Annotated in this window: 43 protein-coding genes and 1 other RNA gene (1 of these 44 only partly in view); 34 read left to right on the forward strand and 10 right to left on the reverse strand. The window is 67.1% G+C overall.

The window, feature by feature from the left end:
• The 6 genes from WS96_RS11685 to lipA all read left to right on the forward strand — a co-directional run.
• Window positions 1-361 carry the final stretch of an ATP-NAD kinase family protein gene (locus tag WS96_RS11685; RefSeq protein ID WP_059832642.1) on the forward strand. It extends 698 nt beyond the left edge of the window, so 361 of the gene's 1,059 nt are visible here — the last part of the coding sequence; the start codon falls outside the window, past its left edge; its stop codon occupies window positions 359-361.
• 54 nt (window positions 362-415) lie between these two features.
• Window positions 416-1,192 (forward strand): SDR family NAD(P)-dependent oxidoreductase, encoded by a 777-nt coding sequence (locus WS96_RS11690; RefSeq protein WP_059832644.1) that lies wholly within the window; start codon window positions 416-418, stop codon window positions 1,190-1,192.
• A 77-nt stretch (window positions 1,193-1,269) separates the two neighbouring features.
• On the forward strand, window positions 1,270-2,253 hold the full coding sequence (locus WS96_RS11695; protein ID WP_059832646.1) for a thiamine pyrophosphate-dependent dehydrogenase E1 component subunit alpha: 984 nt from the start codon (window positions 1,270-1,272) through the stop codon (window positions 2,251-2,253).
• Between the two features lie 54 nt (window positions 2,254-2,307).
• Entirely contained in the window at window positions 2,308-3,312 is a 1,005-nt protein-coding gene (locus WS96_RS11700; RefSeq protein ID WP_034207461.1) for an alpha-ketoacid dehydrogenase subunit beta, read from the forward strand.
• A gap of 4 nt (window positions 3,313-3,316) precedes the next feature.
• On the forward strand, window positions 3,317-4,432 hold the full coding sequence (locus tag WS96_RS11705) for an acetoin dehydrogenase dihydrolipoyllysine-residue acetyltransferase subunit (protein WP_059824813.1): 1,116 nt from the start codon (window positions 3,317-3,319) through the stop codon (window positions 4,430-4,432).
• Window positions 4,433-4,434: 2 nt separating this feature from the next.
• The gene (gene lipA / locus WS96_RS11710; RefSeq protein ID WP_059832648.1) at window positions 4,435-5,400 is read left to right on the forward strand and encodes a lipoyl synthase; all 966 of its coding nucleotides are present in this window, start codon (window positions 4,435-4,437) and stop codon (window positions 5,398-5,400) included.
• Between the two features lie 11 nt (window positions 5,401-5,411).
• Here the strand turns inward: lipA and WS96_RS11715 are convergent, their stop codons facing one another.
• The 8 genes from WS96_RS11715 to trxA all read right to left on the reverse strand — a co-directional run bounded on the left by WS96_RS11715 (window position 5,412) and on the right by trxA (window position 14,004).
• Window positions 5,412-6,767: an MATE family efflux transporter gene (locus WS96_RS11715; RefSeq protein WP_059832650.1), complete on the reverse strand. Its 1,356-nt coding sequence runs from the start codon at window positions 6,765-6,767 to the stop codon at window positions 5,412-5,414.
• Between the two features lie 2 nt (window positions 6,768-6,769).
• On the reverse strand, window positions 6,770-8,602 hold the full coding sequence (locus tag WS96_RS11720; protein WP_082720241.1) for an ArnT family glycosyltransferase: 1,833 nt from the start codon (window positions 8,600-8,602) through the stop codon (window positions 6,770-6,772).
• A 142-nt stretch (window positions 8,603-8,744) separates the two neighbouring features.
• On the reverse strand, window positions 8,745-9,011 hold the full coding sequence (locus tag WS96_RS11725; protein WP_011549676.1) for a type B 50S ribosomal protein L31: 267 nt from the start codon (window positions 9,009-9,011) through the stop codon (window positions 8,745-8,747).
• Between the two features lie 157 nt (window positions 9,012-9,168).
• Entirely contained in the window at window positions 9,169-10,002 is an 834-nt protein-coding gene (locus WS96_RS11730) for a zinc-dependent peptidase (RefSeq protein WP_059832654.1), read from the reverse strand.
• Window positions 10,003-10,040: 38 nt separating this feature from the next.
• Complete coding sequence (locus WS96_RS11735) at window positions 10,041-11,597, reverse strand: MFS transporter (RefSeq protein ID WP_059781043.1); 1,557 nt, start codon at window positions 11,595-11,597, stop codon at window positions 10,041-10,043.
• Window positions 11,594-12,094, reverse strand: a complete 501-nt coding sequence (locus WS96_RS11740; RefSeq protein WP_059832656.1) for a MerR family transcriptional regulator — start codon at window positions 12,092-12,094, stop codon at window positions 11,594-11,596. The genes WS96_RS11735 and WS96_RS11740 overlap by 4 nt, the downstream gene beginning before the upstream one ends.
• 125 nt (window positions 12,095-12,219) lie before the next feature.
• Window positions 12,220-13,482 carry a transcription termination factor Rho gene (rho, locus tag WS96_RS11745; RefSeq protein WP_006478662.1) on the reverse strand — a complete coding sequence of 421 codons (1,263 nt, stop codon included), beginning with the start codon at window positions 13,480-13,482 and terminating at the stop codon, window positions 12,220-12,222.
• A gap of 195 nt (window positions 13,483-13,677) precedes the next feature.
• Window positions 13,678-14,004: a thioredoxin TrxA gene (trxA, locus tag WS96_RS11750; RefSeq protein WP_006402348.1), complete on the reverse strand. Its 327-nt coding sequence runs from the start codon at window positions 14,002-14,004 to the stop codon at window positions 13,678-13,680.
• Between the two features lie 387 nt (window positions 14,005-14,391).
• On the opposite strand from trxA, the gene ffs reads away from it, so the two are divergent.
• The 10 genes from ffs (at window position 14,392) to WS96_RS11805 (ending at window position 23,996) form a co-directional block, all read left to right on the forward strand.
• An RNA gene (ffs, locus tag WS96_RS11760) (signal recognition particle sRNA small type) lies at window positions 14,392-14,490 on the forward strand.
• A gap of 127 nt (window positions 14,491-14,617) precedes the next feature.
• Window positions 14,618-17,008, forward strand: a complete 2,391-nt coding sequence (locus WS96_RS11765) for a DNA polymerase III subunit gamma/tau (RefSeq protein WP_059832657.1) — start codon at window positions 14,618-14,620, stop codon at window positions 17,006-17,008.
• A 95-nt stretch (window positions 17,009-17,103) separates the two neighbouring features.
• The gene (locus tag WS96_RS11770; protein ID WP_006482124.1) at window positions 17,104-17,430 is read left to right on the forward strand and encodes a YbaB/EbfC family nucleoid-associated protein; all 327 of its coding nucleotides are present in this window, start codon (window positions 17,104-17,106) and stop codon (window positions 17,428-17,430) included.
• 31 nt (window positions 17,431-17,461) lie between these two features.
• Window positions 17,462-18,058, forward strand: coding sequence for a recombination mediator RecR (recR, locus tag WS96_RS11775; RefSeq protein ID WP_034207452.1), 597 nt, complete (start codon window positions 17,462-17,464; stop codon window positions 18,056-18,058).
• 48 nt (window positions 18,059-18,106) lie between these two features.
• Window positions 18,107-19,312 carry a CaiB/BaiF CoA transferase family protein gene (locus WS96_RS11780; RefSeq protein WP_059832659.1) on the forward strand — a complete coding sequence of 402 codons (1,206 nt, stop codon included), beginning with the start codon at window positions 18,107-18,109 and terminating at the stop codon, window positions 19,310-19,312.
• A 217-nt stretch (window positions 19,313-19,529) separates the two neighbouring features.
• On the forward strand, window positions 19,530-20,291 hold the full coding sequence (gene surE, locus WS96_RS11785; protein ID WP_034207450.1) for a 5'/3'-nucleotidase SurE: 762 nt from the start codon (window positions 19,530-19,532) through the stop codon (window positions 20,289-20,291).
• The gene (locus WS96_RS11790; RefSeq protein ID WP_059832694.1) at window positions 20,288-21,220 is read left to right on the forward strand and encodes a protein-L-isoaspartate(D-aspartate) O-methyltransferase; all 933 of its coding nucleotides are present in this window, start codon (window positions 20,288-20,290) and stop codon (window positions 21,218-21,220) included. Before surE ends, WS96_RS11790 begins: the two co-directional genes overlap by 4 nt.
• A 5-nt stretch (window positions 21,221-21,225) precedes the next feature.
• Window positions 21,226-22,116, forward strand: a complete 891-nt coding sequence (locus tag WS96_RS11795) for a peptidoglycan DD-metalloendopeptidase family protein (protein ID WP_059832661.1) — start codon at window positions 21,226-21,228, stop codon at window positions 22,114-22,116.
• Between the two features lie 11 nt (window positions 22,117-22,127).
• The gene (gene rpoS, locus WS96_RS11800) at window positions 22,128-23,216 is read left to right on the forward strand and encodes an RNA polymerase sigma factor RpoS (RefSeq protein ID WP_034207448.1); all 1,089 of its coding nucleotides are present in this window, start codon (window positions 22,128-22,130) and stop codon (window positions 23,214-23,216) included.
• 3 nt (window positions 23,217-23,219) lie between these two features.
• The gene (locus WS96_RS11805) at window positions 23,220-23,996 is read left to right on the forward strand and encodes a 3'-5' exonuclease (protein ID WP_059832663.1); all 777 of its coding nucleotides are present in this window, start codon (window positions 23,220-23,222) and stop codon (window positions 23,994-23,996) included.
• Window positions 23,997-24,027: 31 nt separating this feature from the next.
• Here WS96_RS11805 and WS96_RS11810 read toward each other — a convergent pair whose 3' ends face one another.
• Window positions 24,028-24,882, reverse strand: coding sequence for an endonuclease/exonuclease/phosphatase family protein (locus WS96_RS11810; protein WP_059832666.1), 855 nt, complete (start codon window positions 24,880-24,882; stop codon window positions 24,028-24,030).
• 318 nt (window positions 24,883-25,200) lie between these two features.
• On the opposite strand from WS96_RS11810, the gene rlmD reads away from it, so the two are divergent.
• Window positions 25,201-26,505, forward strand: coding sequence for a 23S rRNA (uracil(1939)-C(5))-methyltransferase RlmD (gene rlmD, locus WS96_RS11815; RefSeq protein ID WP_306454033.1), 1,305 nt, complete (start codon window positions 25,201-25,203; stop codon window positions 26,503-26,505).
• 63 nt (window positions 26,506-26,568) lie between these two features.
• On the opposite strand, the gene WS96_RS11820 is transcribed toward rlmD, so the two are convergent.
• On the reverse strand, window positions 26,569-27,267 hold the full coding sequence (locus WS96_RS11820) for a Bax inhibitor-1/YccA family protein (protein ID WP_034207445.1): 699 nt from the start codon (window positions 27,265-27,267) through the stop codon (window positions 26,569-26,571).
• Between the two features lie 249 nt (window positions 27,268-27,516).
• On the opposite strand from WS96_RS11820, the gene ndk reads away from it, so the two are divergent.
• The 17 genes from ndk to WS96_RS11905 all read left to right on the forward strand — a co-directional run bounded on the left by ndk (window position 27,517) and on the right by WS96_RS11905 (window position 46,230).
• Complete coding sequence (gene ndk, locus WS96_RS11825; protein WP_006478674.1) at window positions 27,517-27,942, forward strand: nucleoside-diphosphate kinase; 426 nt, start codon at window positions 27,517-27,519, stop codon at window positions 27,940-27,942.
• Between the two features lie 55 nt (window positions 27,943-27,997).
• Entirely contained in the window at window positions 27,998-29,137 is a 1,140-nt protein-coding gene (rlmN, locus tag WS96_RS11830) for a 23S rRNA (adenine(2503)-C(2))-methyltransferase RlmN (protein WP_059832668.1), read from the forward strand.
• A 163-nt stretch (window positions 29,138-29,300) separates the two neighbouring features.
• On the forward strand, window positions 29,301-30,317 hold the full coding sequence (locus WS96_RS11835; protein WP_059832670.1) for a helix-turn-helix domain-containing protein: 1,017 nt from the start codon (window positions 29,301-29,303) through the stop codon (window positions 30,315-30,317).
• A gap of 112 nt (window positions 30,318-30,429) precedes the next feature.
• A complete protein-coding gene (ispG, locus tag WS96_RS11840; protein WP_059832699.1) occupies window positions 30,430-31,734 on the forward strand; it encodes a flavodoxin-dependent (E)-4-hydroxy-3-methylbut-2-enyl-diphosphate synthase in 1,305 nt (434 codons plus the stop codon).
• Between the two features lie 20 nt (window positions 31,735-31,754).
• Complete coding sequence (gene hisS, locus WS96_RS11845) at window positions 31,755-33,095, forward strand: histidine--tRNA ligase (protein WP_034207440.1); 1,341 nt, start codon at window positions 31,755-31,757, stop codon at window positions 33,093-33,095.
• A gap of 55 nt (window positions 33,096-33,150) precedes the next feature.
• On the forward strand, window positions 33,151-33,780 hold the full coding sequence (locus WS96_RS11850) for a tetratricopeptide repeat protein (protein WP_059504921.1): 630 nt from the start codon (window positions 33,151-33,153) through the stop codon (window positions 33,778-33,780).
• Between the two features lie 41 nt (window positions 33,781-33,821).
• Window positions 33,822-34,967 (forward strand): outer membrane protein assembly factor BamB, encoded by a 1,146-nt coding sequence (gene bamB / locus WS96_RS11855; protein WP_034207438.1) that lies wholly within the window; start codon window positions 33,822-33,824, stop codon window positions 34,965-34,967.
• Window positions 34,968-35,214: 247 nt separating this feature from the next.
• Window positions 35,215-36,552 (forward strand): ribosome biogenesis GTPase Der, encoded by a 1,338-nt coding sequence (gene der / locus WS96_RS11860; protein WP_052100298.1) that lies wholly within the window; start codon window positions 35,215-35,217, stop codon window positions 36,550-36,552.
• 141 nt (window positions 36,553-36,693) lie between these two features.
• On the forward strand, window positions 36,694-36,933 hold the full coding sequence (gene hfq, locus WS96_RS11865; RefSeq protein WP_006399927.1) for an RNA chaperone Hfq: 240 nt from the start codon (window positions 36,694-36,696) through the stop codon (window positions 36,931-36,933).
• Between the two features lie 72 nt (window positions 36,934-37,005).
• Window positions 37,006-38,178 (forward strand): GTPase HflX, encoded by a 1,173-nt coding sequence (hflX, locus tag WS96_RS11870; RefSeq protein WP_179949028.1) that lies wholly within the window; start codon window positions 37,006-37,008, stop codon window positions 38,176-38,178.
• A gap of 47 nt (window positions 38,179-38,225) precedes the next feature.
• Window positions 38,226-39,572, forward strand: a complete 1,347-nt coding sequence (gene hflK, locus WS96_RS11875) for an FtsH protease activity modulator HflK (protein ID WP_059832672.1) — start codon at window positions 38,226-38,228, stop codon at window positions 39,570-39,572.
• A gap of 15 nt (window positions 39,573-39,587) precedes the next feature.
• Window positions 39,588-40,487 (forward strand): protease modulator HflC, encoded by a 900-nt coding sequence (gene hflC / locus WS96_RS11880; protein WP_059832674.1) that lies wholly within the window; start codon window positions 39,588-39,590, stop codon window positions 40,485-40,487.
• 36 nt (window positions 40,488-40,523) lie between these two features.
• Window positions 40,524-40,715 (forward strand): DUF2065 domain-containing protein, encoded by a 192-nt coding sequence (locus WS96_RS11885; protein WP_034207433.1) that lies wholly within the window; start codon window positions 40,524-40,526, stop codon window positions 40,713-40,715.
• Between the two features lie 111 nt (window positions 40,716-40,826).
• Window positions 40,827-41,975, forward strand: a complete 1,149-nt coding sequence (locus WS96_RS11890; protein ID WP_034207432.1) for an ATP phosphoribosyltransferase regulatory subunit — start codon at window positions 40,827-40,829, stop codon at window positions 41,973-41,975.
• A gap of 113 nt (window positions 41,976-42,088) precedes the next feature.
• On the forward strand, window positions 42,089-43,435 hold the full coding sequence (locus WS96_RS11895) for an adenylosuccinate synthase (protein ID WP_034207431.1): 1,347 nt from the start codon (window positions 42,089-42,091) through the stop codon (window positions 43,433-43,435).
• Between the two features lie 7 nt (window positions 43,436-43,442).
• Window positions 43,443-44,039, forward strand: a complete 597-nt coding sequence (locus WS96_RS11900) for a phosphoribosyltransferase (RefSeq protein WP_006485899.1) — start codon at window positions 43,443-43,445, stop codon at window positions 44,037-44,039.
• 274 nt (window positions 44,040-44,313) lie between these two features.
• The gene (locus WS96_RS11905) at window positions 44,314-46,230 is read left to right on the forward strand and encodes a potassium transporter Kup (protein WP_034207430.1); all 1,917 of its coding nucleotides are present in this window, start codon (window positions 44,314-44,316) and stop codon (window positions 46,228-46,230) included.
• Window positions 46,231-46,392 lie beyond the last annotated feature (162 nt).

Here is a 46,392-nt window from a genome sequence, read left to right on the forward strand (position 1 = left end):
GTCCGCGCTCGGCGGCGCATGGGCGCCGTTGGAACGCAGCGCACCGCACGGGCTTGCGATGCGCTTCGCGCAAGCCGGCCACGCGGCCGGCACGCCGCTCGTCGCGCCGATCGCGCCGGGGCGCGTCGACCGTGTCGTGATGCGCAGTTGCGAGCGGCTCGAGCCGGGTGCGTGGCACGCGATTCCGTTCGAGCGCGGCACGCTCGCGTTCGACGGCGAGCGCGAGATCGAGGTCGCGCGCGGCGATCGCTACGAGATTTCGCTCGATTGGCGCGGGCCGTTGACGGTCGACGTCGGCCGCACGCTGCGCTACGCATCGTCGCGGCAACTGCTGCGCGACGCCGGTGCGCGGCACGACTGACGAGTGGCGCAACGGTATTTCGGCATCCATCACGATCATCAAGGAGACATCGCCATGACAGCCCCTCTCGAAGGACAGGTCGCCATCGTCACGGGTGGCGCGCGCGGCATCGGCCGCGGCATCGCGCTGACGCTCGCCGGTGCCGGCGCCGACATCCTGCTGGCCGATCTGCTCGACGACGCGCTCGATGCCACCGCGCGCGAGGTGCGTGCGCTCGGTCGCCGGGCGGCGGTCGCGAAGGTCGACGTCACGCAGGTCGCACAGGTCGACGCGATGGTCGCGCAGGCGCTCGCCGAGCTCGGCGGGCTCGACATTCTCGTGAACTGCGCGGGCGTGATCAGCATTCGTCCGGTCGCCGAACTGACCGAGCGCGACTGGGATTTCGTGATGGACGTGAACGCGAAGGGCACGTTCCTCGGCTGCCGCGCGGCGCTCGCGCATCTGAAGGCGCAGGGCCGCGGCCGGATCATCAACGTCGCGTCGATCGCGGGCAAGGAAGGCTTTCCGAATCTCGCCCATTACAGCGCATCGAAATTCGCGGTCGTCGGTTTCACCAACGCGCTGGCGAAGGAGCTCGCGCGCGACGGCGTGACCGTCAACGCGATCTGCCCCGGCATCGTCCGTACCGACATGTGGGACCGGCTGTCCGACGCATGGAAGACCGACGGCGAATCGGTCGAGGAATCGTGGCAGCGGCACCAGTTGACGCTGATTCCGCAGGGCCGCGCGCAGACGCCGGAAGACATGGGCCGGCTCGCGCTGTTCTTCGCGACGATGGACAACGTGACGGGCCAGGCCGTGAACGTCGACGGCGGCTTCACGTTCCACTGACGGCCGCAAACCGTGCAATCCGCCGCCGCGGCATGGCCGGGGCGGCATTCGCAGTCAGACCTACCCAGGAGACACACATGACCGCTTCGACACAGCTCAGCAGGGACACGCTGCTGGACGCCTACCGGCTGATGCGCACGATCCGCGAATTCGAGGAACGTCTGCACGTCGAATTCGCGACCGGCGAGATTCCCGGCTTCGTTCATCTGTACGCGGGCGAGGAGGCGTCCGCCGTCGGCACGATGCTGCACCTCGGCCTCGACGACTACGTGGCCACCACGCACCGCGGCCACGGCCATTGCATCGCGAAGGGCGTCGACGTGCACGGGATGATGGCCGAAATCTACGGCAAGAAGACGGGCGTCTGCCACGGCAAGGGCGGCTCGATGCACATCGCCGACCTGTCGATGGGGATGCTCGGCGCGAACGGGATCGTCGGCGCGGGCGGCCCGCTCGTGTGCGGCGCGGCGCTCGCGGCCAAGCACAGGAAGACGGGCGGCGTCGGCGTGTGCTTCTTCGGCGACGGCGCATCGAACCAGGGCGTGATCTTCGAATCGATGAACCTCGCGTCGGTGTGGCGGCTGCCCGCGATCTTCGTCGCCGAAAACAACGGCTACGCGGAAGCGACGTCGTCGAGCTGGTCGGTTGCGACCGACAACATCGCCGATCGGGCGAACGGGTTCGGGATGCCGGGCGTGATCGTCGACGGCTTCGACTTCTTCGCGGTGCACGAGGCGCTCGGCGAGGCCGTCGAGCGTGCGCGCAACGGCGGCGGCCCGACGCTCGTCGAGGTGAAGTTCACGCGCTATTTCGGCCACTTCGAGGGCGATGCGCAAACCTACCGCGCGCCGGGCGAAGTGCAGAAGCTGCGCGACGAGAAGGACTGCCTGAAGCATTTCGAAACGCGCGTCGTGCGCGCCGAAGCGCTGACGACCGACGACCTGCGCGCGATCGACGCCCAGGTGAAGGCGCTGATCGACGACGCGGTCGCGCAGGCGAAGGCCGCGCCGCTGCCGGATGCCGCCGACCTGCTCGCCGACGTCTACGTGTCGTATCCGTGAGCGCGGGCTGACCACGCTGCCGACACGGCGAACCGAACATTCCAGGAGACAGACATGGCAAGGAAGATCACTTATTCGCAGGCGATCAACGAGGCGCTCGCGCAGGAAATGGCGCGCGACGACAGCGTGATCGTGATGGGCGAGGACAACGCGGGCGGCGCGGGCGCGCCGGGCGAGGACGACGCGTGGGGCGGCGTGCTCGGCGTGACGAAGGGGCTGTTCCACAAGTTTCCGGGCCGCGTGCTCGATACGCCGCTGTCGGAGGGCGGCTACATCGGCGCGGCGGTCGGCGCGGCCGCGTGCGGGATGCGGCCCGTCGCGGAACTGATGTTCGTCGATTTCATGGGCGTGTGCTTCGACCAGATCTTCAACCAGGCCGCGAAATTCCGCTACATGTTCGGCGGCAAGGCCGTGACGCCGGTCGTGATCCGCGCGATGTACGGCGCCGGCCTGCGCGCGGCCGCGCAGCACTCGCAGATGCTCACGTCGCTGTTCACGCACATCCCGGGGCTGAAGGTCGTGTGCCCGTCGACGCCGTACGACGCGAAGGGGCTACTGATCCAGGCGATCCGCGACAACGATCCCGTGATCTTCCTCGAACACAAGCTGCTTTATACGCGCGAGGGCGACGTCCCGGAGGAATCCTATGCGATTCCGTTCGGCGAGGCGAACGTGACGCGCGACGGCGACGACGCGACGATCGTCACGTACGGCCGGATGGTGCATCTCGCGATGGACGCGGCCGCGACGCTCGCGAAGGACGGCATCCAGTGCGACGTGATCGACCTGCGCACGACGTCGCCGCTCGACGAGGAAACGATTCTCGAGAGCGCCGGGCGTACCGGGCGCGTGGTGGTCGTCGACGAAGCGAACCCGCGCTGCTCGATCGCGACCGATATCGCCGCGCTTGTCGCGCAGCGCGCGTTCCGCTCGCTGAAGGCGCCGATCGAGCTCGTCACCGCGCCGCATACGCCCGCGCCGTTCGCCGGCGTGCTGGAAGACCTGTATATCCCGTCCGCCGATGCGATTGCGCAGGCGGTCCTGAAGACGAGGAGCTGACACGATGTCGATTCACATGATCACGATGCCCAAATGGGGGCTGTCGATGGAGCAGGGGCAGGTCAACGGTTGGCTGAAGGCGATCGGCGAACGCGTGACGAAGGGCGACGAAGTGCTCGACGTCGAGACCGACAAGATCTCGTCGGGCGTCGAGTGCGCGTTCGACGGCACACTGCGCCGGCAGGTCGCGCAGGAGGGCGAGACGCTGCCCGTCGGCGCGCTGCTCGGCGTCGTCGCGGCCGCCGATGCGAGCGACGCCGACATCGATGCGGCGATCGCCGACTTCCAGCGCGATTTCGTGCCGAGCGCGGCTACCGACGAGGCGGCCGGCCCGCAGCCGGAGAAGGCGCAGATCGGCGGCCGCACGATCCGCTTCCTGAAGCTGGGCGACGGTGCGGGCACGCCGGCCGTGCTGATCCACGGCTTCGGCGGCGACCTGAACAACTGGCTGTTCAATCACGCGGATCTCGCCGCGCACCGGCCGGTGTGGGCGCTCGATCTGCCCGGCCACGGCGAGTCGGGCAAGGCGGTCGAGACCGGCAGCCTCGACGAACTGGCCGACGCGGTGCTCGCGCTGCTCGATGCGCAGCACATCGAGCGCGCGCACCTGATCGGCCATTCGATGGGCGGCGCGGTCGCGATGACGGCGGCCGAGCGTGCGCCGCAACGCGTCGCATCGCTCACGCTGATCGCGAGCGCGGGGCTCGGCGCCGACATCAACCGCGCGTACATCGACGGCTTCGTCGCCGGCAACAGCCGCAACACGCTGAAGCCGCACCTCGGTGCGCTGTTCGCGGACAACGCGCTGGTCACGCGGCAGCTCGTCGAGGATCTCGTCAAGTATAAGCGGCTCGAAGGCGTGCAGGCCGCGCTCGAGAAAATCGCGCATGCCGCGTTCGACGGCGCCGCGCAGCGGCGCGTGTTCCGCGACCGGCTCGCGACGCTTGCGCCGCGCACGCTCGTGATCTGGGGCGAGCGCGACCAGGTGATTCCCGCGCAGCATGCGCAGGGTTTGCCGGACGGCGTGCGCGCCGAGGTGATCGCCGGCAGCGGCCACATGGTGCAGATGGAGGCGGCCGCCGACGTGAACCGCCTGATCGTCGCGTTCCTCGGAGACTGACGATGGCCGCCGCGCTCGAACGACCCAGCCTCACGGCGCTCGGCCAGCCCGGCGCGAGAAGTCGCGACAAGCTCGCGCGCATTCCGGTGCGCGTCGAGCCCGCGGCCGGCATGGTCTTGCCGAAGCCGCCGTGGCTGCGCGCACGGCCGATGATGAGCGCGGCGGTGGCTGACATGGCCGCCGTGCTGCGCGAGCATCGGCTGCATTCCGTCTGCGAGGAGGCGATGTGTCCGAACATCGGCGAATGCTTCGCGCAGCGCACCGCGACCTTCATGATCATGGGCGGGCTGTGTACGCGGCGGTGCGCGTTCTGCGATGTCGCGCACGGCCGTCCCGAGCCGCTCGATCCCGGCGAGCCCGCGCGGCTGGCCGACGCGGCGGCGGCGCTCGGGTTGCGCTACGTCGTGATCACGTCGGTCGACCGCGACGACCTGCGCGACGGCGGCGCCGCGCATTTCGCCGCGTGCATCGCGGCGGTGCGCGCGCGCGTGCCGGGCATCGGCGTCGAGGTGCTGACGCCGGACTTCCGCGGCCGCGCGGCCCGTGCGCTCGACGCGTTGTCGTCGGCGTGGCCCGACGTGTTCAATCACAACATCGAGACGGTGCCGTCGCTGTACCGGGCGGCGCGGCCGGGCGCCGACTATCGCGGCTCGCTCGAGCTGCTCGCGCAGGCGAAGGCCGCGCGGCCGACGCTCGTGACGAAATCGGGGCTGATGCTCGGGCTCGGCGAGCGCGACGACGAGGTGCGCGACACGCTGCGCGACCTGCGCGCGCACGAGGTCGACGTGCTGACGCTCGGCCAGTATCTCGCGCCGTCGGCGCACCATCTGCCGGTGCAGCGCTACGTGAGTCCGGACGCCTTCGCCGCCTGGCGCGACGAGGCGCTCGCGCTCGGTTTCAGGGAAGTCGTCGCCGGCCCGCTCGTGCGATCGTCGTATCACGCGGCCGACGTGCTGGAGCACGCGTAGCGCGCCGCACGTCAGCCCGCGGCGGTGGCGGGCGCGCGGCCGATGTGGCGCAGGTACAGCACGAGCCCCGCGCCCGCCAGCATCAGGCTGACCGTGTTCGCGAACCAGAAGCCGCGCGCGCCGGTCAGCCACGCGGGCGCGATGCCGCCGACGTCGAAGCCGAGCACGTAGCCGCCGCTGAGTCCGACGCCCCACAGCGCGACCGCATAGATCACGGTCGGCACGACCGCCACCTTGTATGCGCGCAGCACGAACGCCGACGTGACCTGCAGCGCATCGAACACGTGGTAGCACGCGACGATCGCGACGAGCGGCATCGCGGCCGCGGCGACGGCCGGGTTCGGCGTATAGCCGCCGATGATCAGCGGGCGCAGCGCGAACACGAGCACGCCGTAGGCGGCCGCCACGCCGCACGCGAACATCACGCTGTGCCGGCCGAGCAGCCGGGCTTCCTCGACGCGTCCGGCGCCGAGCGCGCGCGCGACCAGCGTCGACGCCGCCACGCCGATCGACAGCGGCGTCATGTACAGCACCGCGCCGATGTTGCCGGCGATCTGGTGGCCGGCGAGCGTCGTCGTGCCGAACTGCGCGATGAACAGCGCCATGCACGTGTAGGACGTGACTTCGATCAGGTACGACAGACCCATCGGCACGCCGAGCTTCAGGATCGCCTTCTGGCGCGCCCACATGGGCCAGCAGAAGCGCGAGAAGATCGCGAGCGGCGCGAACACGTCGAGCTTCGCGAGCAGCGCGTAGCCGATCAGCGCGAGCGCCCAGTTGATCAGCGTGCTGGCGAGCCCGCAGCCGGGGCCGCCGAGCGCCGGTACGCCGAAGCCGCCGAAGATGAACCACACGTTCAGCGGAAACTTGAGCAGCAGCGCGCCGATCTGCAGGATCATCGCGAGCCGCGGCTTGCCGGCCGCGTTGGTCAGCGCGTTGTAGATGCGGAAAACGAGGCTGGCGGGCAGCCCGTACGACAGGATGCGCAGGTAGTCGACGGTGCGGTCGTGCAGCGCGGCGGGTGCGTGCGCGACGCGCAGCAGCGGTTCGGGAAAATGCAGCAGCAGGAAGCCGGGAATCGAGAGCAGCAGCGCGAGCCACAGCGCCTGGCGCACTTCCTCGCCGATCTCGGCATAGCGCCGGGCGCCGTACAGCTGCCCGGTGATCGGCTGCAGCGCGGACAGGATGCCCGTCAGGCCGATGTAGATCGACACGTAGATCGACGAGCCGAGCCCGAGCGCGGCGAGATCGACGGCCGAGTAGCGGCCGACCATCGCGGTGTCGATCACGCCGAACGCGATGATCGCGAGCTGGCCGACCAGCACCGGCCACGCGAGACCGACGATCCGGCGGATGTCGCCGAGCATCGTCAATCGGTCGCCTGGCGGCGCGGCGGACGCCGCTTGACGGGCGTCTTCGGCCGTTCGATGCGCTCGTACAGGCGGAAGCGCTCGTCGCGGTCGGCGACGCGGCGGCCTTCCCAGACGAGACGCCACACGTATTGCGACATCGCGCTCGGCTCGCCGAAGTCGGCGCGGTCCTGGCGCAGGATCACGTCGCAGTCGCCCGAGAAATCGAAGTGCATGTTGCCGAAGTACGCGAAGGTCGCGATCTGCGCGTCGCCGAGCCGCACCGGCGAAATGCACTCGTAGTCGGACGGCAGGTGCACGGCGATCTGTTGCGCGACGTCGCGATAGGTGCGGCCGTAGTTGACGATCGGCAGCCACAGCGTCATCAGCAGCACCCACATCAGCGTGGTGCCCGCGCTCGACAGCACGACGCTGCGCCACAGCACCTTCGGCTGTCGCGAGACGCGCCAGCGCACGAGGAAGCACCAGCACACGGTGACGATCACCGCGCAGACGAACGACAGGATCTTGAAATGCGGCTCGTAGCCGGGCACGAGGCGCGCGAGGTTGCGCGCGAGCGGATGCGGGAAGCCGGTGAGCGACGCGAGCCACACGAGCCACACGAAGGTGCCGAGGATCGTGAAGCTCAGCACCGCGAACCAGTCGATCGCGTTGATCGCGCCGCGCTTGAGGGTCGGCAGCGCGAACGTCGCGAGCACCGCGAGCGGCGGCAGCAGCAGCATGTACATGCGGTTCGACTGCTGGCTTTGCAGGATCACGAGCGCGACGAGCGGCACGGCAACCGACAGCGGAATCGCGATGTGCGCACGGCGGCGCATGCCGGCCCAGCTCCACCACGCCCAGATCGCGAGCGGCCACGCCGGCCACGTGAACAGCGGCAGGTTCTTCGCCGCATAGCCGAGCACGGCCGTCGGCGGGCCCGAAAAGCGCATCAGGCTGCCGTGAATCCACTGGTTGAAGAACCAGGCGGCGTCGTCCGGCGCCGCGACGAAGGCGGCGAGCGGCCAGAGCGCGAAGATCGCCGCCGCGAGCGGCACGCCGACCAGCGGCAGGCGCAGGTTGCGCATCTCGGGCGTCACGAGCCACAGCGCGGCCGTGCCCGCGAGCAGTGCGACGACCAGCACCGGGTTGCCGGACAGCGCGACGAGGCCGATCGCGAGGCCCCACCACAGTGCGCCTTGCAGCGGCTTGTCGATGCCGCGCACGATCCCGTAGACGAGCATCGCGATCCACGCGAACTGCGCGAGCTGCGGCGTCGTTTCGTGCCCGCGTTCCGCGAGGCCGAAGCAGGCGACGAGCACCAGCAGCGCGCCGTCCGCGAGCGTGCGGCCGTAGTCGCGCGGTTCGGGTTCGCCGCCGAATGCGTATTTGAACGGTTGAACCTCGGCGCGCCGGCCGAGGAGGTAGGCCGCGTACCAGACGAACGCGCACGCGACGCAGAACAGCACGCCGGTGTCGACGCGCGATGCGTTGCTCGCGTCGACCCACGGGCCGAGGCCGCGGATCGACAGCGCGCCGAGCCAGTAGCCGAGCGGCCCGTCGGTCGTGATGAACTTGCCGACCAGGTTCGGCAGCAGCCAGTCGTGCCAGCCGCCCTTGGCCATCGTCCACATCACGCCGAAGCCCGCCGCATCCTCGTTTTTCCACGGGTCGCGACCGAACAGGCCGAACGCCGCGTAAACGCAGCAGAGCGTGAGCAGCAGCCAGCGCGGCAGCGCGCGCGTGGCGGAGGCGGTGAGACGGACGACAGGCTTCATGCAGATGAGCGATTTGTTATGGGCGGGCGGCCGGTGCGGTGGCGCGCGGTCGAGCCGGTTTCGAGCATCCGGCATTGTAGTCGCGCCCACTGTTGTGCGTCAGGTCGTTGCCCGGGCGCGGGATGGCGCTTCCCGGCGAGCAGAGACAAAAAAGGGCAGCCTGGGCTGCCCTTTCGTGCGGTACCGGTGCGTTGCAACCACCGGATCGGTGCAAAGCTTACTTTGCTGCAGCCTTGCCGTTCGCGCGTGCGCCGAACTTGTTCTTGAACTTCTCGACACGGCCTGCCGTGTCCATGATCTTTTGCTGACCCGTGTAGAACGAGTGCGATTCCGACGACACTTCGATCTTGGCGAGCGGGTAGGTCTTGCCTTCGTGTTCGATGGTTTCACGCGTCTGGATCGTCGAGCGCGTGATGAACTTGAAGCCGTTCGACATGTCTTGGAAGACGACTTCGCGGTAGTCCGGGTGAATGCCAGGTTTCATGATTTTCCTTGGTGATAGCGGTAGCCAACCCGCCGCTTGCCGTGTCGAGCCGCCCCGATGGGAGCGATTCGGCCGACGTCAAGCCCGGCGCGAGCCACTTGCCTAAGGTCGAAAAACGGCGATTATGCCAGAAAATCAGACGGTTGACGAATAATTTTCATCGCGCGTCGAGTGCGCCGGTGCCGGCCGGATCCTGCCGGTAGTAGCGCGCGAGCAGCCGGTACAGCTCCGGAAATTCGGACTCGAACGCTTTCGGCCGCACGAACAGCGCCTCGCTGCACACCGCGAAGAATTCCGACGGGTGATCGGCCGCATAGGGATCGATCAGCGAGTCCCGCTCGAAGCGCGCCCACGCGCGGTCCGGCACCGCGTCGACGCGCGCGCAGAACTGGTCGTACGCGTGTTCGAACACGTCGGCCCACGCCTGCGCGTCGAGATGCGGCGCATGCCAGCGGCGAAAAAGGGGCGGATAGCCGTCGGCCGCGCCGTTGACCATGTCGATCTTGTGCGCGAACTCGTGGATCACGACGTTGTACGCGTCCCGACCGTCCGTCATCTGCGCGTCTTCCCACGACAGGATCACGGGGCCGCCTTCCCAAGCCTCGCCGCTCGCATCCTGCTCGACTTCGTGGACGACGCCGCCCTCGTCCTGCACGGTCTTGCGGATCACGAATTCGCCCGGATACACGACGACGCCGACCCAGCCGTCGTACAGCGACAGGTCGAGATTCAGCACGGGCAGGCAGGCCTGCGCGGCGATCGCGACGATCATCGCGTCGGTCAGCTCGAGCCCGTGCGCGGTCGAAAACGATTTTTTCGCGACGAACAGGCTCGTCAGCTCGCGCAGCCGGCCGAGCGCGTCGGGCGGCAAGGTCGCGAGGAACGGCAGGCGCTCGACGGTTTCGTGCCACAGTGCGTCGGGAATCGGGTGGCTGCGCAGCGCGCGGTCGCGGCGGCGGTCGTCGAACCAGCGGGTCAGTTTCGAAAGCATGGAGGCGGCGGACGAAAATCCAAAGCCTGTCTTTTAACTCAATCGATCTGTTTTTGCCATGCCGCGAAGAGGCCGCCGACGAGCGCCACGCCCGCGAGGAAGTAAAAGCCGTCGAGCGACGTGAGGAACGACGCCTGTTGCGCCACCATCCGCGCGATCGACGCGATCGCGAGGCCGTGCGCATCGTTCGGCGCGTGGCCGGCGGCCGCAAAGCTGCGCGTCAGCGCATCGACGGTCTGCTGGAACAGCGGATCGAACGCGTTCGCGCGCTCGACGAGCCGTGTCTGGTGCACGGCCAGCCGGTGCTGCTCGACGATGATCACCGACGACGTCGCGAACGAGATCGTCAGTTGCCGCACGATGTTCTTCAGCCGGTAGCCGTGCGTGTATTCGTCGATCGCGAAAATCCGGAACGTGAGGTTCGCGACCGGCAGCACGATGAACAGCAGCAGCAACCCGCGCAGCAGCAGCGGGACGATCAGCGCGGCTTCGCCGACCTGCGGCGTCATCCGCGTCATCCACAGCGCGGCCGTGACGGCGATCGCGAACCCCGGCACGACGAACCACTTCTTGTGCGTGACGAATTTCGCGTAGCGCAGGTAGGCGAACAGCGCGGTGGCCGAGATCAGCGACATCGTGCCCACCAGGCGCCCGGCGTTCTCGACCGGATAGCCGAGCCCGCCCTCGAGGAACCGCGACGTCAGATAACTGAAGCCCGTCGTCTCGTAGTAATAGAACATGTAGAGCAGCAGCCCGATCTGGAACGTCCGCTCGCGAAACGCGTGCAGCCGCACGAGCGGCGTCGGGTGATGCCACTGGTGATACGCGAACCACGCGAGCGCGCCGAGCCCCGCGATCGTCAGCACGATCAGCATCGGCGAGCCGCTGTAGAGCTGGTAATGCACCTGCTGCAGCACGATCTGCAGCGCCCCTTGCGCGAGCGCGAACACGACGTACGGCCAGAAGTGTCCGGAGCCGCGTTCGTCGTCCGGCGTGCGGCCCGAATCGGGCAGCGTGAGCAACGCGAGGATCGCGAACGCGATGCCGGCCGGCGCGGTGCACGCGAACAGGGCGCGCCACGTCGAATGCGCGACCAGCAGCCCGCCGACGATCGGTGCGAGCGCGCTGCCGAGCAGGATCATGATCAGGAAAGCGCGCGTCGCGGGCGGCCGTTCCTGCGGCTTGAAGCTGATCTGGATCAGGATCCGGCACGCGCCCATCATCGGGCCGATGAAATAGCCCTGGAAGCCGCGCGCGAACGCGAGCGCCAGCGACGTGTCGGCCAGCGCCGCCGCGATCGCGCCGAACGAGAACATCAGCATGCAGCCCGCGACGTAGCGGCGATGGCCGAGCCGGTCGACCCACCATTGCTGCTGCAGGATGCCGAGCACGGCCGCGACCGCGTAGGCGCTCGACGACCAGACGAGTTCGTCGGGCGACGCGTTGATGCCGCCCGCGATGTAGCTCGCGAAGAACGAGAAGACGGCGTTGTCGAAGTAGTCGATGCCGGTGACGAGCGCGAGGGCCCACGGGAACAGATCCCCGCGCAGGTTCGCGCGGCTCCACAGCGGCGGCCGGCCGGGCACCGCGTTCATTCGCGATCCTTGCGTGCGGCCCGCGTACCGGCTTCGGCCTGCCGCTGCGCGATCAGCGCGTCGGCGTTTTCGCCGGCGAGGCGCCGTTCGACGTAGTCGATGTCGTGTTGCAGCTCCTTGCGCAGCGCGACGGCCTCCTTCAGCTCGCGCTGAACGGCCGCGATCCGTCGGTCGAGCGTCTCGATCTGCCCGGCGAGGCCGGCGCGGATCTCGCGCAGCGACGCCTCCGAATATCGGCGCCGGCCGTCGCCCGTTTCTTCCAGCGGGCGCTTCAGCATTTCGGTGATGCCGTGCAGCGAGAAGCCGAGCGCACGCAGCCGCAGGATGCGCGCGAAGCGCTCGAGGTCGGCTTCGTCGTAAAGGCGATAGCGGCCTTCGCTGCGCGACGGCGTGACGAGCCCGCGCTCTTCGTAATATTTGAGCGTGCGCGGCGTGACGCCGAGCCGCGACGCGGCATCGCTGACGGTCAATAGCGGGGTGGAGGCATCGTTCGGCATCGGACAGGGAGATTCGGCGGGACAATGACGCGATTATAGATCAACCTGTACGTTCACGTTCAGGTTGGGATCGAAAAACGGCCGCCGGCGGGATGCACGGGCGGCCGTGTCGCGGAGCGGGGCGATCAGCCGCCGCGGCGCATCAGGTCGAAGAACTCGGAGTTGCTCTTCGTCTGGCGGATCTTGTCGAGCAGGAATTCCATGGCCTCGACTTCGTCCATGTCGTGGATGAATTTGCGCAGCACCCAGATCTTCTGAAGGATCTCGGGCTTGATCAGCATTTCCTCGCGACGCGTGCCCGACTTGTTCAGGTTGATCGACGGATACACGCGCTTTTCTGCAAGGCGGCGCTCGAGGTGCACTTCCATGTTGCCGGTGCCCTTGAACTCTTCGTAGATCACGTCGTCCATGCGGCTGCCGGTCTCGATCAGCGCGGTGCCGATGATCGTCAGCGAACCGCCTTCCTCGATGTTGCGCGCCGCGCCGAAGAAGCGCTTCGGGCGCTGCAGCGCGTTCGCGTCGACACCGCCCGTCAGCACCTTGCCCGACGCCGGGATCACGGTGTTGTACGCGCGCGCGAGACGCGTGATCGAGTCGAGCAGGATCACGACGTCGTGCTTCATTTCGACGAGGCGCTTGGCCTTTTCGATCACCATTTCGGCGACCTGGACGTGACGCGTGGCCGGTTCGTCGAACGTCGACGCGATCACTTCGCCGGCGACCGAGCGCTGCATTTCGGTCACTTCTTCCGGGCGCTCGTCGATCAGCAGCACGAACAGGATCACGTCCGGGTGGTTCTGCTTGATCGCGTGCGCGATGTGCTGGAGCATCACGGTCTTGCCCGACTTCGGCGACGCGACGAGCAGGCCGCGCTGGCCCTTGCCGATCGGCGCGATCATGTCGATGATGCGGCCGGTGACGTTCTCTTCGCCGCGCATTTCGCGTTCGAGCGACAGCGGCTTGTTCGGGTGCAGCGGCGTGAGGTTCTCGAACATGATCTTGTGTTTCGAGGCCTCGGGCGGCTGCCCGTTGACTTTGTCGACCTTCACCAGCGCGAAGTAGCGCTCGCCGTCCTTCGGCGTGCGGACTTCACCTTCGATGGTGTCGCCGGTGTGCAGGTTGAAGCGACGGATCTGCGACGGGCTGATGTAGATGTCGTCGGTGCTCGCGAGGTACGACATTTCCGGCGAGCGCAGGAAGCCGAAGCCGTCCGGCAGCACTTCGAGCGTGCCGTCGCCGAAGATCGTCTCTCCCGTCTTGGCGCGCTTTTTGAGAATGGCGAACATCAGCTCCTGCTTGCGCAGGCGGTTCGCGTTTTCGATCTCCAGGCCATTGGCCATTTCGATCAGTTCGGACACGTGCAGAGACTTGAGCTCGGATAAATGCATACGGAGAACCCGCCAGGGAGGAGATGCGACGAAAGAAAATAAGGGAGGAGGGCGAGCGGAGGCGCTCAGAGACTTAAATGCGTCTTGCCGACGTTTTTTAATTCTAGCATAGGCCGATTCGCGCTTGAGCGAGCGATCGGCGGCTTGACGACGGACGTGTTGCCGACTGACAACACGTCCGCGGAACTGCCGGTATTACAGGTGGCTATCCAGGAATGCGGTGAGCTGCGACTTCGACAGCGCGCCGACCTTCTGCGCGGCGGCCGCGCCGTTCTTGAACAGGATCAGCGTCGGGATGCCGCGCACGCCGAATTTCGCCGGCGTGGCCTGGTTGTCGTCGACGTTGATCTTCGCGATCTGCAGCTTGTCGCCGTAGTCCTTCGCGACTTCGTCGAGGATCGGGGCGATCATCTTGCACGGGCCGCACCATTCGGCCCAGAAATCGACGAGAACGGGCTTGTCGGACTTGACGACGTCCTGTTCGAACGATGCGTCGCTGATGTGTTTGATCTGTTCGCTCATTGGGTCAATACCTCTTACGGTTCGGGGACTGCCTGCTTGCGCGTTGCGGCGTACCGGCCGCCGTGGGCTGCCGGCCGCTGCGGCAGGTCACTCCGCCTTCCGGAAAGAGGGCGTAAGCGCTGCATGCCGCGGCTCGCGGGTCGTTCGGGCGTCATATTAGCCTAAATTGCTATCTGCTGCGGGCGGCGATAGTAGCCGCTACGCGAGTAGGGGTACGACGCGACGTTCGACCGTTGTGCCACGCAGGTGGAGGTCGGTCCGCGAATTACAAGGGGCGCGCCGCATTCCACGTGTCCGGTTGAACGACGCGCCGGTTTGCCCGGCGAGATTCGCATTGATGCGAACAAACGGTCGCATTCGTCCCGAAGCGGTGATAGAATATGCCGTGACGGGCCTCCTCGCATGGTGGGGCGGTGAACCTGGTCAGGTCGGGAACGAAGCAGCCACAATCGTTTTCCGCCAGTGCCGAGGGTTGGGCTCGTCACCTTCCTTCTCGCCCCGTTCGCCGGGCGTTTTTTATTTCTGCGTCACACTCCGTTCGACCTGCGCGTTGCCCGTGTTCCGCACCGTTTCGCGTGTCGGCGCGACGCAGCGTTACTGATACAATTTCCCGATGACCTATCAAGTTCTCGCACGCAAGTGGCGTCCGAAGGATTTCGCTTCGCTCGTCGGCCAGGAGCACGTCGTCAGGGCGCTCACGCACGCGCTCGACGGCGGGCGTCTCCATCACGCCTATCTGTTTACCGGAACGCGCGGCGTCGGCAAGACGACGCTGTCGCGGATCTTCGCGAAGGCGCTCAACTGTGAAACCGGCGTCACGTCGCAACCGTGCGGCGTGTGTCGCGCCTGTCGCGAGATCGACGAGGGCCGTTTCGTCGATTACGTCGAGATGGACGCGGCGAGCAACCGCGGCGTCGACGAGATGGCCGCGCTGCTCGAGCGTGCGGTGTACGCGCCCGTCGATGCGCGCTTCAAGGTCTACATGATCGACGAAGTGCACATGCTGACGAACCACGCGTTCAACGCGATGCTGAAGACGCTCGAAGAGCCGCCGCCGCACGTCAAGTTCATCCTCGCGACGACCGATCCGCAGAAAATCCCCGTTACCGTGCTGTCGCGCTGCCTGCAGTTCAACCTGAAGCAGATGCCGGCCGGGCACATCGTGTCGCATCTCGAGCGGATCCTCGGCGAAGAGCGGATCGCGTTCGAGCCGCAGGCGCTGCGCCTGCTCGCGCGCGCCGCGCAGGGCAGCATGCGCGACGCGCTGTCGCTGACCGACCAGGCGATCGCCTATTCGGCGAACGAGGTGACCGAGTCGGCGGTGTCGGGCATGCTCGGCGCGCTCGACCAGACTTACATGGTGCGCCTGCTCGACGCGCTCGCGGTCGGCAGCGGCCCGGAAATCCTCGCGATCGCCGACGAGATGTCGCTGCGCAGCCTGTCGTTCTCGACCGCGCTGCAGGATCTCGCGAGCCTGCTGCACCGGATCGCTTGGGCGCAGTTCGCGCCGGGCTCGGTACTCGACGAATGGCCGGAAGCGGCCGATCTGCGTCGTTTTGCGCAGACGCTGAGCCCCGAACAGGTTCAATTGTTCTATCAGATCGCGACCGTCGGGCGCGCCGAACTCGGGCTGGCGCCGGACGAATACGCCGGTTTCACGATGACGCTGCTGCGGATGCTCGCGTTCGAGCCGGCCGTTGGCGCCGGCAGTGCGCCGGGCGGCCAGCCGTCCGTGCCGCCGCGTGCGGTGCCGGCTCCGGCGCCGCGCGCAGCCGCGGCACCCGCCGCTGCGGCGAAGCCGGCATCGGCCGCGCCCGCTGCCGCAGCACGGCCGCCCGCCGCGGCGCCGGCTGCGCCGGTCGCACGTGCGGCGTCGGCGCCATCAAGCGACGAAGCCGAGCGGGCGGCCGCCAAGCCGGCTGCCGTCCCGTCATCGGCAGAGTCGGCAGAGTCGGCAGCACCGGCAGCGTCCGACGCACCAGCGATCGAGCCGCCGCAGTCGGAAGCGAAGGCGGCGCCCGCAGGCGACATGCCGCCTCCCGCGCGCAAGGAACCTGAGCCGCCTAAGGAACCTGAGCCGCCTGCCGTTGCCGCCGTGCAGCGAAACGACGAACCGGCTCCAGCGGCCGAACCGGCGCCGCGCGCCGCATCGCCCGAGCCCGCCGCCGCGCGGTCGACGGCACGCGCAGGCGGTGCGGCCGCCGCGCTCGACGTGCTGCGCAATGCAGGGATGCGCGTGTCGTCGGACCGCGGCCGCGCAGGCGCCGCCGCCAAGCCGGCGGCAGCCCAGCCGGCTGTCGACAAGCCGGCTGCGCCGCGTCCGGCCGTCCAGGTGCCGACGCCGCGTGCCGTTGCCCGTGCGCCGCAGGCAGCCGATTCGCGTCAGCCGTCGCCGCCTTGGGAAGACATCCCGCCCGACGACTACGTGCCGCTCAGCGCCGACGAGATGTTCGGCGGTTCCGACGACGGCTTCGTGCCGGCATTCGACAGCGGTCCCGACGATGTGCGCGTGACGCCGAAGCCGGCGGACGCGCGTCCGGCCGCGCCGATCGACTCGCGCCCGTTGCCGCCGGCGATCGCGCTCGATCCGATCGGCTTCGACGGCGAATGGCCGGCGCTGGCCGCGCGGCTGCCGCTGAAGGGTGTCGCGTACCAGCTCGCGTTCAACAGCGAGCTGACGGCCGTCGATGCGACCGCATTGAAATTGTCCGTGCCGGTGCCGCAGTATGCGGACGCCGCGCAGGTGGCGAAATTGAAGGCGGCATTGGCCGATGCGCTCGGCAAGCCGGTCGAGGTGAGCGTCGAGGTCGGGCCTGCGCGGCGCACCGCGGCGGCGCTCGATGCGGCCGCCCGCGCGGCGCGCCAGCGCGAGGCCGAACAGGAGATTCACGGCGATCCGTTCGTCCAGCAGCTCGTGCGCGAGTTCGGTGCACGCATCGTCGACGGCTCGGTGCGCCCGCTCGCCGATTCGGCGCCGGACGGCGTGCCGCCGACGCTGCATTGAACCGAGCGCCCCGCGACTGGCACAATCACGCCCCGCACACAATGGCCGGCACGCGCCGCGTGCCGGTTTTCACACGATCCAGAAGGAGTATTCCCATGTTGAAAGGCAACCTCGCCGGACTGATGAAGCAAGCGCAGCAAATGCAGGAAAACATGAAGAAGATGCAGGAGCAGCTTGCGCTCATCGAAGTCGAAGGGCAGTCGGGCGCCGGCCTCGTCAAGGTGACGATGACGTGCCGCAACGAAGTGCGCCGCGTGTCGATCGACCCGAGCCTGCTCGCGGACGACAAGGACATGCTCGAGGATCTCGTCGCCGCTGCGTTCAACGACGCGGTGCGCAAGGCCGAAGCAACGTCGCAGGAAAAGATGAGCGGGATGACGTCGGGCCTGCCGCTGCCCCCGGGCTTCAAGCTGCCGTTCTGAGCGCGGCGTCCTTGTCACTGTTTGCCGCCGTATGAAACAGCCGTCCGCCTTGTCCGCGCTCGTCGAAGCATTGCGCGTGCTGCCCGGCGTCGGGCCGAAATCCGCGCAGCGCATGGCGGTTCACCTGATGCAGCACGACCGTGAGGGCGCCGAGCGGCTCGGCCGCTCCCTGCTGTTCGCGACCGAGCACCTGCAGCACTGCGAGAAGTGCAACACGTTCACCGAAGCGCGGATCTGCGAGGTCTGCAGCGACGAGGAGCGTGATCCGACGCTGCTGTGCGTCGTCGAGACGCCTGCCGACCAGATCATGCTCGAGCAGACGATGACCTACCGCGGGCTGTATTTCGTGCTGATGGGGCGACTGAGCCCGCTCGACGGAATCGGCCCGAAGGAAATCCATTTCGACCGCCTCGTGCGGCGCGCGTCCGACGGCGTCGTCAAGGAGGTCGTGCTCGCGACCAACTTCACGAACGAAGGCGAAGCCACCGCCCACTACCTCGGCCAGACGCTCAAGGCGCGCGGGCTGGCGGTCACGCGCCTCGCGCGCGGCGTGCCGGTGGGCGGCGAGCTCGAGTACGTCGACGCGGGCACCATCGCCCGCGCGATGCTCGACCGCCGCACGATGTAAGCCGGGCGCCGCCTGCCGGCGGCGCCGTTCCTCATGCCAGGGAGACACATGAGCGTCAGCCAGGGCCCGCTCGCGGGCGTCAAAGTGCTCGAATTCGGAACGCTGATCGCGGGGCCGTTCGCGTCGCGGCTGTTCGCGGAATTCGGCGCGGAAGTGATCAAGATCGAGGATCCGAACGGCGGCGACCCGCTGCGCAAGTGGCGCAAACTCCATCCGGAGCAGGGCGGCACGTCGCTGTGGTGGTCGGTCCAGGCGCGCAACAAGAAATCGGTCACGCTCAATCTGAAAGCCGACGCCGGCAAGGCGATCGCGCGGCAGCTCGCGAGCGAGGCCGACATCGTGATCGAGAACTTCCGTCCGGGCCTGCTCGAAAAGCTCGGGCTCGGCTACGACGTGCTGTCGGCCGACAACCCGGGCCTCGTGATGGTGCGCCTGTCCGGCTACGGGCAGACGGGCCCGTACCGCGATCGGCCCGGCTTCGGCGCGATCGCCGAATCGATGGGCGGGCTGCGCCACATCACCGGCTATCCGGATCTGCCGCCGCCGCGCATCGGCATCTCGATCGGCGATTCGATCGCCGCGCTGCACGGCGTGATCGGTGCGCTGATGGCGCTCCATCACCGCAAGGTCAACGGCGGCGCGGGGCAGGTGGTCGACGTTGCACTGTATGAAGCCGTCTTCAACATGATGGAAAGCGTGGTGCCCGAGTACGGCGTGTACGGGATGGTGCGCGAGCGCACCGGCGCGTCGCTGCCGGGCATCGTGCCGTCGAATACGTATGCATGCCGCGACGGCAGCATCGTGATCGGCGGCAACAGCGATCCGATCTTCAAGCGGCTGATGAAGGCGATCGAGCGCGACGACCTCGCCGACGATCCCGCGCTCGCGCAAAACGACGGGCGCGTGCCGCGCACGCAGGAAATCGACGACGCGATCGCCGCGTGGCTCGCGCCGCGCACGATCGACGAGGCGCTCGCCGTGCTCAACGCGGCCGACGTGCCGGCCGGGCGCATCTACAGCGCCGCCGACATGTTCACCGATCCGCAGTTCGTCGCGCGCCAGATGATCCAGCATTTCAAGCTGGCCGACGGCACCGACATCCCGCTGCCGAACATCACGCCGAAGCTGTCGGACACGCCGGGCGAAACGCGCTGGCTCGGGCCCGCGCTCGGCGAGCACACCGACGAGGTGCTGCGCGGCCTCGGCTACGACGAGCAGGCGATTGCCGCACTGCGCGAGGCGGGCGCGATCTGAGCGCAACCGGTCTGGCGCTTCGCGCCGGGCTGCTCGGCGATGGTATCCGCGAGGCGATTTTCTCCGGGCGGAAAAGCCGGCGGCCCGGCGTTTTCCCCGGTGCGCAGAACGCCGCCGCGCAGTGCGGCGGCGCATCGCGCGCCCATGCGTATACCCGCCCGTCCACGGTGGCCGGACTGTCGCTCTCGCGCCATCTTTCCTCGGTTACAATCGCCGGATGCGAATCCTACTCAGCAACGACGACGGCTATCTCGCCCCCGGTCTCGCCGCGCTCAGCGAAGCGTTGCAGCCGCTGGCCGAGCTTACGGTGATCGCGCCCGAGCAGAACTGCAGCGGCGCGTCGAATTCCCTCACGTTGTCGCGGCCGCTGTCGGTGCAGCGCGCAGCGGGTACGGGTTTCTTCTACGTGAACGGCACGCCGACCGATTCGGTGCACGTCGCGCTGACCGGGATGGCCGATGCGAGGCCGGATATCGTCGTGTCGGGCATCAACAACGGCCAGAACATGGGCGAAGACACGCTCTATTCGGGGACGGTTGCAGCCGCCACCGAAGGCATCATGTTCGGTGTGCCGGCCATCGCGTTCTCGCTGGTCGACAAGGGCTGGGCCCATCTGGCCGACGCCGCGCGCGTCGCCGCGGAAATCGTCGCGCACTACCTCGCGCACCCGTTGCCCGGCCAGCCGCTGCTGAACGTCAATATTCCGAACCTGCCGTACGACCAACTGAAGGGCTGGCAAGTCACGCGCCTCGGCAAGCGTCATCCGTCGCAGCCGGTGATTCGCCAGACCGACCCGCGCGGCGAGCCGATTTACTGGATCGGCGCCGCGGGCGAGGCGCTGGACGCCAGCGAGGGCACCGATTTCCATGCCGTCGCAAACGGTTTCGTGTCGATCACGCCGCTGCAGCTCGATCTCACGCATACGCAGATGCTGCCCGCGACGCGCGAATGGGCGCGCGCCGGAGGGCGGGCTTCATGAGCGGCGAGCGCGCGAAGCGGTTCCCGCTCGCGCTCGAAGATCTCAAGCGAGCGCCACGCAAGTCGGAAGGTCGGGCCGGTGAACGTCAGGCGGCGGGCGCGATGTCGAAGGCCGCCGACAAACCCGCGGCCGTGCTGAAACCGGTTGCGGTGAAGCCGGCCGCCGTGCGGGCGCCGCTGCCGGGTGCCGCCGCCGCGAAGCCGGCGACCGCACCGAAGCCGACCGTGCTGAAGCCGGCGCTGCCGAAGCCGGCTGCGCCGAGCGTCGCGCCGGCCGGCGCGTTCGCGCTCACGTCGGAACGTGTGCGCGAGCGGATGGTCGAACGCCTGCGCGCGAACGGCGTGACCGATGCGCGCGTGCTGGACGCGATGGCCGCGGTGCCGCGCCACATGTTCGTCGATCCCGGCCTCGCGACGCAGGCCTACGAGGATTCGGCGCTGCCGATCGGCCACCAGCAGACCATTTCAAAGCCGTCGGTCGTCGCTCGCATGATCGAGCTCGCGATGGCCGGCCGCACGCTCGAGCGCGTGCTCGAGATCGGCACCGGTTGCGGCTATCAGGCCGCCGTGCTGAGCCACGTGGCACACGACGTGTATTCGATTGAACGCATCAAGCCGCTTTACGAGCGCGCGAAGCTGAACCTGCGGCCGTTGCGCGTGCCGAACATCCGTCTGCACTACGGCGACGGGCGTGTCGGCCTGCCGTCCGCGGCCCCGTTCGACGCGATCGTGATCGCGGCCGCGGGGCTCGATGTGCCGCAGGCGCTGCTCGAGCAGCTCGCGATCGGCGGGCGGCTCGTCGCGCCGGTCGGCGCGCAGAGCGGGCAGCACCAGGTGCTCACGCTCGTCGAGCGCGTCGCGCACGCGCAATGGCGAGAGTCCCGGCTTGATCGCGTTTTCTTTGTCCCTTTAAAATCCGGAGTGATTTGAAACCGATGAGTATGTTGCGCGCGATGCAAAACAACCGATCCAGGGAACCGCTCACGCTCGCCCAGCGCGCGATCTGTGTGGCTGCGTTCTCCACGTTACTGGCCGCCTGTGCGACGCGGCTCGACAACGCGCCCGTCGTCGACCGCTCCGGGTCGCTCGGCACGACCGCCGCCGCACAGCCCGCGGTGCCGCTCGGCCCGCCGCCGCCGGGCTTCTACCGCGTAAAGCCGGGTGACACGCTGTACCGGATTGCACTCGAGAACGGGCAGAACTATCGCGACATCGCGTCGTGGAACAATCTGGCGAACCCGAACCAGATCGAAGTCGACCAGTTGCTGCGCGTGGCGCCGCCGGGCGGCGCTGCGGTCGCGGGCGTACCGGCCACCGCGCCGATCGTCGGCGGTGCGGTCGCGACTGCACCGCTGAGCAGCGGTCCGGCCACGCCGGCCGCAGGCACGTCGTCCGCACTCGCCGCGACGCCGCCGGCTGCGGCCACTGGCTCGAGCGATACGGCGGCCGCGCCGAGCGGCCCCGTGACGTTCGCATGGCCCGCGCGCGGCCCCGTGCTGAACGGGTTCGACGATGCGAAGAACAAGGGTGTCAATATCGGCGGGACGGCCGGCGAGGCCGTGAAGGCGGCGGCAGACGGCCGCGTCGTTTACTCCGGCAACGGTCTGCGCGGCTACGGCAACCTCATTATCATCAAACACGATGCAACTTACCTCACGGCGTATGCACACAATCGCGCTTTGATGGTAAAAGAGGGGGACGCGGTAACGAAGGGGCAGAAGATCGCCGAGATGGGTAACAGCGATGCCGACCGCGTGATGCTGCATTTCGAGGTTCGCCGACAGGGTAAGCCTGTCGATCCGCTGAAGTATTTGCCGCCTCAATAACCGAGACGACCATGCCGAAATCGAAGCGCCACGAGCCGCAAGCCGAGTCTGAGAAGATCAGTCGTGCCACGCAAGCATCGGTGGGGCGAGTAGCTGCTTCGACGGACGACGAAGACGACGTCGCGGAAAACGAACGTGAGCTCGAGGTACGCGACGGCGAAGCGGACGGTGGCGACGACGAACGCGAAGGCCGCCCGGAAGCGGCGCCCGACGTCGACGATTTCCGCACGCTGCTGCAGGCCGAGCTCACGGCCGATACGATCCAGCATTACCTGAACCGCATCAGCGTGAAGCCGTTGCTGACCGTCGAGGAAGAGCAGCGCTATTCGCGCCTCGCGAAGGCCGGCGAATTCGAGGCGCGGCAGGTGATGATCGAGCGCAACCTGCGTCTCGTCGTCAGTATCGCGAAGGGGTATCTGAACCGCGGCGTGCCGCTGCTCGACCTGATCGAGGAAGGCAACCTCGGCCTCATGCACGCGATCGAGAAATTCGACCCGACACGCGGTTTCCGTTTCTCGACCTACGCGACGTGGTGGATCCGGCAGAGCATCGAGCGCGCGATCATGAACCAGGCGCGCACGGTGCGCCTGCCCGTGCACGTGATCCGCGAACTGAATCAGGTGCTGCGCGCGAAGCGCCACCTCGAAAAGAATTCGATGTCGACGGGCGAGGCGGCCGAGCGCCGCGAAGCCAGCATCGACGACATCGCTTATCTCACCGGCAAGACCGCCGAGGAAGTCACCGATATCCTCGCACTCAACGAACACACGGCGTCGCTCGACGCGCCGCTCGACCTCGATCCCGCGAGCAGCCTGCTCGACCTGCTGCCCGACGACCAGAGCCAGTCGCCCGACGCGGAGGTGCAGCACCGCGAGCTCGAAACGTTGACGCGCGCATGGCTGTCACGGCTGTCCGACAAGCACCGGCACGTGATCGAGCGCCGCTTCGGGCTGAACCACATCGAACCGGCGACGCTCGAGGAACTGGCCGACGAGATGGGGCTCACGCGCGAGCGCGTGCGGCAGATCCAGCAGGAAGCGCTGGTGCGCCTCAAGCGGTTCTTCGCCTCCAACGGCGTGCGCAAGGACGCCGTTCTGTAACCGATGACTCCGATTCTCGTTTTTGACATCGAGACGATTCCCGATGTCGACGGCATTCGCCGTCTGGAAGACCTGCCCGCGACGCTCGACGATGCCGCGGTGGCCGAACACGCATTCGCCGCGCGCCGCGAGAAGACCGGCAGCGATTTCCTGCCGCACCATCTGCAGCGGATCGCGGCGATCTCGTGCGTGTTCCGCGACAACAACGGTTTTCGCGTGCGCTCCCTCGGGACGCCGCAGGACGGCGAAGCCGCGCTGATCCAGTCGTTCTACCGCGTGATCGAGAAATACACGCCGCAGCTCGTGTCGTGGAACGGCGGCGGTTTCGATCTGCCGGTCCTGCATTACCGCGCGCTCGTGCACGGCATTCCCGCCACCCGCTACTGGGATCTCGGCGAGGACGACCGCGAATTCAAGTGGAACAACTACATCTCGCGCTATCACTCGCGGCATACCGACCTGATGGATGTGCTCGCGATGTATCAGGCGCGCGCCAACGCGCCGCTCGATGCGCTCGCGAAGCTGTGCGGCTTTCCGGGCAAGCTCGGGATGGACGGCAGCCAGGTGTGGCCGGCGTTCCAGGACGGGCGGATCGACGAAATCCGCAACTATTGCGAAACCGACGTCGTCAACACCTACCTGCTGTATTGCCGGTTCCAGTTGATGCGCGGCGGCCTGACGCCGAGCGAGTACGCGGACGAGATCCTGCTCGTGAAGAACGCGCTTGCGCAGGAGCCGGCCGCGCACTGGGTCGAATACCTGGCGGGCTTCGACGCATAGCGCGGGCTGCTCGTGCCCGCCACCGGCGCGATCAGGCCAGTTCGAGCAGCACTGGCTGGTGATCGGACGCACGTACGTCGCCGTCGATCTCGCAGCCGACGACGCGCGGCAACAGCGTGTCGGTCACGAACACGAAATCGCACGCGAGTGGTCCATCCGACCATTGCGCCGTATCGTAGACGCCGGCCGTCGGCGGCGGCGTGCGACCGGGATGCCGTGCGACCCACGCGTCGACGAAACCCGGCGCGTCGGCAATCGGCTCCAGGAAGCGCCGGTGCGCCTCGCCGTCGAATGCACTGTTGAAATCGCCGCAGACGATCGCATCGCGCGGTTGCCCGGTCGCGCTGAAAGGCCCCTCGGCGGTTTCGGCGGGAGCGGGGTGGTTCGCGTGCGCGCAAGCCTCGCGATGCCGGTCGCGCAACGCATCGACCTGCGCGAGCCGCTGGCGCGCCGAGTAATACTCCAGATGCGTGGTGACCACGCGCAACGGCCCGAAGGGTGCCTGCAACTCGATGTCGAGCGCGACGCGCGGCATCGACGGCGCGCCGGCGTCGGCCGGCCACGGCAGCGATTGGCGCAGCACGCGCCCGACCGGCAGCCGCGTCGCGATTGCATTGCCGAACTGGCGGCGCGGCGCGCCCGGCCGGACGGCCGGCAGGTCGGCGCCGATGGCGTCGACGATCGTATAGCCGGGCAGCAGCGCCGCGAGTTCGGCGAACTGGTCGGTGCGTGGCCGGCCGGGCAGTGCGTCGAAGCCGCGCGTGACTTCCTGCAGGCACAGCACGTCGAAATCGCCGAGCTGGCGGATGGCCGCGACGGTACGGGAAAGATCGACGACGCCGTCCGCGTCCCGACCCCATTGGATGTTCCAGTCGATCAATCGCATGGTCGAATCTCCTGTTGGGCGGCGTGTCGGGGCTTGGGCGTTGCCCCGGCCGATTTGCGGCTCGGCTCGCCGCACGTCGTGCATCACGCAGCCGCATTGCAAGGCGGCGCGGCCGCACCACAGGCCATCTGTGCGCAAGTTCGACGCCTGCCTCATCCAAAGCGCGCGGCGGGGGCCTTCGTCGTCTACAATCTCGCCTTCTTCAACGTTTGTCAGGAAAAGCTGGTGTCCGAAGCCGTCCCCACTTCTGCGCGCAAATCGAAAAACGCGCCCGTCGCGCCCGGGCCCGCCCCGGTTCTCGAGATCGAATCGCTCGACATGGAAGCGCGCGGTGTCGGCCGCACGATGACCGAGGACGGTCAGCCGGGCAAGGTGATCTTCGTCGAAGGCGCACTGCCGGGCGAGCGCGTGACCTATTCGAGCTATCGCCGCAAGCCGAGCTACGAACAGGCGACGGTAGTCGACATTCTGCGCCCGAGTGTGCTGCGCACGCAGCCGAAGTGCACATTCTTCGGCACCTGCGGCGGCTGCTCGATGCAGCATCTCGACATGCGCGCGCAGGTGGCGGTCAAGCAGCGCGTGCTCGAAGACAATTTGTGGCATCTGGCGAAGCTGCGTGCGGAAACGATGTTCGCGCCGATCCACGGTCCGTCGTGGGGCTATCGCTACCGGGCGCGCCTGACCGTGCGCAACGTGGCGAAGAAGGGCGGCGTGCTGGTCGGCTTCCACGAGAAGAAGAGCAGCTACGTCGCCGACATGACGAGCTGCGAAGTGCTGCCGCCGCACGTGTCGGCAATGCTCGTGCCGCTGCGCCGGCTCGTCGAAGGGCTGTCGATTCGCGACCGGATGCCGCAGATCGAACTCGCGGTCGGCTCGTCGGTCACCGCGCTCGTGCTGCGCGTGCTGGAGCCGATCAACGCGGATGACGAAGCACTGCTGCGCGCGTTTGCGGACGAGCACAACGTGCAGTTCTGGCTGCAGCCGAAGGGCCCCGACACGGTGACGCCGTTCTATCCGCTCGACGTGTCGCTCGATTACACGCTGCCGGAATTCGGCATCCGCATGCCGTTCAAGCCGACCGACTTCACGCAGGTCAACCACCAGATCAACCGCGTGCTGGTGGGGCGGGCGCTGCGCCTGCTCGCGCCGTCGCGCGACGATCGCGTGCTCGACCTGTTCTGCGGGATCGGCAATTTCACGCTGCCGCTGGCGCGCCTGTCGCGCGAGGTGATGGGCATCGAAGGCAGCGAAACGCTGACGACGCGCGCGCTCGCGAATGCGCGCGAGAACGGCGTCGACGGCCACACGACGTTCGCGTGCCGCAACCTGTTCGAAGTGACGGGCGATGACCTGCGCGCGCTCGGCGCCTTCGACAAGTTCCTGATCGACCCACCGCGCGAAGGCGCGCTCGCGGTATCGAAGGCGCTGGCCGAGATCGCGCAGAGTGGCGCGGGCCCGCTGCCGAAGCGCATCGTCTACGTGTCGTGCAACCCGTCGACGCTCGCGCGCGATGCGGGCCTGCTCGTGCACGAGGCCGGTTACCGGCTGAAGGGCGCCGGGGTCGTGAACATGTTCCCGAATACGTCGCACGTCGAATCGATCGCGCTGTTCGAGCGCGACTGAGCCGGGCGGCGGACGTAAAAAAACCGGCCCTCGGGCCGGTTTTTTCATGGTGCGCCGCGAACGTCAGTTGCGGTTGCCGCCGAAGATGCCGAGCAGCGCGAGCAGGTTCGTGAACACGTTGTACAGGTCGAGGTAGATCGCGAGCGTGGCCGAGATGTAGTTCGTCTCGCCGCCGTTCACGACGCGCTGGACGTCGAACAGCATGTAGGCCGAGAAGATCGCGATCGCGAGCACCGACACGGTGAGCATCAGCGCCGGCAGTTGCAGGAAGATGTTCGCGACCGACGCCAGCAGGATCACGATCACGCCCATGAACAGCCATTTGCCGAGCCCGGAGAAGTCGCGCTTGCTGACGGTGGCGATCGTCGCCATCGCGGCGAAGATGATGCCGGTGCCGCCGAACGCGAGCATGATCAGCGACGGGCCGTTCGAGAAGCCGAGGATGAAGCTCAGCAGCCGCGACAGCATCAGGCCCATGAAGAACGTGAAGCCGAGCAGCACGAACACGCCGGCCGCGCTGTTCTTGGTCCGCTCGATCGCGAACATGAAGCCGAACGCGATCGCGAAGAACGCGAGCAGGCTCATCATCGGGCTCGTGGCCGCGAACAGCGAGAAGCCCGTCGCGACGCCGACCCAGGCGCCCAGCACGGTCGGCACCATCGACAGCGCGAGCAGCCAGTACGTGTTCCGCAGCACGCGGTTGCGCACCGCGGCGGTGCTGACGGAACCGCCGCGGCCGAAATTGTACGGATAGTCGTTCATGGTTTCTCCTAACATTGAACGCGTGGGCGTCCGGGGCCGGTTCGGCGCGCGGGATGTGCGGCGCAGCAAACCGGGGCAGCTATGGCTAAGATACGTTCCGTGCCGCGAGGTTTCAATGGCTCGACGGCACAAAACATATGGATTCTGAACCTTTCATTCGTGTAAGGGTTCAATCGCAATGATACACGGGATCGTGCTACAATAGCGGATTCATTTGAACCTGTAACTTCTTAATTTTTTGGAGTTTTTATGGCAATCGAGCGCACCCTGTCGATCATCAAGCCGGATGCGGTGGCAAAGAACGTGATCGGCCAGATCTACAGCCGTTTCGAAGGCGCCGGCCTGAAGATCGTCGCATCGCGCATGGCGCACCTGTCGCGTGCCGACGCAGAGAAGTTCTACGCAGTTCACGCAGCGCGTCCGTTTTTCAAGGACCTCGTCGATTTCATGATCTCGGGCCCGGTGATGATCCAGGTTCTGGAAGGTGAAGGCGCGATCCTGAAGAACCGCGACCTGATGGGCGCAACGGATCCGAAGAAGGCGGAAAAGGGCACGATCCGCGCCGACTTCGCCGACAGCATCGACGCGAACGCCGTGCACGGCTCGGACGCTGCGGAAACGGCAGCGGTCGAAATCGCGTTCTTCTTCCCGGAAATGAACGTTTACTCGCGTTAAGCCCTGGCTGACAGCAAGTAGGCAGGATTCAGCGCACGCGGCAAGGCAGCACATCATGACGAGCGAAACTTCCGTCAATCTTCTCGACTTCGACGCCGAGGGTCTTGTCGCGTACTGCGGCAGCCTGGGCGAGAAGCCGTTCCGCGCCAAGCAGTTGCAGCGCTGGATCCACCAGTACAACGCCGGCGATTTCGACGGCATGACCGATCTCGCGAAGTCCCTGAGGGAGAAGCTCAAGGGCCGCGCATCGATCGTGATGCCGGACATCGTCAGCGATCACGTTTCCACCGACGGCACGCGCAAGTGGCTGATCGACGTCGGAAACGGCAATGCGGTCGAAACCGTGTTCATCCCGGAAGAGACGCGCGGCACGCTGTGCGTGTCGTCGCAGGCCGGGTGCGCGGTGAACTGCCGCTTCTGCTCGACGGGCAAGCAGGGCTTCTCCCGCAACCTGTCGACAGCCGAAATCATCGGCCAGCTCCGGATGGCCGAATTTGCATTGCGAGCGTCGCTGGGTCGCGCGCCCGGTCCGAACGGCAAGGCCGAACGGGTCGTGACCAACGTGGTGATGATGGGCATGGGCGAGCCGCTCCTGAATTACAGCGCGGTCGTGCCCGCGATGCGGTTGATGCTCGACGACAACGCGTACGGCCTGTCGCGCCGTCGCGTCACGCTGTCGACGTCCGGCGTGGTGCCGATGATGGACCGCCTCGGCGCCGAGTTGCCGGTCGCGCTGGCCGTTTCGCTGCATGCGCCGAACGATGCGCTGCGCGACGAGCTGGTGCCGCTCAACAAGAAGTATCCGCTTCGCGAGCTGATGGCTGCGTGCCAGCGCTATCTGCAAGTCGCGCCGCGCGACTTCATCACGTTCGAATACTGCATGCTCGACGGCGTCAACGACACCGAAGCGCATGCGCGCGAACTGCTGGCCGTCACGCGCGACGTGCCGTGCAAGTTCAACCTGATCCCGTTCAATCCGTTTCCGGAATCGGGCCTCATCCGCTCGAAGCCGGAGCAGATCAAGCGCTTCGCGCAGATCCTCATCGACGCGGGTGTCGTCACGACCGTGCGCAAGACGCGCGGCGACGACATCGACGCCGCGTGCGGGCAACTGGCCGGCGCGGTGAAGGATCGTACGCGCCTTGCGGAACGCACGGGTGCAGCAGGAAAAATCATCGAAGTTCGGGCAGTTTGACGGGGGCGCCTGGCCGGGGTGCCCGAACCCTTTGGCGGTGCAACACGCGAATAGCGATCGGTCGCGGCGCCTCGGCGCCGCGCATGGTATGAACCGTTGCGGATGCCGGCCGGCGGGAGCCGGCGGCAGCCGCCAGTGAAGAAGAATCGACGCGAGGACAAGGATGAGTGAGCCGCAGCCGTCTAACGGCGCAGAGACGAATGCCGCGAAGCCGGCACCGGCGGGACTGGAATCGCTGGCGGCGGTCGGCAGCCGGCTGGCGCAGCTTCGGGAGGCGAAGGGCTGGTCGGTCGACGACGTGTCGGCGCGACTCAAGGTCGCACCGCAAAAGCTCCGGGCGCTCGAGGCCGGCGACATCAGCCATTTGCCCGGCGTGACGTTCGCGCTCGGGGTCGTGCGCAGCTACGCGAAGATGCTCGGCGTCGATCCGGAACCGTTCGCGCAGGCGTTGCGCCGCGAGCGCGGGGTGCCGGAAGTCGACCTGTCGATGCCTGCGTCGTCGGGCACGGATCTGCCGCGCGGCCGCGTGTCGATTCCGCTGGGCGGCTCGTCGCGCCACCATCCGTGGCTGTGGGGAACGGGGATCGTCATCGTCGCGGTGGTCGCCGTACTGATGTGGCACACTGGCGGCGATTCGTCGAGTCTGCTCGCACGCCTGAAGGGCGGCGACGCCGAACATGCGTCGGCCGCGAGCGCGGCGGCGGCATCGTCGTCTGCCGAAGAAGCGGCTGCGAATGGCGCATCGGCGGCGGTTGCGAATGAGGTTCCGTCCCCGGCTGCTGCATCGGTTGCCCCGGCGCAGTCGATCGCGTCGGCCGTCCCGGCGCCCGCGGCCCCGGTCGCGACGGCTGCCGCATCGCAGCCCGTGGCGGCAACGGCGGCGGCCAGCACGGCGGCGCCGGCCCAGCCGGCGAGCGTCGCGGTGGCGGCAGGCCAGTCGATGGTCGAACTGAAGGTCAAGCAGGATTGCTGGTTCAGCGTGCGCGACAAGAACGGCAAGGAGCTGTTCTCGGCGCTGGTGCGCGCCGGCGAAACGAAGCAGGTTGCCGGTGACGGGCCGTTCAAGGTCACGATCGGCAACAAGGCCGGTCTCGACACGGTTGCGTTCGACGGAAAACCGGTCGATCCGGCAAAATATTCGGCAGCGCGGGGTAACGTGGCGCGGTTCACGTTGCCCTGACGTCAAGCGCCGTGGCGAAGGCTTGCCGTCGATATCGGCAGGCCGTGAGGGCACGGCGCTTTTTCAATTCATGCGCCGTGTCGCGGCGCATTCCGCGTAAATGGATCTATCGATGCAATCCGAAGCTCAATCCCCACGCAGCAGTCAGATTTGTTCAACCGAACCGGTGTTCGGCGGGCATCAGCCGCGCCGTGTATCGCATGCGGTGGATGTCCGCTGGGGCGGGCAACTCGTGACGATCGGCGGCGACGCGCCGGTGCGCGTGCAGTCGATGACGAATACCGACACGGCCGATGCGATCGGCACGGCGATCCAGATCAAGGAACTCGCGAACGCGGGCTCCGAACTGGTGCGTATCACGGTCAACACGCCCGAAGCCGCGGCCGCCGTGCCGGCGATTCGCGAGCAACTCGACCGGATGGGCGTGACCGTGCCGCTCGTCGGCGATTTCCACTACAACGGCCACCTGCTGCTGCGCGATTACCCGGGCTGCGCGGAGTCGCTGTCGAAGTACCGGATCAACCCCGGTAACGTCGGTCAGGGCGCAAAGCGCGACACGCAGTTCGCGCAGATGATCGAGGCCGCGGCGAAGTACGACAAGCCGGTGCGGATCGGCGTGAACTGGGGCAGCCTCGACCAGGACCTGCTCGCGCGCATGATGGACGAGAACGGCGCGCGCGCGCAGCCGTGGGACGCGCAGAGCGTGATGTACGAGGCGCTGATCCAGTCGGCGATCGGCTCGGCCGAACGCGCGGTGGAGCTGGGCCTCGGCCGCGACCGCATCGTGCTGTCGTGCAAGGTCAGCGGCGTGCAGGACCTGATCGCCGTGTACCGCGAACTCGGCCGCCGCTGCGGCTTCGCGCTGCACCTCGGGCTGACCGAGGCCGGCATGGGCTCGAAGGGGATCGTCGCGTCGACGGCGGCGCTCGGCGTGCTGCTGCAGGAAGGGATCGGCGACACGATCCGCATCTCGCTGACGCCGGAGCCGGGCGCGTCGCGCACGGGCGAAGTGATCGTCGGCCAGGAAATCCTCCAGACGATGGGCCTGCGCTCGTTCGCGCCGATGGTGATCGCGTGCCCGGGCTGTGGCCGCACGACGAGCACGCTGTTCCAGGAACTCGCGATGCAGATCCAGACCTACCTGCGCGAGCAGATGCCGGTCTGGCGCAAGGAATATCCGGGCGTCGAGAAGATGAACGTCGCGGTGATGGGCTGCATCGTCAACGGCCCGGGCGAATCGAAGCACGCGAACATCGGCATCAGCCTGCCGGGGTCGGGCGAGAACCCGGCCGCGCCCGTCTTCATCGACGGCGAGAAGGTCAAGACGCTGCGCGGCGAGCGGATCGCCGAGGAATTCCAGCAGATCGTCAGCGACTACGTCGCACGCAATTACGGCCGCGCCGAGGCCCTGAACTAATTCGTCCACACACACGAACGATGACTGAACAGAAACGCAAGATCGAGAAGCTCACCGGCGTCAAAGGCATGAACGACATCCTTCCGCAGGATGCCGGCCTGTGGGAATTCTTCGAAGCTACCGTGAAATCGCTGCTGCGCGCGTACGGCTACCAGAACATCCGCACGCCGATCGTCGAACATACGCAGCTCTTCACGCGCGGCATCGGCGAAGTCACCGACATCGTCGAGAAGGAGATGTACAGCTTCACCGACGCGCTGAACGGCGAGAACCTGACGATGCGCCCGGAAAACACCGCGGCGGTCGTGCGCGCATCGATCGAGCACAACATGCTGTACGACGGTCCGAAGCGTCTGTGGTACATCGGCCCGATGTTCCGTCACGAGCGTCCGCAGCGCGGCCGCTATCGCCAGTTTCACCAGGTCGGCGTCGAGGCGCTCGGCTTTGCGGGTCCCGATGCGGATGCCGAGATCATCATGATGTGCCAGCGCCTGTGGGACGACCTCGGCCTGACCGGCATCAAGCTCGAGATCAATTCGCTCGGCCTTGCCGAGGAGCGCGCCGCGCACCGCGTCGAGCTGATCAAGTACCTCGAGCAGTTCGCCGACGTGCTCGACGAGGACGCAAAGCGCCGCCTGTACACGAACCCGCTGCGCGTGCTCGACACGAAGAATCCCGCGCTGCAGGAAATCGCGCAGAACGCGCCGAAGCTGATCGACTTCCTCGGCGACGAATCGCGCGCGCACTTCGAAGGGCTGCAGCGCCTGCTGCTCGCGAACAACATTCCGTTCAAGATCAACCCGCGTCTCGTGCGCGGTCTCGATTACTACAACCTGACCGTGTTCGAATGGGTGACCGACAAGCTCGGCGCGCAGGGCACGGTCGCGGCCGGCGGCCGCTACGATCCGCTGATCGAGCAGCTCGGCGGCAAGCCGACCGCCGCGTGCGGCTGGGCGATGGGCATCGAGCGCATCCTCGAGCTGTTGAAGGAAGAGGATCTGGCGCCCGAGCAGGAAGGCGTCGACGTGTATGTGGTGCATCAGGGCGAAACCGCGCGCGAACAGGCGTTCATCGCGGCCGAACGCCTGCGCGACACGGGTCTCGACGTGATCTTCCACTGCAGCGCCGACGGCGCGCCGGCGAGCTTCAAGTCGCAGATGAAGCGGGCCGATGCAAGCGGCGCCGCGTTCGCGGTGATCTTCGGCGAAGAAGAGGTCGCGAACGGCACGGTGGGCGTGAAAGCGTTGCGCGGCGCGGGTGCGGAAGGGGAAAAGAACGTTCAGCAGACCGTACCGGTCGAAAGCTTGACCGAATTCCTAATCAATGCGATGGTTGCATCCGCCGAAGACGGCGACGACTGATCGCGCTCGCATTCGCTCGACAAGAAAAGCCTGAACAGGAAGGAATCGCTCGCCGATGAGTTATCACGACGAACAAGAATCGATTGAAAATCTCAAGGCGTGGTGGGCCCGCTGGGGCAACCTCACCACGTGGATCGTGCTCGCGGCGCTCGTCGTCGCGGCCGGTTTCAACGGCTGGAACTACTGGCAGCGCCGTCAGGCTGCCGAGGCGTCCGGGCTGTACGAGCAAGTCCAGAAGGCTGCCGCCGCGAACGACAAGGCAACGATGGCCCGCGCGGCTGCCGACATGGAAGACAAGTTCGGCAGCACGCCGTATGCGCAGATGACGGCGCTCGCGGCCGCGAAGACGCTGTATGCGGCCGGCGATGCGGCAGGCGCGAAGGCGCAACTGCAATGGGCCGTCGATCATGCCAAGGACGACGAGTACAAGCAGATCGCGAAGCTGCGCCTCGCGTCGCTGCTGCTCGACGAGAAGGCGTACGATGCAGGCCTCGCGCTGCTCTCGGGTACGCCGGTCGATGCATTCAAGGGCCTCGTGGCCGATCGTCGCGGCGATCTGCTGGCCGCGCAAGGCAAGACCGACGACGCGCGCGCGGCTTACAAGCTCGCGCTCGACGGCCTGTCGAAGGACGACCAGTCCGCGCGCCAGCTCGTGCAGTTCAAGCTGGACGCGCTCGGCGGCTGAATCCCGGTCCCCTCAACCTCTTAACTCTGCTTCGCTAACCGATGAATTTGCTGAAACGTTACGCTGTGCCCGTTGCCTGCGCGGCGGCTGTCCTCGCTCTGGCGGCTTGCTCGTCGTCGAAGGACGCGCGCCGCGTGCCGACGCCGCTCACCGAGTTCAAGCCTGTCCTGGACGTGCAACAGGTCTGGAAGGCGAGCGTCGGCAAGGGCGGACGCTACCTGTTCTCGCCGGTGGCCGTGGGCGACGCCGTTTATGCGGCGGGCGAAAACGGTTCGGTCGAGAAGATCGACGCGAAGACGGGCCAGACGCTCTGGCGCTCGAAGGTCGGTTCGGACCTGTCGGCCGGTGTCGGCAGCGATGGCAACCTGACCGCGGTCGGCGCGTTGAAGGGCGGCGTGTTCGTGCTGGGCCCGGACGGCAAGCAGCTGTGGAAGACCAGCGTGCAGGGCGAGATCTTCTCGCCGCCGCTCGTCGGTAACGGTCTCGTGATCGTCCGCACGATCGACGGCCAGGTGATCGCGTTCAACGCGCAGACGGGCGAGCAGAAGTGGGCCTACCGCAACCGTGCGGTGCCGCTGAACCTGCGCGTGTCGGCCGGCATGACGTTCGCGGGCGACGCGGCCGTGCTGGCGGGCTTCCCGGGCGGCGGGCTGGTCGCGATCAACCTGCAGACGGGCGAGCCGTTCTGGCAGACCCCGGTGTCGTTCCCGAAGGGCGTGACCGAGGTCGAGCGCATCAACGACGTCAGCGGTCCGCCGACGCTCGTGGGGGCGGAAGCCTGCGCGGTGACGTTCCAGGGTCAGCTCGGCTGCTTCGATGCGAACTCGGGCCGTCCGCTGTGGGAAAAGCCGTTTTCGAGCCGCAGCGGCCTCGCGCAGGACGATTCGGTGGTCGCCGGCGGCGACGACTGGTCGGTCGTCACCGCATACGACGCGGCCACGGGCAACCAGCTCTGGCGCAACGACAAGCTGAAGAGCCGCGACGTCGGCGTGCCGTATCTGCTCGGGCATGCGGTCGTGATGGGCGATTACAAGGGCTTCGTGCACTTCCTGTCGCGCGAGGACGGCAGTTTCATCGCGCGGATGAAGACCGACGGCAGTGCGATTACGGCGGCGCCGGTCCTCGCGGGCAATACGCTCGTCGTGCAGACGAAGGACGGCGGCCTGTACGGGTTCCGTCCGCGCTGACACGCAGGAAACCGGCGTGGCCGCGGCGTGGCGGGCAGGGCCCGCGCGCCGCGGCCGCGCGACTTGACGGCGGCCGGTGTTCCCGGCCGCTCGGTATTTGAAAGGCAGTTCGAGACGAAAGACGACGGCGCGCAACGCGCGCCGGGCGCGCGCATCCGGCGCGGCGCGAATTCGTGATATTTTCATTCAGCGCAGCCGCCCGCAGCAGCGGGCCTCCCGCTGCTGCGCTTCACCGTAGAAAACACAGATGAAACCGGTCATTGCCCTCGTTGGGCGCCCCAATGTGGGGAAATCCACGCTGTTCAACCGGCTCACGCGCTCGCGCGATGCGCTGGTCGCCGACTTGCCGGGCCTCACGCGCGATCGCCATTACGGCGAAGGGCGCGTCGGCGCGCGGCCGTACCTGGTCGTCGATACCGGCGGCTTCGAGCCCGTCGCGAAGGACGGCATCCTGCACGAGATGGCGCGCCAGACGCGGCAGGCCGTCGAGGAAGCCGACGTCGTCGTGTTCATCGTCGACGGCCGCAACGGGCTCGCGCCGCAGGACAAGTCGATCGCCGACTACCTGCGCAAGACCGGCCGGCCGATTTTCCTGGTCGTCAACAAGGCCGAGGGGATGAAGTACACGGCGGTCGCGACGGATTTCTACGAGCTCGGGCTCGGCGATCCGCGCGCGATCTCGGCCGCGCACGGCGACGGCGTGACCGACATGATCAACGAGGCGCTCGAAGTCGCGTACGCGGGCCAGCCCGAGGAAGCGGACGAGGACGATCCGTCGCGCGGCATCAAGATCGCGATCGTCGGCCGTCCGAACGTCGGCAAGTCGACGCTCGTCAACGCATTGATCGGCGAAGACCGCGTGATCGCATTCGACATGCCGGGCACGACGCGCGATTCGATCTACGTCGACTTCGAGCGTAACGGCAAGAAATACACGCTGATCGACACGGCGGGCCTGCGGCGCCGCGGCAAGGTGTTCGAGGCGATCGAGAAGTTCTCGGTCGTGAAGACGCTGCAATCGATTTCCGACGCGAACGTCGTCATTCTTCTGCTGGATGCGCAGCAGGACATTTCCGACCAGGACGCGCACATCGCCGGCTTCGTCGTCGAGCAGGGCCGCGCGCTCGTGATCGGCGTCAACAAGTGGGATGGCCTCGACGACCACGCGCGCGACCGCGCGAAAGCGGATTTGACCCGCAAGCTGAAATTCCTCGACTTCGCGAAATCGCACTTCATTTCCGCCGCGAAGAAGACGGGTATCGGCGCGCTGATGCGCTCGGTCGACGACGCCTACGCGGCGGCGATGTCGAAGCTGCCGACGCCGAAGCTCACGCGCGCGCTGATCGAGGCCGTCGAATTCCAGCAGCCGCGCCGTCGCGGCCCGGTGCGTCCGAAGCTGCGCTACGCGCACCAGGGCGGCCAGAATCCGCCGATCATCGTGATCCACGGCAACGCGCTCGACGCGGTGACGGAAACCTACAAGCGCTACCTCGAAAACCGATTCCGCGAAACTTTCTCGCTGACCGGGACTCCATTGCGCATAGAGTTCCGTTCGTCGAACAACCCGTACGCGGACAAGGGCTGAAGCATGTCCCGCAACGGCTAGGCCGCATGGCCTATGCCCGGGCGGGGCAGGCAAAATCGGCTATAGTGTAGCGATTGGCGCCGGATCTCTTTTTCTTCGCCGCCAATCCAGATCAACCTGCAAAAAAAGATGGAGTACGCCATGAGCAACAAAGGGCAATTGTTACAAGACCCGTTTTTGAACGCACTGCGCAAAGAGCACGTTCCCGTTTCGATTTACCTCGTCAACGGCATCAAGCTTCAAGGGAACATTGAATCGTTCGACCAGTACGTCGTGTTGCTCCGTAATACGGTGACCCAGATGGTTTACAAGCACGCCATCTCGACGGTCGTGCCGGCGCGCCCGGTGAATTTCCACCCGGACGCGGAAGCCTCGTCCTAACCTATCGCAGCGGCCGGCATCCGGTCGCCGCGAGCGACCGATGCCAGCCGCCTTATCTTGACACCCGATAATTTGATCAACGCAGCGCTCGTCGGCATCGATTTCGGCAAGACCGATTTCGAAGCCAGTCTCGAAGAACTCAGTCTTCTCGCCTCCAGCGCGGGGGCCCGTCCCGCCGTCACCCTCACGGGTCGTCGCTCAAGTCCCGATGCCAAGATGTTCATCGGCAGCGGCAAAGCCGAAGAACTGCGGCTTGCCTGCGACGCGCACAACGTCGAAATCGTCATCTTCAACCACGCGCTGGCGCCCGCCCAGCAACGCAATCTGGAGCAGGCGCTTAACAGGCGCGTGGTCGATCGCACGAGCCTCATCCTCGACATCTTCGCGCAGCGTGCCCGCAGCCATGAAGGCAAGCTGCAGGTCGAGCTCGCGCAGCTTCAATACCTGTCGACCCGGCTCATTCGCGCATGGACCCACCTCGAGCGGCAAAAGGGCGGTATCGGCCTGCGCGGCCCCGGCGAAACCCAGCTCGAAACCGACCGCCGGCTGATCGGCGAACGCATCAAGATGCTGAAGTCGCGGCTCGACCGGCTGCGCCGCCAGCACAGCACGCAGCGTCGGCAGCGCGCGCGCAGCGGCACGATGTCGGTGTCGCTCGTCGGCTATACGAACGCGGGCAAGTCGACGCTGTTCAATGCGCTGACGAAAGCGCAGGCGTACGCGGCCGACCAGCTGTTCGCGACGCTCGATACGACGTCGCGGCGCGTGTACCTCGGCGACGAGGTCGGGCAGATCGTCGTGTCCGATACGGTCGGGTTCATCCGCGAGCTGCCTCACCAGCTCGTCGCGGCGTTTCGCGCGACCCTCGAGGAAACGATCCATGCGGATCTGCTGCTGCATGTGGTCGATGCGTCGAGCGCGGTCAGGCTCGAGCAGATCGAGCAGGTCAACGGCGTGCTGCACGAGATCGGCGCGGACACGATCCGGCAGGTGCTGGTGTTCAACAAGATCGACGCCGTGCCCGAGCTGGCGGCCCGCGGCGACGCGGTCGAGCGGGACGAGTATGGTAATATTTCGCGCGTCTTTTTGAGCGCGCGCACCGGTCAGGGTCTCGATACGTTGCGTGCCGCCATCGCCGAAATCGCCTCCGCGGAACACCTTTCCAGCGCGACGTTGTCCGACGCGCTCGATGGCACGTCCGCTGAATCGCACGAAGACCACACGATTTCCGAACACGGGCGCTAACCGGTCCCGGCCGGTTCGCCGGCGTCCAATCTGGTGAACAAACTCTGGTGAACGAATACAACGAGCGGAGTACCTGGCGGCGGATGCGCGCCTTGCTGTCGATCAACGATCCCCGCTGGGGACGCGGCGAAGGCAATGGCAAGGACGGATCCCGCCCCCGCGCGAACGAATCGAAGCGTCCGCCAGGCGGCGACGGCGACGGTCCGCCCGATCTCGACGAGATGTGGCGCAATTTCAACCGACGCCTGAGCGGCCTGTTCGGCGGCAAGGGCGGCAACGGCTTCCGGCCCGACAACGGCCGGGCCGCACGGGTCGGCGTCGGCATCATGATCGGCGTGCTGGTCGCGATTTATGCGGGCAGCGGGCTGTTCGTCGTACAGGAAGGCCAGACGGGCGTCGTGCTGCAACTCGGCAAGGTGTCGGGCACGGTCGGCCAGGGCGTGCACTGGCGCGCGCCGTATCCGTTCGCGTCGCACGAGATCGTCGACACGTCGCAGGTCCGCTCGATCGAGATCGGCCGCAATAACGTCGTGCGCCTCGCGAACGTCAAGGAAGCCGCGATGCTGACGCGCGATGCCGACATCGTCGACGTGCGCTTCATCGTCCAATACCGGATCCGTTCCGCCACCGATTACCTGTTCCGCAGCGTCGATCCCGAGCGCAGCGTGTCGCAGGCCGCGCAGGCCGCGGTGCGCGCGATCGTCGGCACGCGCAGCGCGGCCGACATGCTGAACCAGGACCGCGATGCGCTGCGCGAGCAGCTTTCGAGCGCGATCCAGCGCGATCTCGACCGCTATCAGTCGGGGCTCGAGGTGACGGCCGTCACGATGCAGAGCGTCGCGGCGCCCGAGCAGACCCAGGCCGCCTACGCCGAAGTCGCGAAGGCGCGCGACGAGCGCGAGGCCGCGAAGCGCGCCGCGCAGGCGTATGCGAGCGACCTGCTGCCGAAGGCGCAGGGCGATGCGGCGAAGCTCGTCGACGAAGCGAAGGCATATGCCGATCGCGTGGTCACGGAAGCCGAGGGCGACGCGGACCGCTTCAAGCAGGTCTATGCGCAGTACTCGAAGGCGCCCGCGGTCATTCGCGAGCGCATGTACCTCGAGACGATGCAGGAAATCTATTCGAACGCGACGAAGGTGTTCGTCGGCAACAAGGGCGGCAACAGCGTCGTGTACCTGCCGCTCGACAAGCTCGTCGAGCAGGGCCGGCAAAACGCCGCGACGTCGGCCGGCGCGTCCGCTGTCGAGGCGGCGTCGGCACCGGCGGCCACGGCGGCGGCTGCGGCTGCAGCCGCGCCGGCGAGCGCCGCATCGGCCGCCACCGCGTCAGGTGTCGACGTGTTGCGATCGCGCGACGCGTTTCGCAGCCGGTCGCGTGAAGACGATACGAAGTAACGGGGAGCGCAGAACATGAACCGAATCATTGCGCTCGTCGTCGCAATCGTGATCGTTGCCTTCGCGGCATCGTCGACGGTCCTCACCGTCGATCCGCGCCATACGGCCGTGCTGTCGGGCCGCGACGGCACGCAGCCGGAACTCGCGGGCCCCGGCGTCCATTTCAAGCTGCCGCCGCCGCTGCAGACGGCGACGCTGATCGACACGCGCCTGCAATCGCTCGAATCGTCCGATCCGCTGCAACTGGCAACCGAAGACAAGCACGACCTGCTCGTCGCGTATGCGGTGAAGTACCGGATCAGCGACCCGATGAAATATTTCACCGCGACGGGCGGCGACCCGGCGGCGGCGAGCGAACGGCTGTCCGGCACGCTCAAGAGCGCGCTCGGCGATGCATTCGGCAAGCGCGCGCTCGACGACGCCCTCGGCGGCCAGCGCGCGATCGCCGATGCGGCCCGCGATGCGGCGAAGGCGAACGCGGCCGGTTTCGGCGTCGACGTGGTCGACGTCCAGCTCACGCGTGTCGACCTGCCGGCCGCCCAGACGGACGCCGTTTATCAACGGATGATCGGCGCGTTGCGCGATCAGGCGGCCCAGGTGCGTGCGCAAGGCGCGGCCGACGTCGAGCAGATCAAGGCCGACGCCGAACGCGAGCAGCAGGCCGTGCTCGCGAACGCGTACAAGTCCGCGCAGACGATCAAGGGCGAGGGCGACGCGAAGGCGGCGACGATCGCCGCCGATGCGTTCGGCCGCGATCCGCAGTTCTATCAGTTCTACGCGAGCCTGCAGGCCTACCGGAATACGTTCAAGCGCAACGACATCATCGTCGTCGATCCCGACAGCGAGTTCTTCCGCTTCATGCGCAGCCCGACGGGCGGCGCCGCACCGGCGGCGCCTGCTCCCCGCAAACATTGACCTTGGGGCGCCGCGTCGAGCGGCGCCGTCGCTCGCATGGACCTGGCTGGCTCGTTGTTGCTCGCAGTAGCGCTGATGCTGATCATCGAGGGGGCGTTCCCCTTCGTGTTTCCCGTCGCCTGGCGCGACACGTTTCGTAGAATAGCCGAGCGGCCGCCGCATCATATCCGGATCGGCGGGCTGATCGTGATGGTGCTCGGGCTCGCGCTGCTGCTGCTCGCGACCTGACCGGCGCCCCGATCCGGACGGCGCATCCGCCGTTCGTTCCGCCCGATTTCGAAGTTTCGATTCAACTCGCGGCGCGCGTGTCGCGCCGTTTCCCGTCGTAGGACCGTACCGATGTCGACCTGGTTACTTCCCGAGAATATCGCCGACGTACTGCCGTCGGAAGCGCGCAAGATCGAGGAGCTGCGCCGCAGGCTGCTCGACCGCTTCCGTTCGTACGGCTACGAAATGGTGATGCCGCCGTTGCTCGAGTATCTCGAGTCGCTGCTGACGAGCGGCGGCGCCGATCTGCGTCTGCGCACCTTCAAGCTGGTCGACCAGCTGTCGGGCCGCACGCTCGGCCTGCGCGCGGACATCACGCCGCAGGTCGCGCGGATCGACGCGCACCTGTTGAACCGTCAGGGCGTGACGCGCCTCTGCTACGCGGGCCACGTGATGCATACGCGTCCGCGCGGCCTGCACGCGACGCGCGAGCAGATCCAGATCGGCGCCGAAATCTACGGCCACGCCGGGCTCGAAGCCGATCTCGAGATCCAGCAACTGATGCTCGACGCGCTGCATCTCGCGGGCCTGTCGCGCATCCGTCTCGACCTCGGCCACGCGGGCGTGCTCGCGGCGCTGCTGGCGCGCGACGCGCAGGCCGCCGAGCGTGGCGAGTCGCTGTACGACGCGCTGTCGGGCAAGGACGTGCCGCTGCTGAACGAACTCACTGACGATCTCGGCGCCGATACGCGCGCCGCGTTGCGCGCGCTGCCGAACCTGTACGGCGACGCGAGCGTGCTCGCCGAGGCGCGCACGCGCCTGCCGGTGCTGCCCGAAATCACGCAGGCGCTCGACGATCTCGCGCAGCTTGCGTCGCAGGCGAAGGGCGTCGAAGTCGCGATCGATCTCGCCGACCTGCGCGGCTACGCGTATCACAGCGGCGCGATGTTCAGCGCCTACATCGACGGCGTGCCGAACGCGATCGCGCGCGGCGGCCGTTACGACCACGTCGGGCAGGCCTATGGCCGGGCGCGGCCGGCGACCGGCTTCTCGCTCGACCTGCGCGAGCTCGCACGAATTTCGCCGGTCGAGGCGCGCGGCACCGCGATCCTCGCGCCGTGGGCGCAGGACGATGCGCTGGGCGCGGCCGTCGCGGCGCTGCGCGATGCGGGCGAGGTCGTGATCCAGGCGCTGCCGGGCCACGATCACGTGCTCGACGAATTCGCGTGCGATCGTTCGCTCGTCGAGCGCAACGGCGCCTGGGTGGTCGAACCCCGATAAAGAGGTGCTCGCGGGCCGTGCTTCGGCGTGCATATCGTTGAAGCGAAACGGAAAAATTCGGAATCGCCCGCGAACATAGGTAGAATACGTTTTTAACCAGCTAACGAATCAACATGTCTGCCAGCGCAGTGAACGTGACTCCCGGGCGCAATGTCGTCGTCGTGGGAACGCAATGGGGTGATGAAGGCAAGGGCAAGATCGTCGACTGGCTGACGGACCACGCTCAGGGCGTCGTGCGTTTCCAGGGCGGTCACAACGCCGGCCACACCCTCATCATCGGCGGCAAGAAAACGATCTTGCGCCTCATTCCGTCGGGCATCATGCGTGAAGGCGTCGCCTGCTACATCGGCAACGGCGTCGTCCTGTCCCCCGAAGCACTGTTCAAGGAAATCGGCGAGCTCGAAGAAGCCGGCGTGAACGTGCGCGACCGCCTGTTCATCTCCGAAGCCACGACGCTGATCCTGCCGTACCACATCGCGATCGACCAGGCGCGCGAAGCGCGCAAGGGCGCAGGCAAGATCGGTACGACCGGCCGCGGCATCGGCCCCGCGTACGAAGACAAGGTCGGCCGCCGTGCGCTGCGCGTGCAGGACCTGTTCGACGCGAAGACCTTCGCCGATCGCCTGCGCGAAAATCTCGATTTCCACAATTTCGTGCTGACCCAGTATCTGGGCGGCGCGGCCGTCGATTTCCAGGCCACGCTCGACACGATGCTCGGCTATGCCGACCGCCTGAAGCCGATGGTGGCCGACGTGTCGCGCCGCCTGTACGACGCGAACAATGCGGGCCAGAACCTGCTGTTCGAAGGCGCGCAAGGCACGCTGCTCGACATCGACCACGGCACCTATCCGTTCGTCACGTCGAGCAACTGTGTCGCGGGTGCGGCGTCGGCCGGCGCGGGCGTCGGTCCGCAGAAGCTCAACTACATCCTCGGCATCACGAAGGCGTATTGCACGCGCGTCGGTTCGGGCCCGTTCCCGAGCGAACTGTACGATGCGGACAACCCGCAGCGTCAGGACCAGATCGGCGTCACGCTCGCGAACGTCGGCAAGGAATTCGGTTCGGTCACCGGCCGTCCGCGCCGCACCGGCTGGCTCGATGCGGCCGCGCTGCGCCGCTCGATCCAGATCAACGGCGTGTCGGGCCTGTGCATGACGAAGCTCGACGTGCTCGACGGCCTCGACGAAGTCAAGCTGTGCGTCGGCTACCAGGTCGACGGCAAGGACGTCGACATCCTGCCGCGCGGCGCGGTCGATGTCGCGCGTTGCGAACCGGTGTACGAGACGTTCGCCGGCTGGAAGGAAAGCACCGTCGGGATCAATACGTGGGACGCGCTGCCGGCGAACGCGCGGGCATACCTCGCCCGCGTCCAGGAAGTGGCTGGCGTGCCGGTCGACATGGTGTCGACGGGCCCGGACCGCGACGAAACGATCCTGCTCCGCCATCCGTTCAAGGTGTAATTCCCAGATGACGCAGCAAATCACGATGACGGCGGCAGACTTGATGACCGATCCGCGCAACGACGACAAGAACCTGTGGGTAGGCTGGGACGAGTATCACCGGCTGATCGAGCTGCTCGCGCTCCAGGTGCATGCCTCGGGCTGGAAGTTCGACCAGATCCTGTGCCTCGCGCGCGGCGGCCTGCGCGTCGGCGACCAACTGTCGCGCATCTACGACGTGCCGCTCGCGATTCTCGCGACGAGTTCGTACCGGGAAGCGGCCGGCACCGAGCAGGGCGAGCTCGACATCGCGCAGTACATCACGATGACGCGCGGCAACCTGGCGGGCAACGTGCTGCTGGTCGACGATCTCGTCGATTCGGGCGTCACGCTCGCGCGCGTGCAGGAGCACCTGAAGGAGCGCTATCCGTCCGTGACGGCCGTGCGTTCGGCCGTGCTCTGGTACAAGGGCTGCTCGAAGGTCAAGCCCGACTATCACACGCAGTTCCTGCCGACGAATCCGTGGATTCATCAGCCGTTCGAGGAGTGGGATACGGTCCGGCCGCACAACCTCGAGGCGTGGATCAAGCGCGGTCGCGCGCAGCGCGACGGTTCGGGCGCGTAAGCGGCCGGCCGGATCGAAGGAAAGCCTTGTACGGCGCCGCTTGCGGCGCCGTTTTTCATTGGCGCGCCGGGGCGCCGCGCGGGCCGCGCTGTGCACCCGATAGGCAGGCGGCGCGGTGCCGGCTATGATGGCAGCCCTGCCACAGGTCGCGCCGGATTGCATGCGCAGCGTGGATCACGTGGCTCCACGGCAACACGGCAGGGCGGTGTTTCACGGGGGCGCGAGTAGAATAGCGCTCGTTTTGTCCGACCCGGACCCGATTATTACGTTTCATATGAACGACACGACTCACGCGACCGACGCCGCACACGCGCCGCATTCGACGCAACAACACTCGATGCGGGCGCTAGCGATAGCAGCCATCGGCGTCGTGTTCGGCGACATCGGCACCAGCCCGCTGTATTCGCTCAAGGAGGCGTTCAGCCCCGCGCACGGCATTCCGCTGACCGAAGGGTCGATTCTCGGCGTGATCTCGCTGCTGTTCTGGGCCATCGTGCTGGTGGTCGGCGTCAAGTACCTGCTGTTCGTGATGCGGGCGGACAACAACGGCGAAGGCGGCGTGCTCGCGCTGATGGCGCTGTCGCTGCGGCCGCTCGACTCGAAAACGCGGGTCGCGGGCGCGCTGATGGCGCTCGGGATATTCGGCGCGTGCATGTTCTACGGGGACGCGGTGATCACGCCGGCGATCTCGGTGATGTCGGCCGTCGAAGGCCTCGAGATCGCGACGCCGCACCTGTCCCATCTCGTGCTGCCGATCACGATCGTGATCCTGATCGCGCTGTTCTGGATCCAGCGGCACGGCACCGCGCTGGTCGGCAAGCTGTTCGGCCCGATCATGGTGCTGTGGTTCGTCGTGATCGCGGCGCTCGGCGTATACCACATCGTTCGCGTGCCCGGCATCATCGCGGCAATCAATCCGTATTACGCGGCGTCGTTCATGGCCGACCACCTGCTGCAGGCGTACGTCGTGCTCGGCTCGGTCGTGCTGGTGCTGACCGGTGCGGAAGCGCTCTACGCGGACATGGGCCATTTCGGTGCAAAGCCGATCCGGTTGGCCGCGTACGGGCTCGTGATGCCGTCGCTCGTGCTGAACTACTTCGGTCAGGGCGCGCTGCTGATCCAGAATCCGAAAGCGATCGAAAACCCGTTCTTCCTGCTCGCGCCCGAATGGGGGCTGCTGCCGCTCGTCGTGCTGTCGACGGTCGCGACCGTGATCGCGTCGCAGGCCGTGATCTCCGGTGCGTATTCGCTGACGTCGCAGGCGATCCAGCTCGGCTACGTGCCGCGCATGAAGGTGCTGCATACGTCCGAGCTCGCGATCGGCCAGATCTACGTGCCGGTCGTGAACTGGCTGCTGCTGTTCGTGATCCTCTGTATCGTCGTCGGTTTCAAGAGTTCGGACAACCTCGCGGCCGCGTACGGTATCGCGGTGACGGCGACGATGGTGATCACGACCGTGCTCGCGTGCGTCGTGATGGTGAAGGTGTGGAACTGGAACCGGCTGCTGGTCGGCGCGATCATCGCGGTGTTCCTCGCGATCGACCTCGGCTTTTTCGGCGCGAACCTGCTGAAGGTCGCGCAGGGCGGCTGGTTGCCGCTCGGCATCGGTGCGCTGCTGTTCTTCCTGCTGATGACCTGGTACAAGGGGCGTCACATCGTCAAGGAGCGCACGGCGGCCGACGGTATTCCGCTCGAGCCGTTCCTGCAGGGGCTGCTCGCGCATCCGCCGCATCGCGTGTCGGGCACCGCGATCTACCTGACCGGCAACGACAAGCTCGTGCCTGTGAGCCTGCTGCACAACCTGAAGCACAACAAGGTGCTGCACGAACGGACCATTTTCCTGACGTTCGTCACGCGCGACATCCCGTACGTGCGCGACGACAGGCGCCTGAGCTCGCGTGATGCGGGCGGCGGACTGTACATCGTCAAGGCCGAGTACGGCTTCAACGAGACGCCGGACGTGAAGGCCGTGCTCGAGGAATTCGGCCGCACGCACGACATGACGTTCGAGCTGATGGACACGTCGTTCTTCCTCGCGCGCGAAACGGTCGTGCCGACGCATCTGCCCGGCATGTCGATCTGGCGCGAGCGCGTGTTCGCGTGGATGCATCAGAACGCGGCGAAGCCGACCGATTTCTTCTCGATTCCGGCGAATCGCGTCGTCGAGCTCGGGACGAAGATCGAGATCTGACGGGCGCGAGCGGGCTGCGTATGCGGCCCATGCCGAATCGGGGCTGCGCGCTTCGCCGACGCAATAAAAAACCCGCCTTTCGGCGTAATGCCGTTCAGTTAAGCGACTGAACGGCATTTTTGTTTGCGCCAACTTGTTGTAAACGGGGCGTGGCGATGTTAA

The sequence above is a fragment of the Burkholderia sp. MSMB1835 genome, assembly GCF_001526365.1.
Taxonomy (GTDB): Bacteria; Pseudomonadota; Gammaproteobacteria; order Burkholderiales; family Burkholderiaceae; genus Burkholderia.

Coding starts and splice junctions, on each gene's coding strand:
- WS96_RS11690 (WP_059832644.1), top strand. CDS start 416: ATGACAGCCCCTCTCGAAGGACAGGTCGCCATCGTCACGGGTGGCGCG.
- WS96_RS11695 (WP_059832646.1), top strand. CDS start 1,270: ATGACCGCTTCGACACAGCTCAGCAGGGACACGCTGCTGGACGCCTAC.
- WS96_RS11700 (WP_034207461.1), top strand. CDS start 2,308: ATGGCAAGGAAGATCACTTATTCGCAGGCGATCAACGAGGCGCTCGCG.
- WS96_RS11705 (WP_059824813.1), top strand. CDS start 3,317: ATGTCGATTCACATGATCACGATGCCCAAATGGGGGCTGTCGATGGAG.
- lipA (WP_059832648.1), top strand. CDS start 4,435: ATGGCCGCCGCGCTCGAACGACCCAGCCTCACGGCGCTCGGCCAGCCC.
- WS96_RS11715 (WP_059832650.1), bottom strand. CDS start 6,767: ATGCTCGGCGACATCCGCCGGATCGTCGGTCTCGCGTGGCCGGTGCTG.
- WS96_RS11720 (WP_082720241.1), bottom strand. CDS start 8,602: ATGCCGGATGCTCGAAACCGGCTCGACCGCGCGCCACCGCACCGGCCG.
- WS96_RS11725 (WP_011549676.1), bottom strand. CDS start 9,011: ATGAAACCTGGCATTCACCCGGACTACCGCGAAGTCGTCTTCCAAGAC.
- WS96_RS11730 (WP_059832654.1), bottom strand. CDS start 10,002: ATGCTTTCGAAACTGACCCGCTGGTTCGACGACCGCCGCCGCGACCGC.
- WS96_RS11735 (WP_059781043.1), bottom strand. CDS start 11,597: ATGAACGCGGTGCCCGGCCGGCCGCCGCTGTGGAGCCGCGCGAACCTG.
- WS96_RS11740 (WP_059832656.1), bottom strand. CDS start 12,094: ATGCCGAACGATGCCTCCACCCCGCTATTGACCGTCAGCGATGCCGCG.
- rho (WP_006478662.1), bottom strand. CDS start 13,482: ATGCATTTATCCGAGCTCAAGTCTCTGCACGTGTCCGAACTGATCGAA.
- trxA (WP_006402348.1), bottom strand. CDS start 14,004: ATGAGCGAACAGATCAAACACATCAGCGACGCATCGTTCGAACAGGAC.
- WS96_RS11765 (WP_059832657.1), top strand. CDS start 14,618: ATGACCTATCAAGTTCTCGCACGCAAGTGGCGTCCGAAGGATTTCGCT.
- WS96_RS11770 (WP_006482124.1), top strand. CDS start 17,104: ATGTTGAAAGGCAACCTCGCCGGACTGATGAAGCAAGCGCAGCAAATG.
- recR (WP_034207452.1), top strand. CDS start 17,462: ATGAAACAGCCGTCCGCCTTGTCCGCGCTCGTCGAAGCATTGCGCGTG.
- WS96_RS11780 (WP_059832659.1), top strand. CDS start 18,107: ATGAGCGTCAGCCAGGGCCCGCTCGCGGGCGTCAAAGTGCTCGAATTC.
- surE (WP_034207450.1), top strand. CDS start 19,530: ATGCGAATCCTACTCAGCAACGACGACGGCTATCTCGCCCCCGGTCTC.
- WS96_RS11790 (WP_059832694.1), top strand. CDS start 20,288: ATGAGCGGCGAGCGCGCGAAGCGGTTCCCGCTCGCGCTCGAAGATCTC.
- WS96_RS11795 (WP_059832661.1), top strand. CDS start 21,226: ATGAGTATGTTGCGCGCGATGCAAAACAACCGATCCAGGGAACCGCTC.
- rpoS (WP_034207448.1), top strand. CDS start 22,128: ATGCCGAAATCGAAGCGCCACGAGCCGCAAGCCGAGTCTGAGAAGATC.
- WS96_RS11805 (WP_059832663.1), top strand. CDS start 23,220: ATGACTCCGATTCTCGTTTTTGACATCGAGACGATTCCCGATGTCGAC.
- WS96_RS11810 (WP_059832666.1), bottom strand. CDS start 24,882: ATGCGATTGATCGACTGGAACATCCAATGGGGTCGGGACGCGGACGGC.
- rlmD (WP_306454033.1), top strand. CDS start 25,201: ATGGAAGCGCGCGGTGTCGGCCGCACGATGACCGAGGACGGTCAGCCG.
- WS96_RS11820 (WP_034207445.1), bottom strand. CDS start 27,267: ATGAACGACTATCCGTACAATTTCGGCCGCGGCGGTTCCGTCAGCACC.
- ndk (WP_006478674.1), top strand. CDS start 27,517: ATGGCAATCGAGCGCACCCTGTCGATCATCAAGCCGGATGCGGTGGCA.
- rlmN (WP_059832668.1), top strand. CDS start 27,998: ATGACGAGCGAAACTTCCGTCAATCTTCTCGACTTCGACGCCGAGGGT.
- WS96_RS11835 (WP_059832670.1), top strand. CDS start 29,301: ATGAGTGAGCCGCAGCCGTCTAACGGCGCAGAGACGAATGCCGCGAAG.
- ispG (WP_059832699.1), top strand. CDS start 30,430: ATGCAATCCGAAGCTCAATCCCCACGCAGCAGTCAGATTTGTTCAACC.
- hisS (WP_034207440.1), top strand. CDS start 31,755: ATGACTGAACAGAAACGCAAGATCGAGAAGCTCACCGGCGTCAAAGGC.
- WS96_RS11850 (WP_059504921.1), top strand. CDS start 33,151: ATGAGTTATCACGACGAACAAGAATCGATTGAAAATCTCAAGGCGTGG.
- bamB (WP_034207438.1), top strand. CDS start 33,822: ATGAATTTGCTGAAACGTTACGCTGTGCCCGTTGCCTGCGCGGCGGCT.
- der (WP_052100298.1), top strand. CDS start 35,215: ATGAAACCGGTCATTGCCCTCGTTGGGCGCCCCAATGTGGGGAAATCC.
- hfq (WP_006399927.1), top strand. CDS start 36,694: ATGAGCAACAAAGGGCAATTGTTACAAGACCCGTTTTTGAACGCACTG.
- hflC (WP_059832674.1), top strand. CDS start 39,588: ATGAACCGAATCATTGCGCTCGTCGTCGCAATCGTGATCGTTGCCTTC.
- WS96_RS11885 (WP_034207433.1), top strand. CDS start 40,524: ATGGACCTGGCTGGCTCGTTGTTGCTCGCAGTAGCGCTGATGCTGATC.
- WS96_RS11890 (WP_034207432.1), top strand. CDS start 40,827: ATGTCGACCTGGTTACTTCCCGAGAATATCGCCGACGTACTGCCGTCG.
- WS96_RS11895 (WP_034207431.1), top strand. CDS start 42,089: ATGTCTGCCAGCGCAGTGAACGTGACTCCCGGGCGCAATGTCGTCGTC.
- WS96_RS11900 (WP_006485899.1), top strand. CDS start 43,443: ATGACGCAGCAAATCACGATGACGGCGGCAGACTTGATGACCGATCCG.
- WS96_RS11905 (WP_034207430.1), top strand. CDS start 44,314: ATGAACGACACGACTCACGCGACCGACGCCGCACACGCGCCGCATTCG.